42 protein-coding genes and 1 pseudogene (2 of these 43 running past the window's edge) are annotated in these 57671 nt (G+C 66.7%); 29 read left to right on the plus strand and 14 right to left on the minus strand.

Annotated elements, in window-relative coordinates:
* The 4 genes from flgF to flgH form a co-directional block, all read left to right on the plus strand.
* Positions 1-342 carry the 3' portion of a flagellar basal-body rod protein FlgF gene (flgF, locus tag IEW15_RS01925; protein WP_188574315.1) on the plus strand. Its footprint begins 378 nt before the window's first position, so the window shows 342 of its 720 coding nt (coding positions 379-720); the start codon falls outside the window, past its left edge; its stop codon occupies positions 340-342.
* A gap of 38 nt (positions 343-380) precedes the next feature.
* Complete coding sequence (flgG, locus tag IEW15_RS01930; RefSeq protein ID WP_188574317.1) at positions 381-1166, plus strand: flagellar basal-body rod protein FlgG; 786 nt, start codon at positions 381-383, stop codon at positions 1164-1166.
* 96 nt (positions 1167-1262) lie between these two features.
* Complete coding sequence (flgA, locus tag IEW15_RS01935; protein WP_188574319.1) at positions 1263-2255, plus strand: flagellar basal body P-ring formation chaperone FlgA; 993 nt, start codon at positions 1263-1265, stop codon at positions 2253-2255.
* Positions 2256-2413: 158 nt separating this feature from the next.
* Entirely contained in the window at positions 2414-3124 is a 711-nt protein-coding gene (gene flgH, locus IEW15_RS01940; protein ID WP_188574446.1) for a flagellar basal body L-ring protein FlgH, read from the plus strand.
* A gap of 10 nt (positions 3125-3134) precedes the next feature.
* Here flgH and IEW15_RS01945 read toward each other — a convergent pair whose 3' ends face one another.
* The 3 genes from IEW15_RS01945 to IEW15_RS01955 form a co-directional block, all read right to left on the minus strand.
* Positions 3135-5885, minus strand: coding sequence for an ATP-binding protein (locus IEW15_RS01945; RefSeq protein ID WP_188574320.1), 2751 nt, complete (start codon positions 5883-5885; stop codon positions 3135-3137).
* Positions 5886-6246: 361 nt separating this feature from the next.
* Positions 6247-6663 (minus strand): RNA polymerase-binding protein DksA, encoded by a 417-nt coding sequence (gene dksA, locus IEW15_RS01950; protein WP_188574322.1) that lies wholly within the window; start codon positions 6661-6663, stop codon positions 6247-6249.
* 122 nt (positions 6664-6785) lie between these two features.
* Complete coding sequence (locus IEW15_RS01955) at positions 6786-7214, minus strand: flagellar assembly protein FliX (RefSeq protein ID WP_188574325.1); 429 nt, start codon at positions 7212-7214, stop codon at positions 6786-6788.
* A gap of 385 nt (positions 7215-7599) precedes the next feature.
* Here IEW15_RS01955 and IEW15_RS01960 point away from each other — a divergent pair, with 385 nt between their 5' ends.
* From IEW15_RS01960 to bcsN, 12 genes are all read left to right on the plus strand, one after another.
* Positions 7600-8766 carry a flagellar basal body P-ring protein FlgI gene (locus tag IEW15_RS01960; RefSeq protein WP_188574327.1) on the plus strand — a complete coding sequence of 389 codons (1167 nt, stop codon included), beginning with the start codon at positions 7600-7602 and terminating at the stop codon, positions 8764-8766.
* Between the two features lie 13 nt (positions 8767-8779).
* Entirely contained in the window at positions 8780-9163 is a 384-nt protein-coding gene (locus IEW15_RS01965) for a rod-binding protein (RefSeq protein WP_188574329.1), read from the plus strand.
* Between the two features lie 52 nt (positions 9164-9215).
* Positions 9216-9740, plus strand: a complete 525-nt coding sequence (locus tag IEW15_RS01970; protein WP_188574332.1) for a flagellar export chaperone FlgN — start codon at positions 9216-9218, stop codon at positions 9738-9740.
* A gap of 69 nt (positions 9741-9809) precedes the next feature.
* Positions 9810-11621, plus strand: a complete 1812-nt coding sequence (flgK, locus tag IEW15_RS01975) for a flagellar hook-associated protein FlgK (RefSeq protein WP_188574334.1) — start codon at positions 9810-9812, stop codon at positions 11619-11621.
* An 85-nt stretch (positions 11622-11706) separates the two neighbouring features.
* Positions 11707-12609 (plus strand): flagellin, encoded by a 903-nt coding sequence (locus IEW15_RS01980; protein WP_188574337.1) that lies wholly within the window; start codon positions 11707-11709, stop codon positions 12607-12609.
* A gap of 199 nt (positions 12610-12808) precedes the next feature.
* A complete protein-coding gene (locus tag IEW15_RS01985; RefSeq protein ID WP_188574339.1) occupies positions 12809-13267 on the plus strand; it encodes a flagellar assembly protein FliW in 459 nt (152 codons plus the stop codon).
* A 36-nt stretch (positions 13268-13303) separates the two neighbouring features.
* The gene (gene fliB, locus IEW15_RS01990) at positions 13304-14527 is read left to right on the plus strand and encodes a flagellin lysine-N-methylase (RefSeq protein ID WP_188574341.1); all 1224 of its coding nucleotides are present in this window, start codon (positions 13304-13306) and stop codon (positions 14525-14527) included.
* A gap of 309 nt (positions 14528-14836) precedes the next feature.
* Positions 14837-17173, plus strand: coding sequence for a UDP-forming cellulose synthase catalytic subunit (gene bcsA, locus IEW15_RS01995; protein WP_188574343.1), 2337 nt, complete (start codon positions 14837-14839; stop codon positions 17171-17173).
* 18 nt (positions 17174-17191) lie between these two features.
* Positions 17192-20104 carry a cellulose biosynthesis cyclic di-GMP-binding regulatory protein BcsB gene (locus IEW15_RS02000; RefSeq protein ID WP_188574345.1) on the plus strand — a complete coding sequence of 971 codons (2913 nt, stop codon included), beginning with the start codon at positions 17192-17194 and terminating at the stop codon, positions 20102-20104.
* On the plus strand, positions 20101-21474 hold the full coding sequence (locus IEW15_RS02005; protein WP_188574347.1) for a glycosyl hydrolase family 8: 1374 nt from the start codon (positions 20101-20103) through the stop codon (positions 21472-21474). The genes IEW15_RS02000 and IEW15_RS02005 overlap by 4 nt, the downstream gene beginning before the upstream one ends.
* Positions 21465-23900 carry a hypothetical protein gene (locus IEW15_RS02010; protein ID WP_188574349.1) on the plus strand — a complete coding sequence of 812 codons (2436 nt, stop codon included), beginning with the start codon at positions 21465-21467 and terminating at the stop codon, positions 23898-23900. Before IEW15_RS02005 ends, IEW15_RS02010 begins: the two co-directional genes overlap by 10 nt.
* Positions 23901-23952: 52 nt before the next feature.
* Positions 23953-24627 (plus strand): cellulose biosynthesis protein BcsN, encoded by a 675-nt coding sequence (gene bcsN, locus IEW15_RS02015; protein ID WP_188574351.1) that lies wholly within the window; start codon positions 23953-23955, stop codon positions 24625-24627.
* 133 nt (positions 24628-24760) lie between these two features.
* On the opposite strand, the pseudogene IEW15_RS02020 reads toward bcsN, so the two are convergent.
* Positions 24761-25138: pseudogene (locus IEW15_RS02020) on the minus strand (carboxymuconolactone decarboxylase family protein); the annotation flags it as partial.
* 371 nt (positions 25139-25509) lie between these two features.
* Between IEW15_RS02020 and IEW15_RS02025 the strand changes: the two are divergent.
* From IEW15_RS02025 to IEW15_RS02050, 6 genes are all read left to right on the plus strand, one after another.
* Positions 25510-26673, plus strand: a complete 1164-nt coding sequence (locus IEW15_RS02025) for a flagellin N-terminal helical domain-containing protein (RefSeq protein ID WP_188574355.1) — start codon at positions 25510-25512, stop codon at positions 26671-26673.
* 430 nt (positions 26674-27103) lie between these two features.
* On the plus strand, positions 27104-28267 hold the full coding sequence (locus tag IEW15_RS02030) for a flagellin N-terminal helical domain-containing protein (RefSeq protein ID WP_188574357.1): 1164 nt from the start codon (positions 27104-27106) through the stop codon (positions 28265-28267).
* Positions 28268-28624: 357 nt separating this feature from the next.
* Entirely contained in the window at positions 28625-28978 is a 354-nt protein-coding gene (locus tag IEW15_RS02035; RefSeq protein ID WP_188574359.1) for a flagellar protein FlaG, read from the plus strand.
* A gap of 136 nt (positions 28979-29114) precedes the next feature.
* Entirely contained in the window at positions 29115-31235 is a 2121-nt protein-coding gene (gene fliD / locus IEW15_RS02040) for a flagellar filament capping protein FliD (protein WP_188574362.1), read from the plus strand.
* A gap of 32 nt (positions 31236-31267) precedes the next feature.
* On the plus strand, positions 31268-31741 hold the full coding sequence (gene fliS / locus IEW15_RS02045; RefSeq protein WP_188574364.1) for a flagellar export chaperone FliS: 474 nt from the start codon (positions 31268-31270) through the stop codon (positions 31739-31741).
* A gap of 227 nt (positions 31742-31968) precedes the next feature.
* Entirely contained in the window at positions 31969-32451 is a 483-nt protein-coding gene (locus IEW15_RS02050) for a carboxymuconolactone decarboxylase family protein (RefSeq protein WP_188574366.1), read from the plus strand.
* A 32-nt stretch (positions 32452-32483) separates the two neighbouring features.
* Here IEW15_RS02050 and IEW15_RS02055 read toward each other — a convergent pair whose 3' ends face one another.
* The 10 genes from IEW15_RS02055 to IEW15_RS02100 form a co-directional block, all read right to left on the minus strand.
* Positions 32484-32873, minus strand: coding sequence for a pyridoxamine 5'-phosphate oxidase family protein (locus IEW15_RS02055; protein WP_188574368.1), 390 nt, complete (start codon positions 32871-32873; stop codon positions 32484-32486).
* Positions 32874-32986: 113 nt separating this feature from the next.
* Positions 32987-33859 (minus strand): hypothetical protein, encoded by an 873-nt coding sequence (locus tag IEW15_RS02060; RefSeq protein ID WP_188574370.1) that lies wholly within the window; start codon positions 33857-33859, stop codon positions 32987-32989.
* Positions 33860-34040: 181 nt separating this feature from the next.
* Complete coding sequence (locus IEW15_RS02065) at positions 34041-34577, minus strand: pyridoxamine 5'-phosphate oxidase family protein (RefSeq protein ID WP_188574372.1); 537 nt, start codon at positions 34575-34577, stop codon at positions 34041-34043.
* A 15-nt stretch (positions 34578-34592) separates the two neighbouring features.
* A complete protein-coding gene (gene exaC / locus IEW15_RS02070) occupies positions 34593-36119 on the minus strand; it encodes an acetaldehyde dehydrogenase ExaC (RefSeq protein ID WP_188574374.1) in 1527 nt (508 codons plus the stop codon).
* 267 nt (positions 36120-36386) lie between these two features.
* Complete coding sequence (locus IEW15_RS02075) at positions 36387-37853, minus strand: sensor histidine kinase (protein ID WP_188574376.1); 1467 nt, start codon at positions 37851-37853, stop codon at positions 36387-36389.
* 99 nt (positions 37854-37952) lie between these two features.
* On the minus strand, positions 37953-39260 hold the full coding sequence (locus IEW15_RS02080; protein ID WP_188574378.1) for an HlyD family type I secretion periplasmic adaptor subunit: 1308 nt from the start codon (positions 39258-39260) through the stop codon (positions 37953-37955).
* On the minus strand, positions 39244-41070 hold the full coding sequence (locus IEW15_RS02085) for a type I secretion system permease/ATPase (protein ID WP_229707743.1): 1827 nt from the start codon (positions 41068-41070) through the stop codon (positions 39244-39246). Before IEW15_RS02085 ends, IEW15_RS02080 begins: the two co-directional genes overlap by 17 nt.
* Positions 41067-42449, minus strand: a complete 1383-nt coding sequence (locus tag IEW15_RS02090; RefSeq protein WP_188574380.1) for a TolC family protein — start codon at positions 42447-42449, stop codon at positions 41067-41069. The genes IEW15_RS02085 and IEW15_RS02090 overlap by 4 nt, the downstream gene beginning before the upstream one ends.
* 248 nt (positions 42450-42697) lie before the next feature.
* On the minus strand, positions 42698-44716 hold the full coding sequence (locus tag IEW15_RS02095) for a calcium-binding protein (protein WP_188574382.1): 2019 nt from the start codon (positions 44714-44716) through the stop codon (positions 42698-42700).
* A gap of 21 nt (positions 44717-44737) precedes the next feature.
* Positions 44738-49462, minus strand: a complete 4725-nt coding sequence (locus tag IEW15_RS02100; protein ID WP_188574385.1) for a choice-of-anchor I family protein — start codon at positions 49460-49462, stop codon at positions 44738-44740.
* Positions 49463-49931: 469 nt separating this feature from the next.
* On the opposite strand from IEW15_RS02100, the gene tmoA reads away from it, so the two are divergent.
* From tmoA to IEW15_RS02135, 7 genes are all read left to right on the plus strand, one after another.
* Positions 49932-50156 carry a 3-thiahomoleucine biosynthesis pearlin carrier peptide TmoA gene (tmoA, locus tag IEW15_RS02105; RefSeq protein WP_188574387.1) on the plus strand — a complete coding sequence of 75 codons (225 nt, stop codon included), beginning with the start codon at positions 49932-49934 and terminating at the stop codon, positions 50154-50156.
* A 287-nt stretch (positions 50157-50443) separates the two neighbouring features.
* The gene (locus tag IEW15_RS02110) at positions 50444-52504 is read left to right on the plus strand and encodes a B12-binding domain-containing radical SAM protein (protein ID WP_229707744.1); all 2061 of its coding nucleotides are present in this window, start codon (positions 50444-50446) and stop codon (positions 52502-52504) included.
* A gap of 150 nt (positions 52505-52654) precedes the next feature.
* Entirely contained in the window at positions 52655-53278 is a 624-nt protein-coding gene (locus tag IEW15_RS02115) for a LysE family translocator (RefSeq protein WP_229707749.1), read from the plus strand.
* 109 nt (positions 53279-53387) lie between these two features.
* A complete protein-coding gene (locus IEW15_RS02120; protein WP_188574393.1) occupies positions 53388-54317 on the plus strand; it encodes a DUF692 domain-containing protein in 930 nt (309 codons plus the stop codon).
* Complete coding sequence (locus tag IEW15_RS02125) at positions 54317-55198, plus strand: hypothetical protein (protein ID WP_188574395.1); 882 nt, start codon at positions 54317-54319, stop codon at positions 55196-55198. The genes IEW15_RS02120 and IEW15_RS02125 overlap by 1 nt, the downstream gene beginning before the upstream one ends.
* Positions 55195-57624 carry a lantibiotic dehydratase gene (locus tag IEW15_RS02130; RefSeq protein WP_188574397.1) on the plus strand — a complete coding sequence of 810 codons (2430 nt, stop codon included), beginning with the start codon at positions 55195-55197 and terminating at the stop codon, positions 57622-57624. The genes IEW15_RS02125 and IEW15_RS02130 overlap by 4 nt, the downstream gene beginning before the upstream one ends.
* Positions 57621-57671: the 5' portion of a M50 family metallopeptidase gene (locus IEW15_RS02135; RefSeq protein ID WP_188574399.1), read on the plus strand. It continues 1125 nt past the right edge of the window; the window shows 51 of its 1176 coding nt (coding positions 1-51); its start codon is at positions 57621-57623; its stop codon lies beyond the right edge, outside the window. The genes IEW15_RS02130 and IEW15_RS02135 overlap by 4 nt, the downstream gene beginning before the upstream one ends.

A 57671-nucleotide genomic window follows, 5' to 3' on the forward strand; every position in this document is an offset into this window, starting at 1 on the left:
ACCATCACCGTGCCGCTCAATCAGGGACCGATCCAGGTCGGCACCGATGGCACGGTCGCCACAGATGCGGGGCCCCTCGCCCAGATCGCGCTGATGCGCTTCGACAGCGACTTCCAGCTCCGCAAGACCCAGTCCGGGCTGTATGCGACCGATGCCCAGCCCCAGGAGGTCGAGGAGCCGAAGCTGGTGCAGGGCATGGTTGAAGGATCGAACGTCCAGCCGGTGGTCGAGATGACCCGGATGATGTCTCTGCTCCGCGCGTTCGAATCGGCGCAGAAGGTCATCGACACCGAACATGAAAACCAGCGTCGCGCCGTCGAGCGCATCCTCCGCCAGGCATGAGCCGGCTCTAGACCAGCAGAGACAGAGAGGCCACCCGGATGAGATCGCTCAGCATTGCCGCCACTGGCATGGTTGCCCAGCAGACCAATGTCGACGTGATCGCGAACAACATCGCGAACATGAATACCGCGGGCTACAAGGTCCGCCGTCCCGAGTTCCAGGATCTGCTCTATCAGAACCAGCGTCGCATCGGCTCGGCCTCGTCGGATGTCGGCACCATCGTGCCGTCGGGCGTTCAGATCGGGCTGGGTGTCCGCACCGCCTCGGTCTATCGCATCACCCTGCAGGGACCGCTGGAAGTGACCGACAACCCGCTTGATCTGGCGATCCAGGGCGACGGCTATTTCCGGGTGGCGCTGCCCAATGGCGACGACGCCTATACCCGCGCCGGCACGTTCCAGCTGTCGCCACAGGGCACCATCGTCACCGCCGACGGTTTCACCGTTCAGCCGCAGATCGTCGTGCCGGCGGAAGCCACCGAGATTTCCATCAACCCCACCGGCGAAGTCCAGGTGAAGCTGGCCGGTCAGGTCGACCCGCAGAATGTGGGTCAGCTGGAACTGACCATCTTCCCGAACGAAGGCGGCATGGAAGCGCTGGGCAACAACCTGTTCGCGCAGACCCCGTCTTCGGGCGAACCGGCAAACGCGGTGCCCGGCACTGCGGGCTATGGCACCTTGCTGCAGGGTTATGTCGAGCGCTCGAACGTCGATCCGGTGAAGGAAATCACCAACCTGATCACCGCCCAGCGCGCCTATGAGATGAATTCCAAGGTCATCACCGCCTCGGACGAGATGTACTCGACCGTCACCCAGCTGCGCTGATCGCCTGCCGCCGCCCATCCCTGAGCCGGCCCTCCCCTGAGCCGGCCATCCTTAAGCCCACCTGTCAGATCCTTCGTCATTCGGAGCCGCAAGCCCATGACCCGCCATCCGATCCGCCTCACCCGTCATCTTCGCGCGGCCACGCTGGGCCTGCTGCTCGCCGGTGTTGCCGTGGTCCCTGCCATGGCCGGTGTCGTCCTGCGCGCATCGTCCGATGTCGGCGCCGCCCAGGTCACGCTCGGCGATCTGTTCAACGGCCTGCCCGCCGACACGGCGGCACTGATCGCCTTTCCGGCCCCGGCACCGGGCGAGACCATGACCATCAATGCCCGTCAGCTGGACGGCATGGCCCGCCGGGCAGAAATTGCCTGGCAGCCATCGACCGGTGTCGAGGAGGTCGTGGTGTCGCGCCGTGGCGTGCGGGTGCCGCGTGAACAGATCGACGCCCTGATCACCGACGCGCTGGAACGCGCGCCGGGCACGGGCAACTCAGCCAGCTTCCGCCTGGACTATACCGGCCGCGCCCCCGAAATCGTGGTGGCCGAGACGGTGATGCCGCGGCCGCGGGTGGTGGACTTCATCCATGACAGCCGCACTGAACGCTTCTCGGCCCGCATCGAGGTCGATCAGGGCGAGGGGCTGGCACCGCTGGTGGTGGTCTGTGCAGGCCGTGCGACCGCGGTGGTCGACGTGCCGGTGCTGCGCGAGCGGCTGGCCAGCGGCAGCGTGATCGGCCCCAACGACATCGACCTGATCTCGGTCGAACGCCGCCGGCTCAACAACCAGCAGGTCACCGACCCCAACCAGTTGATCGGGCAGGCTCTGCGTCGCCCGGGATATCCAGGCCGGCCGCTGATGGCACGCGATGTCGGCACGCCCGAGGTTATCCGCAAGGGTACGATGGTGACGATGATCTTCCGGCGCGGCGGGCTGGTCCTGACCGCGCAGGGCGAGGCCCTGGACTCGGCCGGTGAAGGCGAGACGGTCCGGGTGCTGAATGCCCGCAGCCGCAACACGGTTTATGGCGTGGTCGCCCCCGACGGAACGGTGGAGGTCGGCGACGCCGGCCCCAGCATCGCCCGTAATTGACCATGGCCCCGCAATCCGCCGCATTTGAGGACGCAACGACAATGACGGCTCGCCCCGCATCCAGCAGCACCCGGTCCGCTTCTTCCCCTTCGGCAACCCCGGTTCGGGCCGGCGCACGGCGCGCCCGCAAGGCGCTGGGCCATGTGGCCGCGATCGGTATGGCCATCAGCCTGGCCGCCTGCGGTGCCGGCGACCGGCTGGCCAATATCGGCAAGGCGCCCGACCTGTCGGCGATCAACAACCCGGTCGAGTCGCCCGACTACAAGCCGGTGTCGATGCCGATGCCGCCGGCGCGCCCGGAAACCCGTGCCCCGGCCTCGCTGTGGCGCGCAGGCGCCCGCGCCTTCTTCGACGATCAGCGTGCCAAGCAGGTTGGCGATATTCTGACCGTGAAGGTCACCATCAACGATCGTGCCCAGCTGAACAATCGCACCAACCGGTCGCGCCAGAACAGCGAGTCGATCGGGCTGGACGGCTTCTTCGGGCTGGAGAACCAGCTGGGCAAGGTGCTGGCCGAACCGATCGATCCGGGCAAGCTGGTCGATCTGGGCTCGGCCACCAGCAATGTCGGCCAGGGCGGCGTGCAGCGGACAGAGGCGGTGACCGTGTCGATTGCAGCCGTGGTCACCCAGATCCTGCCCAACGGCAATATGGTGATCAATGCCCGCCAGGAGATGCGGGTCAATTACGAGGTGCGCGAAATCCTGGTCGCGGGCGTGATCCGGCCCGAGGACATCGCCGGCGACAACAGCGTGCCGCATGACAAGATCGCCGAAGCCCGGATCGCCTATGGCGGCCGCGGCCAGATCACCGATTTCCAGCAGCCGCGCTATGGCAGCCAGGTGATGGACATCATCCTGCCGTTCTGACGCAGGCCGATCAATGCAGACGCCGTGGCGGCCCCGGCAGGTTACTGTCGGCGCCGTCTTCGTCGTCGAACAGCTGCTGTGTGGAGCGGGGCGGCACTGTCGGTGTCGCGCGGCGCCGGTCCCCCGTGCGGTCGAGCGCCGGCCCCGTCGCCGATCCCGTGCCATCGACGGCTGCCGAGACGGCTGCATCCGCCGGCACGACACCAGGCGTGCGCGCCGGCGGTTCGACATCGCCGTCCAGAGCCAGCACACGGTCCAAAGGCAGTGAAACGCCGACCCGTGTGCCGATGCCGGGTCGGCTGTCGATATCCAGCCGGCCGCCATGCAGATCGGCGATCGCCCGGGCAAGCGGCAAGCCCAGACCGGTGCCACCCCCGCGGCCATGGGCGCTGGCCAGTTGTTCGAATGGCAGCAGGGCCGTCGCGATCTGGTCCGGCTCCATGCCGATCCCGTCATCGACCACCTCGATCACCACCCCGCCTTCCGGCCGCCGGCGCACGCCAACAGTGACCACACCACCGGGATCGCTGAACTTCACCGCATTGGAGATCAGATTCAGCACCAGCTGCCGCAGTTTCAGCCGGTCGGCGATCACCATCGGCGCCGGTTCGGGAATGTCGAGCACGATGCCGATCTCGCGGTGTTCGGCCTGCGGCGTCACCAGCCGTGCCGCTTCGCGGGCGATCGCCCCCAGATCGGCATGGGCCTCGTCGAGCCGCGCCTTGCCGGCCTCGATCTTCGACAGATCAAGAATGCTCTCGATCACGGCCAGAAGATGCCGGCCGGCCGACTGGATATCGGTGAGATACAGCCGGTGCCGGTCGTTGGGCATGCCGCCCAGTCCGCCAAGCATAGCTTCGGCAAAGCCGATCACCGCATTCAAGGGCGTGCGGAGTTCATGGCTCATATTGGCCAGGAAGATTGATTTGGCCTCGTTCGCAGCCTCGGCCTGCTCCTTCGCCCGGCGCAGGGTGTTGGCGGCGATCCGATCGGCGGTCGCATCCAGCAGAGCCGCCAGAAGCACACGTCGGCGGCCGTCGCTTTCCATCGCGCCCTCAACGCGCAGCCAGCGCGGCTCCTCGCCCAACTGGCGGATCCGCAGATCCATCCGCAGCGGCTTGCCGGTCTCGACGGTATGGGCGATCGCCCGGTCCAGCAGGGCCATATCCTCGGCCACCACATATTCGGCCATGGCTTCGAAGGGCAGCGGCCCGGCGGTCGGCGGCCGGGCGAACAACCGATAGGTCTCGGCCGACCACCAGACGGCGTTCGTCTGCGGATCCCACTCCACGATGCCAAGCCCGGCCACACGCTGGGCCGAGGCCAGGCTGCGTTCGCTGAGGCTGAGCCGCCGCATCATCACCGTATGCTCGGTGACGTCGTCGATCACCATGATCACCCGGCCACCGGTGCCGTCATCGGCCAGATTGGCGGTGATCCTGAGCCAGATGCTGATCCCGGCACGGGTGATGAACCGCTGTTCGGTCGACATCACCCCGGCCGCGCCGCCGACCAGGGCACGGAACTCATCCGTCCAGGCGGCCCTGCCCTCCGGGTGAACGAAGTCCGCGATCGACGCGCCGACGAGGGCGCTGTTATCGGTGCCGAGAATGCGCGCGAAGCGGCTGTTGGCCCGCTCGATCACGCCCTCCGTGGTCAGATGCGCGATACCCACCGCCGCCAGATCGAAGGTCGACCGGAAGCCCCGCTCGCTGGCGCCCAGCCGATTGACCATGTCGACCAGTTGATATTCGGTGTCGCGGCGGGCGCCGACCTCGCGTTCGAGCTGGTCCAGGCTCTCCAGATTATCGGCGCGCAGGTTCTCCAGCAGCCAGGCGCGGCGCCGGGCCCGGAACAACAGGATCGCCACGACGGCGGTGAACCCCAATCCCGCCAGAAAAACCGCGAGTGCCGGTATCTCGATAATCCAGCGTCCGGGCGCATCGGAACCGGCCGCCACCTTGATCTTGAACAGACGATCGCCGATCGCGAGATTGCGGGTCCGCACCCAGGCCTGGGGATCGGCACCGGCCGGCATCTGGTCGACCATCCGAAGAACCTGCCCCCCCACCGCCGGCGCTGCAGATCCGATCGGGCGGGTGTCGGCCGGTTCCGGAACCGGCCGCAGGCTCAGCCGGTCCGAGGACGCCATCGTGATCCGCTGGCGCACATCCGCCACCAGCACGCCGGCATCGATCACGCCGATCACCATGTCGATGCCGTCGGGCCTATCCTCGGCGCGCAAAGGCAGCGCGAAAACCAGGCCGGTCACCGGCGCCGTCGGGTCGCCATGCCCCACCGGCTCCACGGCCAGCGCGCCTGAAAACAACGCCCGCTCGACCAGCATCGCCAGATATCCAGCGTCTGCCGGCAAAATCGCATCCGCGCCATCCGCATCACCCGAGGCGTTGACAAGACGCAGCCGCGTCGCGCCAAGGGCCAGTTGATCGGGCAGCCTTGACGGACCGCTCGCCGCCTCCCCGGCGCCGTCGCTATACCATGCCATCATCGACAGGGCGGGCGCGCGTCGGCGGAACGAGGTCACGAAACGCTCGAATTCCCGGTCCTCGACCCGGGTGGACGATGCGAACAGGGCCGCGAGATCGAGTGCGGCACCGATATGGCGATCGATGTCGATCGCCATTGCCGCCGCGGTCGCCGATGCCGCTTCCGAAAAAGCCTGGCGTTGCGACAATATCCGATCATGGCGGGTGATCGACCACGCGCCGATCGACAGAATGATCCCGACAACCGCGATCACCCCGATCCACGCCCCCTCGCGGGAGCGTAGGGCAGGGCGATGGGGGACAGGGCGATGGGGGACAGGGCGATGGGGTACCTGCCCCTCATCGCGGACCCGTCCCTCATCGCGAACCGGCCCCTTCCGGACCTGTCCGTCCCGGAGCCGTGCCTGACGTCGATCGGTGATCGACAGATCGTCCGAGACACCGCTGGTTGTTGCGGTTCCCTTGCCCTCGGCCATGCGTGATCATCCATTGACCGCCATATGAGCCAGGAAACGGCCGGGCTTACGCCCAGCCGCCCCTGCCGTCATATGACTATGGCATCACGCCCGGCAACCGGCCAGTGCCCGATCATCGAGTGGCGGGATGATCTCGTGATCAATCGTCGCGATAGCTGCGTTCACGCCGTTCGTGACGTTCCTGGGCATCAATGCTGAGGGTCGCGATCGGCCGTGCGATCAACCGTTTCAGGCTGATCGGCTCGCTCGTTTCCTCGCAATAGCCATAGGATCCGTCTTCGATCCGCTTCAGCGCCGCGTCGATCTTGGATATCAGCTTACGCTGACGATCGCGTGTGCGCAGATGAATCGACCAGTCGGCCTCGGCAGAGGCACGATCTGTGATGTCTGGCTCCTGCAGGCTGTCTTCCTGCAGGTTGCGCAGTGTTTCCGAAGATTCCCGGAGGATATCCTCCCGCCACGCCATCAGGCGTCGACGGAAAAATTCCACCTGCCGATCATTCATGAACGGCTCTTCTTCGGACGGCAAATAGTCGGGCGGCAGCGTAACAGCCATCCTGGTCTCCCCTCAGAGAGGCCATCCACCCACAAGGCGCGCTGCGGGCAGACGGTCGCTCGCGCTCCGGTTGGCGGCCGGCCCGCGGGGGAACACGGCGGCCCGTCCGGTCGGGCCTGTAGTTACCCGATACGATCGAGTTTCGCAAGCTCCACGGCAGCACGAACGTCGATCTCTGCCAAAACCTCGGCGAGCTGCGGATCGGAGACCCGTCCACGCTCCGCGGCGACCAGATCGCGAAGCTGGCCCAGCGCCGCATGCGGCACCCGGCCATCCAGAAGACCAAGCTTGATCTCGTCCAATATGTCGAGCATACGGCCGCCACGCTCGGTTGCGGCGCGCTCTTCCTGCTCGGCGCCGCCGGGCACGCCCTGCAGCGCCAGAAGCGCGTCCATTGCCGTCAGCGGGCCGGCCTTTGCCGGACCGGCGGCTGCGCGTGCGTCCCCGCCATCGTCGACCCGGCTCGCGAAATCATCCGAGCTGGTCGTCCGACTGCTGCTCCGTCGGCTCTTGGATGCGGGCGCGCCCGTACCGACGCCTGTAACCTTCATTGCCTCGTCAGCCTCCAGTGGCAGAAGCGGCGTGCATGGATGCGGTGCCGGTGCCGAAACCGGTCCGGCCCATCGCGGCCGCGGGCTGCATGTGCCGTTTATAACAACCCGCACCTGCATCTGTATATCGGCGCCTTCGGGCGACGTTCCAAGGCCCCTCTTGGCGCCTGCCGCGATCGTGCCGGTATTGCCGGCCATCCGACGGCCGCACCCGGCAGTTTCTGCCGCCCGCACGGCAGCGCTTGCCGTGATGGTGTCGCGGCGGCGATCGGCCCCGGCAGGCGGGCCGACAAAAACCTTGCGCCGCCATCGAGTTGGTTCGTGGCACGGTTCTGGCATAAAGGTTGAGCGAAGCCACTGCCCCCGAACCGGAGCCGTATCGCCGATGGTCACGTCCCTCAACACCTTCTCCGCCCGCCCGCGTCGTGCTTCCGGCGCGATCCGCGTGGCATTCGCGGCGGCGGTGATGGCCGTTGCCGCCTGCCTGCTGCCGCACGGCCCGGCCGCCGCCCAGTCGCGGATCAAGGATATCGCCGATATCGAAGGCGTTCGCGACAACCTTCTGGTCGGATACGGGCTGGTCGTGGGGCTGAACGGCACCGGCGACAGCCTGAACAATGCCCCCTTCACCGAACAGAGCCTGGTTGCGATGCTGGAACGCCTGGGCGTCAACAGCCGCGGCAGCCGTCTGCGCACCGACAACGTCGCAGCCGTGATGGTTACCGCGAACCTGCCGCCCTTCTCACGTCAGGGCAGCCGGGTCGACGTCCGGGTCTCGGCGATCGGCGATTCGGAATCGCTGCTGGGCGGCACGCTGCTGGTCACGCCACTGCTCGGCGCCGATGGCGAGATCTACAGCGTCGCCCAGGGGCAGGTGGCGATCGGCGGATTCTCGGCCCAGGGTCAGGGCGCCTCCATCACCCGGGGCGTGCCCACCGTCGGCCGGATTGCCAGCGGCGCGATCGTCGAGCGCGAGGTTCCGTTCGCCTTCGACAATCTGGACAGCGTCACCATCGCGCTGCGCAACCCCGATTTCACCACCGCCCGGCGCATCTCCGGCGCGATCAACGCCTTCATGGGCGCCGAAATCTCGAAGGCGACCGACCCTGCCAGCGTGCGGATAGCGGTGCCGGCCCAGTGGCGCGGCGATGTCGCCGGCCTGATGACCGAGATCGAGCAGCTTCGCGTTCAGCCCGATCAGGTCGCCAAGGTGGTGATCGACGAAAACAGCGGCATCATCGTGATGGGCGAGAATGTCCGCATCGACACCGTCGCCATCGCCCAGGGCAACCTGACCATCCGGATCACCGAGACGCCGCAGGTGTCGCAGCCGGGACCGTTCTCGCAGGGCCAGACCGCGGTGGTGCCCCGCACCACCATCGAAATCGACGAGGACAAGGACCGCAAGCTCGCGGTGCTGCCCAAGGGCGTCAGCCTGCAGGAACTGGTCGATGGCCTGAACATGCTGGGCATCACGCCCCGGGACATGATCTCGATCCTGCAAGCCATCAAGGCCGCCGGCGCCCTTCAGGCCGAAATCGAAGTGATGTGAGGATATAAAGCCGATGTCGACCATCCTCAGCACCAGTCTCGCCACACCGCGCCTGCCGTCCTCGGCCTCGACCGCCAGCAATCTCGATGCCGCCGGCAAGCCGGAACAGGGCCGGCTGCACAGCCTCGCCACCGCCCGCAGCTTCGACGTCGACACCGCACGCGAGAAGACCGAGGAGCTGGAAGGCGTTTTCCTGTCGCGTCTGGTGGCAACCATGCTCGACAGCGTGGAATTGATGCCGGGCATGAACCAGGGCGCCGGCGCCAAGGCGGCCGAAGACTTCCAGAAGTCGATGATGGCCGAAAAGGTCGGCGCCACCATGGCCCAGGCCGGCGGCATCGGGCTGTCGGCCGATGTTCTCGACCAGTTGATCCGTATCCAGTCCGCCCAGTCCTGACCCGATCGCGCCCGCCCACGCACCGGCACCGTCCTCCGAAAGGCCCGCCGCCATGACCGCTTCCGCTCAAGCCCATGCCACCGGCACCGATGCCGGCCCCGCCGCGGCCGTTCTGATCCAGGACCGGCCCCGCAATGCCGAGATCGACGGTCTGGTCGCCGATCTGGTCCGGGTGGTGGACGAATTGACCGACGTTCTGGAGCGGGAAACCGCCGCACTCATGATCAAGGACATCCCGACCATGCGCGCGCTTCAGGCCGACAAGCAGCGCCTCAGCCGCGGCTATGAACAGCTGTATGCGCTGCTGGGCCGGCATGATCAGGCGCTGGTACGCAGCGCCACCGGCTTCGACCGCCTGGGCGCGCTGGCCCCCCGTTTCGCCGAGGCGGTGAAGGACAATCTGCGCCGCATCGGCGCCGCCCGGTCGCTGAACGAGCGGATCCTGGGCGCCGTGCGCAACGCCATCGTCCGCGCCCAGGCACCCGCCACAGTCTATGGCGCCAATGGCCGCACCTGTTCGGCCGGCCGCGCCGGATCGGTCCGCGCCGGGTCGATCAGCGTCAACACACAGGCCTGACCGGGCCGGGCATCGCCCATCCCGCCTGTCGATCCGATCTGAGTCCAGAAGCCGCCGGAGCCGCCCGCCATGACGCTCTCACTCGACACAGCCTTCCGAAACGCGGTCAGCGGCCTGAATGCAGCGCAGGCCGGGCTGTCGGTGACGTCGCAGAACGTGGCCAACGCCAACACCCCCGGCTATTCGCGCAAGATCGTCTCGCAGGAATCGGTCATCACCGGCAGCACCGGCAGCGGTGTGGCGGTCACCGACGTTACCCGGGCGGTCGATCAGTATCTGCGCAGCGAGTTGCGCCGCGCCACGTCGGACGAATCCCGCGACAGCGCCCGTGCCAGTGTGCTCGACAGCGCCCAGCGCGTGTTCGGCAAGGTCGGCGGCGACAATTCGCTGGCAGCCGACATCGATGAATTCCTGACCCAGCTCGAAGCGGTCGCCAACGCGCCCGAAGCCGGCAGCGAACGCTATAATCTGATCACCGCCGCCAAGAGCCTGACCGAGCGGCTGAACGCCAATGTCGACCAGGTGGGCCGCCTGCGCGCCAACACCGACAGCGATATCGGCAATTCGGTCACCACGATCAACAATGCGCTGCGCGAGATCTATGACCTGAACGTCCAGATCCAGCGTGGCAATGCCTTTGGTGAGCCGGTCTCCGAACTGGAGGATCGCCGCGACATGGCGCTGGGCCGCCTGTCCGAGCAGATAGATATTGAGGTCATGCCGTCTCAGAACGGCAAGATCTCGATCTACTCCGGCTCCGGCCAGACCCTGCTGGACGAAAGCCTGCGCCAGCTGACCTATACGCCCGCGGCCCAGGCCTCGCTCGACACTGTGTTCGGCCCGATCAAGGTGGTTGCGGTCGATCCGAAGACGCTGGCCCAGCAGAACGACGGCGATGTTCTGGTATCGGGCGGCACCAGCAGCACGGTCACGTCCAACGTCAAGGGCGGCGAGCTTGCCGGGCTGCTTCAGGCCCGCGACAAGGATCTGGCGGCCCTGACCGGTCAGTTGGACGCCGTAGCCGATGCGCTGGTGGAACGGATGAACGCCGTCCACAACCAGGGCACCAGCTTTCCGCCGCCATCGACGCTGACCGGCAGCACCGACGTCACTGGCACCACGGCACTTGCGGCGACCGGCACCATGCGGATCGCGGCCGTGGCGAGCGACGGTACCCTGCTGGCGGCACCGCTGGACATCGATCTGTCGACCATCGCCACCGTCGGCGACCTGCGCGATGCGATCAATGCAAGCCCGCTTGGCGGCTACATGACCGCCGCCATCGTCGACGGCAAGTTCACTCTGACGGCGACCGGCGCCGGAACCGGTATCGCCATGTCGGAAGGTACCAGCCAGGTCACCGGCAGCGATGGTGCCGTGCGCGGGCTGTCGCATCATCTGGGCCTGAACAACCTGTTCACCGGCGACAGCGCCGCCACGGTCGCGGTCAAGGCCGATATCCTTGCCGACCCTCAGCGGGTCTCGACCGGGCTGCTGAAGTCGACGGCCGCCGCCGCGGGCGATGTCGCGATCACCGCCGGTGACAACCGCAACGGGTTAGCGCTGGCCGAGGCGGTCAACACCGCGGCCGCGATGCCGGGCATCGGCTCGCTCTCGCCCGGAAGCTACAGCCTCGCGGAATACAGCCGCGAGATCATCACCAACATCGCCTCGGTCGCGGCTGAAGCATCGGCGCGGGCCGAGGACAGCGGGATCCTGAAAGACGATCTGGCGTTTCGCGATGCCTCGGTCGCCGGTGTCAGCGTCGACGAGGAGATGAGCGCGCTGATCCTGTATCAGAATGCCTACACCGCATCCGCCCGGGTGCTCACCACCGCCAAGCAGATGTTCGACGAACTGCTGAACATGGTGGGCAACTGATGCTGACCATCCTCAAGCACCCCGCCTTCCGCGGATCTCCTGATATCCGTCCCCGCTGGTTCACGCTTCAGAACAGGTTCAGGCCATGATGCGCGTCACGACATTCTCCCAACAGACCCGCAGCCTCGACTCGATGCTCGATATCCAGCGGCGGGTCTATGACACAAACACCCAGATCTCCAGCGGCAAGGTCGCACAGAACTTCGCCGGGATCGCCGGTGACACCGAGCGCACGCTGGGTCTGCGGGCGGAAGCGACCCGCATCGACAACTATATGAGTAACGTCACGAGCGTCGACCGCCGCCTGACCCTTGTCGACCAGAGCCTTGAGACGATGTCGGACGTGGCCAGCAGCCTGCGCACGACCTTGATGCAGGCGACCAGTGACGGCCTGAAGGACGCGGTGCCGTTGAAGGAGCAGGCCGAAGGCATGCTTCAGACGGTGATCAGCGCGCTGAACGTGTCCGAGGACGGACGCTTTCTGTTCAGCGGCTCGCGGACCGACACAGCCCCCGTGGCCAATCCAGTGCCCGATCCGCTGACCTTCGGCGTCGCGGAAGACAATTACTATACCGGCGACGACATCGCCCTCTCCGCGCGGCTGGATGACGCGATGGAGATGACCTATGGCATGACCGCCGACCGCCAGGCGTTTCAGGATCTGATCGGATCGCTGAAGGCTGCCATCCACGCGGCCGAGATCGGCTCCACCGCCACCGCCGAAAGCGCATTGACCATGGTCAACGACGCCATCGGCAAACTCGCCGATTATCGCGCCGAGGTCGGCGCCAATCAGGCCCGGCTGGACAAGACCATGGCGTCGCACGAAGACCGTCTGGTCGTTCAGAATGAAGCCATTGCGTCGATCGAAAACACCGACATCCCCTCGGCCGCCATCCGGATGGCATCGGAACAGACCCTGCTCGACGCCTCATACATGATGGTGTCGCAGGTCAACCGGATGTCGCTCGCCGACTATCTGAAGTGATCCCGCCGATACCATCCAGCGCCCGGCCATCCCGATCCCCCTCATGCCGAGGCCGGCGCGCGAACCTGTACCACCATGGCGGCCCCGCCGCCGGTCATCTGTATCGCCAGCTCCCCAATCCCCAGACGGGGGCTGCTCAAGCGAAGGAAAGCATGTCATGCTGGCCACCGTCACCCCTGTTATCCGGATGTCACCCGACATGTCCGACCCCGTTGCCGATACCCCGACCGTTCTTGAAACCCGTTTCGGCCCGATCGCGATCGATCCCGCCCTGGCGATTGATGTCCCACGCGGCCTGGTCGGCCTGGGCGGTCGCGGCCGCTTCGTGCTGGCCGAGGTCGCCGATGAGCGCATCGACCATCTGAAGATCCTGGTCTCGATCGATGACCCGCGGGTATCGATGCTGGTGCTGCCGGTGCCGGTCAAGACCGATGCCATCGACCCTGAGGATCTGGAAGATGCCCTCACCCATTTCGGCATCGCGCGCGACAACGCCGCCGTGCTGCTGGTGGTGGCCAGCCATCGCGTCGACGGCGGTGTGCTGCTGACCATCAACCGCCGCGCGCCCATCCTGGTGGATGTCGAGGCGCGCCGCGCCTGGCAGCATGTGCTGCACAACCCGAAATACCCGATCCGGCAGCCGCTGATCGCGGGCTGAGCCGTCGCCGGCACGCCGCAGGAGATACGCCGCACGATGACCCCAACGCAAGACGGGGACGCAACACCGGACGAAACCGGCGCCGACGAGGGCGCGATCCGCGTTCAGCCGGTTCTCGACGACTTCGCCTGCATCGGTGCGGCCTGTTCCGACACCTGTTGTGCCGGCTGGTCGATGCAGGTGGACGATGCGACGCTGGCCCGCTGGCAGGGCGTGTTCACGGCGGCCGAGCAGTCGGCGATGACCATGGTCGATGCCGATGCGGGGCGGGTGATGGCACGTGCGCCATCGACCGGTGCCTGTGTGAAACTCGACCAGGGCTGGTGTGCGATTCACCGCAGCCATGGCCATGACATGCTGTCGAAGGCTTGCGCTGCGTTTCCGCGACGTGTGACGACGGATATCGACGGCGTTCAGCGCAAGATCGCCCAGTTGGGCTGCCCTGAAGTGGTGCGGCTGACGGTGGTGGCCGGATCGGGCGCCGGCCAGGCCGGTGTGCGTGCCGGCGAGGACGGTATCACCGCCACCTTCTGCGCATTGCTGCCCGGCCGGCCGGCATCCGATCGGATGCGGGCGGTGCTTGCCCTGGCCGGGTCGATCGCCCGGTTTCCGATGCCGGATCGGCCGGCCGCGGCCACAGCACTGGGGCGCGGCATTCACGACCGGTTGCCGGCACCCGCCACCGACCCGCTGGATGAACCGCGGCTGCTGCTGACATTGGGTGCGGTTCTGCACGCCACCGGTGGCCACAGGCGACCGGCGCTGGATCAGGCCATGCAGCGGCTGGACGCAGCACTTGGGCTGACGCTGGATCGCGCGACCCTGAACCTGACCGGCCGGCCGGATGCCGAACCCGAGGCTCTGGCCCGGGCGCGCGACATGGCGTGGGATGGTCACGCGGCCGGCACCGGGCTGGATGCGGCACTCTCGGCCTGGATCGATCATCAACTCGCCGCCTCGCCACATTCCCCGACGGCGGCGCCGTTGCCGACCACCACGCCGGAGGCCCTGCCCGGTCTGCGACTGGCCATCGGTTTCGCCGTGGCGCGGCTGGTCGCGCGGATGGCGGCACTTGGTGTGGCAGATGGGCAGTTGACGCCCCACACGGCACGCGACCTTTTCATCGCCGACGCGGCGGTATTTTCCCGTCTGCTCGACCATCTCAGCCGCCCGGCGCTGCTCGACGGGCTCGCCACCGAATGCGGCTGGACCACTGCTGCGCGGCTGCACGGGCTGGTGGGGCCGTCGCGCGCCGGCTGACCTCACGCCTAGGGCCTCACGCGCAGGGCCTCATTCAGAAAGCCTGTCTGCGCAGCGCGCCGATGCCCACGCCATTTACCCTTCCTCATCCATTTTCCCGCACACTCGACCCTTACATGATTGCTGGCTGGGCGAGGCAGTGTACCGATATGCAATCGCCCCTGTCATACAGCCGTCACGTGTTCATATTTCTATGGATTTTGCTGGTATTTTATCTTTTTGATGTCTTGAATTATGGACCTGAACGGCGCGGTCAGCGCTTGCCGGGCTCCCCCCGCCCTCTCATGGTCAGCACGGAATACGGATCTCATGATGGCACGAAGACTGGGGCGTCTGGCGCTCATCATCCTGTGGTGCGTGTCGGTTGTCGCCTTGCTGGCAGCGGCCGCGCAACCCGTGAGCCTGCCGGCGCAGATCGTGCTGATGGTCGTGCTGCTGGTGGCGATGGCGCTGCTGAAGGGCCGCAGGTCACACGAGGAAGGCAGCATACGCCGCACCATCCTGGTGATGATCGGGGCCTTTGTGGTCGCGCGCTATCTGGCGTGGCGGACCCTGTCGACCCTGCCGCCCACCGATGATCTGCTGGCCTTCATACCCGGCATCATTCTGTATGGTGCCGAGATCTATGCCATCGTGATGTTCTTCGTGAACAATTTCGTGGTGATCGACCCGGTCACCCGTAAGAGCCCGCCGCTTCCCGAGGCGGCGGAAGACCTGCCGTCGATCGACGTCTTCGTGCCCAGTTATAACGAGGATGATGCGCTGATCGAAACCACGCTGATCGGCGCCAGGCGGATGTGGTATCCGGCCGAGCGGGTGACGGTCTACCTGCTGGACGATGGCGGCACGGATGCCAAGCGGCATTCGGCAGACCCGCAGGAAGCCATGCGCGCCCGTGAACGGCATGAGCGCCTTCAGGCGATGTGTTCACGCCTGGGCGTGCGTTATCTGACGCGTGAGAACAACGCTCATGCCAAGGCCGGCAATCTGAACGCGGCGCTGCGCCACAGTCAGGGGGATCTGATCGCCGTATTCGACGCCGATCATGTGCCGACCCGCGACTTCCTGATGGCGACGGCCGGGTTCTTCCTGAAGGATCCGAAGCTGTTTCTGGTGCAGACGCCGCATTTCTTTCTCAGCCCCGATCCGCTTGAACGCAATCTCGGCACTTTCGAGCGGATGCCGAGCGAGAACGAAATGTTCTATGGCATGATCCAACGCGGCCTCGACCGCTGGAACGCCGCCTTCTTCTGCGGCTCGGCGGCATTGCTGCGGCGCGCCTGTCTTGAGGAAATCGGCGGCTTCAGCGGATCGTCGGTCACCGAGGATGCCGAAACAGCGCTCGACCTGCATGCCCGCGGCTATAACAGCGTCTATTTCGGCAAGCCGCTGATCGCCGGCCTTCAGCCGGAAAGCTTCGCGGCTTTCATCGGTCAGCGTTCCCGCTGGGCGCAGGGCATGACCCAGATCTTCATCATGAAGAACCCGCTGATCAAGCGAGGCCTGACACTGGGCCAGCGGTTGAGCTATCTGGCCAGCAGCATGTTCTGGCTGTTCCCGTTCTCGCGCCTGATGTTCCTGATCGCCCCCCTGTTCTATCTGTATTTCGGCCTGGAGATCTATCGCGCCACGGCGGCGGAATTCGCCGCCTATACACTCACCTATCTGGCAGCGTCACTTGTGATCCAGAATGCGCTGAACGGGCGGTTCCGATGGCCATTGATCTCGGAACTCTATGAACTCAGCCAGTCCCTCCACACCTCGGTCGCGATTGTCACCACGATCGTCAACCCGCGCAAGCCCACCTTCAAGGTCACGGCCAAGGGTGCAACCCTGACCCATGATCACGTCTCGCCGCTCGCGCGTCCGCTGCTGGTGGTCATCGGCCTGCTGTTGCTGGGTGTGGCGGCAACGATCTGGCGCTATGTGATGGAACCGTCGACCCGCGATGTCGTGCTGGTCGTGGGGTTCTGGAACCTGTTCAACATGCTTCTGGCACTTGCCGCTCTGGGCGTGGTGTGTGAACACGCTCAGCATCGCAGCGCACCACGCGCCGTCGTGCGCCGGCCTGCTCGTATCCGCATCGACGGCGTGATCTATGACGGCGCCCTGCTCGATGTCTCGCAAGGTGGCGCGCGTCTTGCCCTGCCGGCCAAACTGGTGCCGGGCGGGCGCGTCTCGGGCAGGGTGGCCCATCTGCTGGTCGACGATCTGATCGCCCCGACCCATCCGAGTGCCGCCGAAGCGCGTGCCGTACCGGTCGAGATGCGGTATGGCCGGCCCGATGACGACGGCAATATCCAGATCGGCCTGCGATTCGCCGCCACGACCGAGACCGAGAAGGAAGCCGTCGTCGATCTGGTCTATGGCTCCAGCGCCCTCTGGTCCGAATTGTTGGCACGACGGCACCGGCGCCCGGGCATTCTGCGCGGTCTGACCCATTTTCTCGGCCTCAGCCTGGGCTATGGCTTCAAATCGGCGGGGTTCCTGCTGGGCGGGGGCCGCAGGTCGCCGGCCCCCGCACCGGCCGCACCGGCAGGCACCGGCGGTGCGGAACCGGCCGGCGCCGCGGGCACGCCGCCCGATGGCCGCTTCACCCCTCCACTCACCTGGAACAGCGACGGCCTTGCGCCGCGCCGCAGCTGACCGGGAGCGGACAGACCGATGCCCATCTCAAGCACGCCCGCCCGGCACGACCAGCCGCGCCCCCGGATCGGACAGGCCCGCGATCTGTGCGGGCGGGCCGGACGGTTGACCAGCCCATGGGTCCGCAGAACCGCGCACGCCGCTCTGGTGGGTGTGGCACTTGCCGGCGCCAGCGCCATGCCGGGCCTGCCCGGCACCGCCCAGGCCCAGTCGCAGGGGCCGGTCGACCTGAAGCTGTGGGGCCCAACACCGGCCGATGCCGGCGGCCGCAATCGCGGCGTCCTGACAGTGCCGCAGCCGTCCCCCCAGCCCGCACCCGCGACCAGCCCGCCGCGGCCACAACCGGCACCGGCACCTGCGCGGGAAGCCCCACGGCGCGAAGCGCCCGCAGCCCCACCCGCACCGCGCGTGACCGTGCCGCCCACAGAGGTGATTTCGGTTCCCCCCCTTGCGCCGGCGCCGGTCCCGGTTCCGACCACCATGCCCGAGGGTGGCGGCTATGCCCTGATCCCGATCGACGGCGCCACCACGCGCGGCATGCTGCTTGACGGCGAATATGACGTCGGGCGCTTCAGGGTTCTGCTGCCCGACTCGGTGGCTGTCGACCGGGCGATGCTGCAACTGGTCTATACCAACTCCATCGAAGATGCCGCCGAGGCGTCGGCGCTGGATGTCTGGGTGAACGGTCAGCCGGCGGCAAGACTGCCATTGGAAGCCCATCGCGGACCGGTCACCGCCCGTATCGATCTGCCGGTCGACATGCTGACCGTCGGCCCGAACCGGATCGATGTCGTGGCACGCCAGCGCCACCGGCTGCTGTGTACCGTCCAGTCCACCTATGAACTCTGGGCACGGATCGATACCACCCGTTCGCGGCTGTTGCTCGATTTCGGCGGCACGCTGCCGCGACCGACCCTGGCCAGTGTCGACAGCCTGCTCACAGATCCGCGCATGGCCGATGAATCGGTGGCGGTGGTGGTGTCCGATGGCTTCAACGCGCGTGGCGCCTTGACCGCCGCCTCGCTGGCGGTTCAGGCGATCGCCTTGCGCAGCGGGTCGGCCATGCCCGATATCGAGCTGATCGACGCCACCGCCGAACCCCGCCTTGCCCGCGCGCTCACCTCGCCTGCCAGCGGCATGATGCCGCAGGCAGCCAATGCCGCCGCCGGTACGGAACCGTCGGGCGATCGCCCGGTCCCGCTGCCGAGGCGGGTGGTCGTGGTCGGTGCGGCGCCGACCGCATCATTGTTGACCGGCGAAGACCAGGGTGACATCGCAGGCGGCGTGCTGCGGATGATAAGCTGGGCCGGATCGGACCGCACCGTGCTTCTGCTGACCGGCCAGGACATCGACGATGCCGCCCTCGCCGCCCGCCGCCTGGGCGATGCCAGCCGGCCGCTGCCCGGCATAGACCGTCTGGTTGCCGATCTCTATGACATCGAGACCCGCGCGCCGATGACCTGGATCCCGCAGATCGCCGGTGACGGCACGCTGCCGCTGTCGCGGCTCGACTATCGCAGCCGGTCATTCGATGGCATGCGGCAGCGCATCGACCTGCCTGTCGACCTGCCGGTCGATCTCTATGTCGGCGACAATGCGCGGGTCAGGGTGTCGGTGGATGCGGCCTATGGACCCGGCGTCGGCGATCGTGCCGAACTGGCAGCCCTCGTCAACGGCAGGTTCGCCGCCGCGCTGCGGTTTGAAAATCCGGGCGGCGCGTTGATCGAGGATGGCGAACTTCTGATCCCGATGTCGCTGTTCAAGCCGGGCCGCAACGTCATCTCGTTCGAAACCCGCCTGCCCGCCCCACCGGCCTTCTGCGGTCCCGACGGCATCATAGCCGGACCCGGCGGCGGCACGCCGGCCGGGGGCGGCACGCCGCGCTTCACGCTGTTCGATACCACCACCCTCGATTTCCCGCGCTTCGCCCGGCTGGCCAATCTGCCGGATCTGGCCGTCACCGCCGGAACCGGTTTTCCCTATGACCGGCCGGGCCGCCAGCTGGCGCCGTTCGATGTCGTGGTGGCGATGGACCGGCCGGCGGAGGTGACGGCGGCGATGCTGGTGGTGGCGCGGATGGCACGGGCGGCCGGCCAGCCGCTTCAGGCGAGCTTCCATGACAGCATGCCCCGCCTTCAGGGCCGTGACACCCTGATCGTGGCACCCACCGCGCGGCTCGGCCTGGACCTGATCGCCGCAGCACCGGTCGGCCCCGACCAGATCGCCCGGCTGAACCGCGGACGTCTGCCCGAGGCCGCGCCGGACGATGAGCCAGAGACCGCCGGCGAAGATGCCGGGGCCGCGGCTGCCGGCCCGCAATTGCTGGCGGCGCCGCCCCGGCGCGACGCGGCCGATGCCGGCCCCGACCGCTGGTCCAATGACCTGCGCGAACAATGGCGCCGCCGATTGGGCGCCGAGAGCACGGCCGGACAGGATGAAGGCGGCCCGCTGACCTGGGCCAGCGGCAGCTGGGGATGGCTGCGCACCCAGACCCGCTGGGTGCTGGACGAGGCCCTGCCCGACAGCCGGCCGGCCGCCGCCCTGTTCACCGAGGACAAGCGCCCACTGCTGGCGGTGGTGCAGTATGCCAGCCCCCAAGGTGTCGGCACGACCTGGACGCTGGTGACCGCCGCCGACGATCGCCGACTGCTGGGGGGCACCCGACTGCTGGTGCGCGACGACGCCTGGAACGCGCTCAACGGATCGGTTGCGACACTGGCAAGCGACGGGCATACCGTCGACGCCGCCGATGGCGGACGCAGCTACACCGTTCTGACCAGCGACGTCGGGCCGCTTGGCGCCTTGTCGATCACCGCGAGCTGGTTCTCGCGCAATGTTCTGATCTGGACCGGCGTGATCGCAGCGCTGATCATCATCGCTGGCACCACGTCCTATCTGCTGGTCCGGACCTCGCCACGGAGACCGGTATGAGCGCGCAGAACCGCCTGATCAGCCTGGCCGTTGTCGGTGCGGTCGCCCTCGCCGTCTGGGCCACCACCAAGCCGGCAACCCGGCCAGGCGATGGTGGTGATGCAGGCGCCGTGCCCGCAGCCGCCGTGTCGACACCCCCTTCCCCGCATCCCGTGCACATCAGGCCCGTCGCGGCCCCCACCGCCACCATATCTGCAGCGGCAGCGATGTCCCATGGGTCCGCATCCGCCGGGATCATTCCGGCATCCGGCAGGTCGATGGTTGCCGCGGAGGCACCATCGCCGCCGCCTTCGGTTCAGGCCGGGACGCCATCGTCTGAACGGCCGCCGGTACCGGGCGGTGTCGACGCTGCCCGGCGCGCGACGCTGAATGCCGGTACCGTCGCCCTGTGGGAAGACTGGCGCCGCCGCTTCCTCACCGTCGACGGGCGGGTGCTTGATACCGGCAATGGTGGCATCAGCCATTCCGAGGGTCAGGGGTACGGCATGCTGCTGGCGGCACGGATCGGCGATCGCGCCAGCTTCGCGCGGATATGGTCGTGGACCTATACCACGCTGTTCGTGCGCGATGACGGCATGATGGCCTGGCGCTACGACCCGAAGGCCACGCCCCCGATCACCGATCGCAACAGCGCATCCGACGGCGATATCCTGGTCGCCTGGGCACTGGCCGAAGCCGGCCGTCGCTGGAGCGATCCCGATTATACCGATGCGGCGGCCGGCCTTGCCGCCGCCATACGCAAGACCGTGATCGTCGAACATGGTGGGCGGTTGATGGTGCTGCCAGGCCAGGAAGGCTTTCGCCGCGATGCCGGGCTGGTGGTGAACCCCGCCTATTGGGTGCTGCCGGCATTTCCGGTGCTGGCCGCCGTCGACGCCGACGGCGCGGCGGTATGGACCCGGCTTGCCGGCGAGACCCCGGCGGTGATGGCGGCGGTACGCTTCGGCGATCCGTCCCTGCCGCCCGAATGGGTGGTGGCCGATGCCGATGGCGGCTTCGCGCTGCCACAGGATCCGGATTTCGCGGCGACCTTCGGCTATAACGCCGTCCGCGTGCCGCTGTATCTGGCCTGGGCCGGTGTGACCGATCCGGCATTGCCGATCTATGCCGACCTCGACCGGCTGTGGCCGGCCGGCGCCGGCCGGGGCATCGATCGGCCGCAGGTGGTGACACTGCCTGAGGGCGTGGTCCGCGAACGCGGCCGCGATGCCGGCTTTCGCGCCGTCGCCGGCCTGGTTGCCTGCATCGTCCACGATGCGCGGCTGCCCGATGACGTTACCGCGGTCGACGATACCGCCTCCTACTACGCCGCCAGCCTGATGCTGATGGTGCGGATGGCCGCCGCCGAAAGGAAGCCCGCATGTCTCTGACCCGCACGCTCGCAAGCCGGGCCGGCGGACCGTTGATGGTCTCGGCCCTGGCTCTTCTGGCGACTATTCAGCCGGCCCATGCCCAATCTCGGGCATCCGGCGGCGAAAGCCTGGCGCCTGGCGTGCGGGTTCAGGTCGAGTCGAGCGCACCCGCCGGTTCGAATGCGGTCGACGAGACGGCGCTGCGCTATTACGCCCGCATTCGCGACATGGAAAAGCTGGAAGCGGAAATCCGCCGTCTGAAGGCGCTTCACCCGGGCTGGAACACCCCTACCGACCTGTTCAGCCGCACGCCCGACAGCCCGGTGGATGAGCGCCCGGTCTGGGATCTGATCGGCGACGGCAAATTCGCCGAGGCGCGGGCCCGGGTGGCCGAACTTCGCGGCCGCTATCCGGGTTGGGCGCCGTCGCAATCGATGCTCGACACCTTGTCGATGGGGGAAGACCGCAGCCGGCTGATTTCGGCGAGCGACGCCAGACAGTGGCGGACCGTGGTCGAGATCGCCGATCGCTATCCCGCCCTGATCAGTTGCAGCAGCGTCGACAGCATATGGCGGCTGGCCGATGCCCGCGCCGCCCTGGGCGAGCCCGCAGGTGCCATGAGCCTGTACCGGACCATCATCGGCACCTGCAGCAGTGCGGCCGAGCGGCGGGCCACGATCCAGAAGGCCGCAGCCACCCTGTCGGGCACCGATCTCGACGCGCTGATCGCATTGGAGCAGACCCGCCCCCACAGTGCCGCCGAAACCGCGGCGCTCGACCAGGTGCTGGCGGGGCTGCGCCGGGGCGAACTCGCCGCCGCGATGACGCCCGCCAGCCGCGGCGGCGGCAGACGCCCCGAGGTGACGGCCGATACCCTGGCGGCGGTTCAGGCCGATGCCGAAACCCGCCGGGACAGCGAGGCGGCCCTGCTGATCGGCTGGTATCTGATGGGGCAGAACCGCGCCGGCGACGCCGATGGCTGGTTCCGCAAGGCTCAGGGCTGGGGCGGCGGTCAGGCGGCGCTGCGCGGCCGCGTTCAGGCGCTGACCAGACAAGGCAAGGCGGCAGAAGCCGCACGGCTGGCCCGGTCCGAGGGACTTGGTGGCGACTATGTCGATAGCATGAGCGCGCTTCTTGGCCGCAACGACGATCCGCCGCGTGCAATGGTGGTCGATTTCGCCCGCTATGCCGAAGAGAAGCGCAATGCCCGCGCCGCACAGGCTCTGGGCTGGTGGCACAGCCGGCGCGACGATCCGGCCACCGCCGCCGCGTGGTTCGACAATGCCCTGCAATGGGGGGGCGGCGACGAGGCGGTGGAAGGGTTGGCGCTGGGCCTTCAGGCCAGCGGCCAGACCGCACGCTTTCAGGCGGTCGAGCAGCACTATGCCGGCCGCTCCGCGCGGCTGACGAAGTTCTTCACCGGCTTGCGTGGCGGCGGTGGTGGCGGTGGCGGACCCGCGACCGATGCCTATGCCCGCGGCGACAATACCGGCTGCCTGATGGTGCTGGATGGCCGCATGGTCGCCGATCCGCGCGGCGGTGCCGCCATGAGTTATGCCGCCGTGGCGCAGACCGATGTCGGGCAGGCGCTGGCCGGACGCATGCCCCCGGTTCTGCCGCCAGCCAGTGTCCCGGCCGCCTATGGCGCCGGCTATGCCACCCCCACCGCCGCCTGGACGCCCGGCGCCGTGCCATCGGGTGAACCGGTCTATCGGGCGGGTCTGGCCGGGGCTGGCGCGATGCCAAGCCCGGTGGCCGGGTATGGCCGCAACGCAACCTATGGCTATACGCCGGAAACCGTCGCCATGCAGGCGGCGGGCCGCCTGCCCGCGCCGCAGGCCCTGACCACCGGCAACGGCTGGTCGATCACCCCGGGTGCCGCCACCATGACCGGAGGGGCCGGCATCGCGGCCACCGGATATGGCGCGGCCGTGCCGCAGCCCGTGCCGGCCACGCTGCCGCCGGTGCCGGTCGAAGCGCCGGGAATCGCCATGCAGCGCGCCTGGTGCCTGATGGGGCTGGGCCGGCCGGTCGAGGCGCAATATGCCTTCGCCCAGGCCCGCGCGGGTGGCGGCGAGCAGGCGGCGGACGCGGTTTATGGCGAGATTCTGGCCCTGATGCAGTCGGGCCTGACCACCGAAGCGGCACGGTTGATCGAAACCCAGCCGCTTTCGGCCGAACGCCGCACCGACATTGAAGCGGAGCTGCTGGCGGCACGCGCGCAGGACGCTTATGACGCCGAGGATTATACCCTGGCGATGCGCCTGTTGGACAGCCGCCGCCAGATCGCACCCGAGCGCCGCGACCTGGCGCTGATGCGCGCATGGTCGTTGTATCACACCAGCAAGGGGTCGGCGGCGCGCGCCCTGTTCCAGCGGCTCGACAACGAGCTGAGCACCCCTGAATCGCGTGAGGGGCTCCGTGTTGTCACGATTTTCCGCTGAAGCACAGATGGCTTCCGCTAAAGCACAGATGGCCGTCGTGAGGAATGGGACAATGGCTGATCCTGCAAAGCGCATGCGCGGCCGTGGCGCCATGCTGTTCATCGCAGCCACCCTGATGCTGGGGGCCTGCGCGTCCGACCGCGACGGGCCCAGTCCGACACCGATCATGGAGGCCGGCGGCTGGTCGCGGGTCAGCCCGCTTGAGGCGTTGAGCCGTCTGGCGGCAGCACCCGATCCGCTGCTGGTGGTTCAGATGGAGGCCAAGAACGGGTCGGAGCTGCATCAACGCTCGGTGCTGCCCAACCGGTCGGTCGAACCGGGGCAGAACCGGCTGGAGGTCGACCTGTGGCTCAGGCGGACCGACAGTCTGTGGGCGCTGGCCGATCTTCAGGTGGAACCGCCCCGCCAGCGCTTCAGTCAGGAAACCGTGGAAGCCCTCCTGGCAAAGGAATTCCCCGACCTCGACGCCCGGATCTCGGCGGTGCCGCGCCGCAATGCCTATGGTCGCTATGGCTTTGCGGTGGCGCGACGGCCCCTGGGGGTCAGTTGCATCTTCACCTGGCAGCGCCTGCAGGACGAAACCGGCCTGCTGCCACGCCATATCGCCGGGTTCGATATCACCTTCCGCGCCTGCGACCCGGTGCTGGGGCCCGAAGACCTGCTGGCCGGCTACGACACGCTGCAGATCAGGCCCGAGACCGGGGTTGTCGGGTACGGCTATCGCTGAGCGGGATAGGCCCGGGCGCCGCTGATCAGCGTTGCCCGGGCATGCGGCGCGATCGGGGTTGGGCCGCGCGCGTACGGCGCTTCTGACCGTCGGCCGCATCCGCATCCGGAGCCGGCGCCGGGGCCGGCGAGCCATCCAGCGGCACGGCATAACCGAAGACCAGGCGGTTGGTCTCGTTCGCCATGCCCACCACCGCCAGCATTTCGCGGATCATCTCGGGCGTGGCGCCGGCCTTGGCCGCGGCACCGCCGTGGCTGGCCACGCAATAGGCGCAGCCGTTGGTGGCGCTGACGGCGGTGAAGATCAGTTCCTTCACCATCGGATCCAGCGCGCCCGGCGCCATCACCTCTTTCAGACTGTCCCATGTCCGCTTCAAGGTGGGCGGATGAACCGCGATCACCTTCCAGAAATTGTTCAGCCGGTCGATGCGGCGGGTCTGCATGATATCGTCATAGACTGCGCGCACCTCTGGCGACGCGTCGGCGTATTCGATCATCTCGGGTCCGGCCATCTTGGCACTTCCGCTCCCTGCTGGCGGCGCGGCTCCCGGCCGGCCGGCATCCAGTTCCAACCACAACACTCTACCCGCATCGACCGGCATGGCGCCATCGGTGTGCGCCGGCCAGAAGGGCCTGACCGGCAGTTTCTGCCTGCCGCACGGGCGGAAACTGCCGGGTCGGAATCTCCGAATGACCGGGGCGAGATGTCGCCGCATCAATCTATCTATCTGTATTTACTTAATTTTATGACTTGGCATAGCCCATGCAATATGGGTTTCCGATCAGATCGTGCCGCGTCGGCTGCATACCTTGCAAACGGCAGCAGAGGCGCGATGAAACGCTCCATTGCCACCGGAAGCGCAAGTATCGGAGAGACCAAGTCATGGCGCTGACGATTAATTCGAACTACGCCGCGAACGTCGCGCAACGCCATCTGCGTGACAGCGACAGCGACGCCACCCGCTCCCTCGCCAAGTTGTCGGCCGGTACCCGCGTATTGTCGGGCCGTGACGATGCGGCCTCGCTTGCCATCGGCAAGCGGCTGGAAGCCGAAACCGCGGCTCTCCGGCAGGCGAGCGTGAACGCCGGCCAGGCCGGCTCGATGCTCCAGATCGCCGACGGCGCCCTGTCCAGCATCAGCGACATTCTCACCCGGATGAAGACCCTGGCCACCCAGTCGGCCTCGGATCAGGTGTCGGACGCCGAGCGCGTCTATCTGAACGACGAGTTCAGCCAGCTGCGGTCGGAAATCGACCGGATCGCCGGTGACACCGACTTCAACGGTCAGAAGCTGATCAACGGCTCGCAGACCATCACCGCGGGCACCATCGGCACCGACATCGAAGCGGCCGACGGCTTCGGCGCCATCACCTTCGACGCCAATGCGGCGAATGTGTCGAACGCCGATCAGTTCTCGATCGCCTACGACACGGCCACCAGCCGGTTCACGGTCACCAACACCACCACAGGTGTTGCCCAGACCTCTGAGCAGGTGACCGCGGCGCCGACCGCCGGCACCACGCAGGATGTCCGCTTCGACGAATTCGGCCTGACGCTGACCCTGACCAGCGATTTCGACCCGGCGACGGCGATCGCCGCGAACAACACCTTCGACGCGACCGTCGCCAACACCGCGTCGACGACCTTCACCTACAAGATCGGCACCGGCACCACCGCAAACGAAGACGATCTGGCCTTCACCATCGACAGCGCCGCGGTCGCCTCGCTCTCGGCCGGTCTCACCGCCGCCAGCCTCGACACCCGCGCCAATGCCGAAACCGCGATCGACGAAGTCGCCAGCGCGATCGACGAGATCAACGAGCGGCGCGCCAATATCGGCGCCAACCAGAACCGCCTGGAGTTCGCCGCGGCCAATCTGGCCTCCAGCATCGAGAACACCGAAGCCGCCCGCTCGGAGCTGCTCGACCTCGATATCGCCGCCGAAATGACCTCGTTCACCTCGAAGCAGATCCTGCAGCAGGCCGGCGTGTCCATGCTGGCACAGGCCAACCAGATGCCGCAGAACCTGCTGAAGCTGCTGGGCTGATCCGGCGGCGCCGCTGCCCCGGCGCCTACCTTGTCACCGGCACGGCCCCATCGGGGCGGCCCGTCCTCACCTGCAGGACCGGCCGCCCCGAAGCCGTTTCAAAGCGGCATCTTCAGAACCGCATCGGCCCATGATCGTGTCGCCGCCAGGCGGCGACAATCGGGTGCCCGGCAGAAATCGCCGATCAGTATCGCGCATAGGGCAAAAACTGCCGGGACACCCGCCTCCCACCCGGCAGAAATTGCCGAGCGGCGCCACACAGGCAGGCGGTAAGACTCTGGAACGGCAGGCGCAATGCGCTCTTGCGTAACTGGCATCGCCGTTGCATACTGATCTTCAGGAACGACCAGGAAGGACGTTCCGCCGACAGGATGTCGGCATCAGCGGACCGTATTGTCCGCGCCTTTGTTTCCAAGTAGGAGACCGTACCATGGCTATGACCATTGCCTCCAACTATTCCGCAAATGTCGCCTATCGTCATTTGAAGGAGAGCGATTCTGACGCGAGCCGTTCGCTCGCCAAGCTCTCTGCCGGTACCCGCGTGCTGTCCGGCCGTGACGATGCCGCCTCGCTTGCCATTGGCAAGCGGCTGGAATCCGAGACGGCCGCTCTGCGTCAGGCCAGCGTCAACGCCGGTCAGGCCGGTTCGATGCTCCAGATCGCCGACGGCGCCCTGTCGAGCGTCAGTGACATCCTCACCCGGATGAAGACCCTGGCCACCCAGTCAGCCTCGGATCAGGTGTCGGATGCCGAGCGCGTCTATCTGAACGACGAATTCACCCAGCTCCGGTCTGAAATCGACCGCATCGCCGGTGATACCGAGTTCAACGGCCAGAAGCTGATCAACGGTTCGCAGACCATCACGGCCGGCACCATCGGTACCGACATTGAAGCGGCTGATGGCTTCGGCGCGATCAAGTTCGACAACAACGCGGCGAACGTCTCGAACGCCGATCAGTTCTCGATCGCCTATGACACCGCAACCAGCCGGTTCACGGTCACCAACACCACCACCGGTGTTGCCCAGACCTCTGAACAGGTGACCGCGGCGCCGACCGCCGGCAGCACGCAGGACGTCCGGTTCGACGAATTCGGCCTGACCCTGACCCTGACCAGCGACTTCGACCCGGCGACGGCGATTGCGGCGAACAACACCTTCGACGCGACGGTTGCCAACAGCACCTCGACGACCCTGACCTTCAAGGTCGGCACGGGCACCACGGCCGCCGAAGACGATCTGGCCTTCACCCTTGATGCGGCCTCGGTCTCGGCTCTGTCGGCCGGCCTGGGTGCAGCGACGCTCGATACCCGCGCCAATGCCGAAACCGCGATCGACGCGGTCGCAACCGCCATCGACGAGGTCAACGATCGCCGCGCTGCGATCGGTGCCAACCAGAACCGGCTCGAATTCGCGTCGGCCAACCTGGCCTCCAGCATCGAGAACAGCGAAGCCGCCCGCTCCGAACTGCTGGACCTCGACATCGCTGCCGAGATGACCTCGTTCACCTCCAAGCAGATCCTGATGCAGGCTGGCGTGTCCATGCTGGCGCAGGCGAACCAGATGCCGCAGAACCTGCTGAAGCTGCTGTCCTGACCCAAGCCCAGCCGGCGTCGAACCATGGTTTCCATGGATCGGCGCCGGCGACGCCTGACCTTTTGGCACGATCGATATGATCGCACCTGACGGGCGGCGGGGCCAGTATGGGCACTGCCGTCCGCTTTTGCGGCTTCTGATCTGGATACGAGGCTTCAAAACCCGCACCGGATCCTGTCCAAGCCGCATTATGCTTACCTGATCGTAAATCCGACCGGCTATCGGCAGACGACGATCGCCCCGGAGGATACGTGGGGCCCGTCTTGGGCAGCGCCGATGATGGAGGGGGCAATGGACATCGCATCGACGCGCGGCGCGTCCCTCGCCAGTTCGGTGGCAGACCGGACATCTCCGGCCGTGCGCAGCACATTTGGCGATGGCGCTGCTTCCGGGCGCGGATCGGCATCTTACCCCACCCGGACCAATACGATCGACCGCAACGATCCGTCTCTGGCGGATCTGGCCCAGCGTGATGCACGGGTCGCCGATGCATTGGCCGAGGCTCTTGCCCGGGAAGGGTTCGGGCCCGAGACGATGGGGACACAGGTCAAGCTGGCCATCGATATCGACACCAACACCGGCGATCTGGTCGGTCGGTTGATCGATCGGACCACGGGGGAGACGGTGGAGCAGTTGCCGCCGGAAAAGACTCTCAAGATGATTGCCGCCTTGCGTGAAATGGTCGGTGCCCTGGTGGACCGAACCTTGTAAACTGTCAGTGGCCATCTGGCCCGGTTTGTGAATGTGCATCAGGCGTGGGCCTTCTGGCCCCCTGATGACCCATCTTGCAGGCACGTTCGCCACCAGCGCGGCCGATACGACAGATAACCGATAAGGATCAGCCACCATGGTCAGTTCGTTGAGCAGCAATTTCGCGCTGACCACGGATTCGAACGGCCGGCTGACGGTCACCGGTCTGTCGGGCAGCGGCATCGATACCCAGAAGGCGGTCGAGGCGCTGGTCGCGGCCAAGCGCGTACCGATCGACCGGCTTGAAACCAAGATCGAGACCACCGGCACCCAGATCGCGGCCCTGAAAGAATATCAGACGCTGATGCGGGATTTCCGCACGGCGGTCGACGGTCTGCGCGGCAAGGTGACCTTCGACAAGAGCGGCGACGCCTTCGACGCCAAGAACGTCTATCTCCAGACCTCGCGCGTCGACGGCAAGACGGCGTCGACGGCCACCAATCTGGTCGGCATCACCGCCACCAACAATGCTGAGGTCGGTGCACGTTCGGTCGAGATTCTCCGGGTTGCCACCCAGGCCAAGGTTGGCACCGGCGTCGCCAACTCGGCAACCGCTGATCTGGGCACAGCCTTTGGCGGTGCCGCCGGTTCGATTTCCGGCAGCTTCGACATCGTGAACGGCGATGGTGCAGCCACCACGATCACGGTTGCCGGCACCGACACGCTTCAGTCACTGCGCGACAAGATCAACAACGCCAACACCGGTACTGCCAAGACCGGCGTCACCGCCAGCATCGTGTCGGTCACCACCGGCCAGAATTATCTGGTGCTGACCAATGACGCGACCGGCAAGGCAATCGAGCTCGACAACGAGACCGGCGGCGTTCTGTCCGGCCTTGGCATTTCCAGCGATGGCGGCAGCACCTTTTCAAACGTGCTGCAGGAACCGCAGACCGCGCGACTTGCGGTCGACGGGCTGAAAGATCCGTCACGCTATGAAAGCCTGCGTTTCGCCAATGCCTCGGCATCCGTGAAGTCGCTGGTATCGACGGCGCCTGACACCGGCAGTTTCACCCTGTCGACCGGGCTCGGCACGGTCGCGATCAATTTCAACAGCACCACCGACAGCCTCAACGACATTGCCGCCCGCATCAATGCCGATGCCGGCGCAATCGGTGTCGAGGCGACGATCATGGATGATGGCGGGGGCAAGCGCCTGGTGTTGACCGACACCAATGGCGGCAAGCTGGGCGTGATCGACAATGACGGGCTGATGGCGTCTCTCGGTGTCGACAATGATCTGGTGGTGGAACGGTCGAGCAACACGATCTCCGACCTGTTCACCGGCATGACGCTCAACCTGTTTCAGGCCGAGGAAGGCACCAAGATCAATCTTCAGGTGGAACGCAACCTGAATGCGGTCAAGGATCAGGTCTACGACTTCCTTGACGCCTATAACGCGATGCGTCGGTTCTATAACGAACAGAACCTCACCGGCGCAGACGGCAGCAAATCTGAAGATGCCGGGCCACTGTTCGGCAACAGTGCGCTGAAGGACATGAACACGATGCTGCGCGACACCGTCAACGGTGATGTCGCGGGACTTGGCATCGACTTCTCGGCCCTGTCGGCCATCGGCATCACCATCGCACCGACAGCCACCCTGACCGATCCGCTGGATCGCGAAACCCTGGTCATCGACGAGTCGAAATTCGACGAGGTTCTGCTCAACAAGCCCGATGACGTCCGGAATCTGTTCAGCTTCCGCTTTTCCAGCGACAATCCGGATGTGACGCTGGTGAACTTCGGCGCCAACACCAGCTATAAGAACGGCGGCTACAACCTGGAAGTCACGGTCGCCGGCGGGGTGATCACCTCGGCGAAACTGGATGGCCAGGATGTCGAGGTCAACGGCACCACGCTGACCGTCACCAGCGGCAGCGCCGCCGGATTGAAACTGTATTACCGCCCCGGTGACGACGGCACCACCACCAGCCAGCTCAATATCACTTCGGGCATCGCGTCGCAGATGTATTTCGCGGCGGACAAGGCACTGACCGCCAAAACCGGCACCATCGAGGCGCAGCTCGGCGTGTTCGAGAGCCGGAATTCTGCGGCAGAATTGCAGATCGATCGCATGGAATTGCGCCTGGACCTGTACAAGGACCGAATAACGGCAAAGTTCTTGCGTATGGAAGAAGCGCTCTCCCGGATGGAGTCCATCATGGAAGCGTTGAAGGCCCAGATCGATGCCCAGAGCAGCAACTCCGACAAGTGATCCGCGGCCGCTGCCAGACGAGGAAACAGCCGATGAACAACCCCTACGGCGCCTCCGCACAGACCTATCGCATCCAGTCGGTGATGACGGCGAGCCCCGCCCAGCGGGTGGCCATGCTCTATGACCGTGCCATCACCTGGCTGCTTGAGGCGAAAGCCGCCATTGAGCGCGGCGATGTGCGCGCCCGCCATACCGCGAATGATCGCGCCGGCGAGATCATCAATCACCTGCGTGCAACCCTGGACATGAATCGCGGCGCTGAAATTGCCGCGAATCTCGACCGTTTGTACCGTTTCATGCTGACCCGCATGATTCAGATCGACCTGCGCAATGATGCCAAGGCCGCCGATGACGTGATCGGGTTGCTGCGGCCACTGGCCGAAGCCTGGCACGCACTGGATGCGCAGATGGTCGCGGAGGCCGGCGCCGCCGGCCGGACGGCCGGTCAGCAGGGCTATGGCCAGGGCACTGCCACCGGTCAGACCCGGATCACCGCCACCGCCTGACGGGTCTGACACCGCGGATCCCACGCACCGGCCGGCATCTTTGTCCGGCCTGTGGCATCTGGCGTGGCTAGGAAAGATCTGCCGGCCGGCAGATTCTGCCGGGGCGATTGTGCCGGCCGCTGCAATTCGGGTAACGGCAACCAGACCTTGGTCATGATGTCACAGACGCGCGCCTTGGTTCGTCCTTGGGTGAGAGACCCCACAGACGAATAACGGAGCCTGTTATCATGACCGACCTGCCACAGCCTCCCGCAGCCCGGGTGCTGATCGACATCCATGGCAGCAGCGCCACCAGCCGCGCGGTGGGCCGGCTGATCGGTGCCGGCACTGCCCTGCACGACACCGCTGCCCTGCCCGCCCCCCTTGCCCATCTGATCGATCTGCATGTCTCGCGGCTGAATGATTGCGGCTATTGCAAGCGGCTCCACGCCGCCGAAGCCGCCGCCGCCGGCACGCCACCGGCATTGATTGTCGCCATGGGCGATCCGTCGGCCGTGGCCCTGCTCGACGATGCCGCGATGGTGGCGGCCCTGAACTGGGCCGAGGCGCTGACCCTGCCCCGCGACGAAGCCGCGCTCGATGAACCGCGCGCGCGGCTTGCCCGGCATTGGTCGCCCGATGCCCAGGCCGCCATCACTCTGCATGTGGCTTTGGCCAATGCCTGGAACCGGCTGGGCCGTGGCGGCCGGCGGGTCGTGGATGCAGGCTGATCCATCGTCATCCAGATGACGGCCAATCCTGGTCACCCCGGGGGCCGATGGACCGCCGTCACCGATACCACAACACAACGCTGTGCCGACGGCCATAGCGAGGCCCACGGGCGCGGGTCGTCAACGATCCGCGCCCGTCCGTCGATTCTGGTCCAAAAACCATCCTCCGGCCCCGGAAACAACAGACTGATGCCGTCATTAACCATCAGATTGCCCAGGGAATTGAACATCGCGTTGCCGCTATAGTCGGGAAACACCAGTTCCGTCGGGCCCGGCACCGCCACCAGCGGATCGGAGCCGCCATCGTCGCGCGGCGCACAACCGCGATAGGAACAATCGCACTGCCCGCGATCGTCGGCCGTCGCCAGAATGAAGCAGGGCAACTGCGCCAGCGCAGCACCGTGCGCGCCATCGATACCCATCCCGTCTCCTCTCATTCCGTCTCTCCGCTTGTGCACCCGCCCCCATAGATAGAGGGCGGTGGCATCCGGTCTGCCACCGCCCCTGCCCAGCTCTGGCTGCAAGCCTGTGTGGATCAGCCGAGGCCGGCTTCGGTTTCCGCCAGCGCCATGCCGGCCAGCACCAGTTGTTCATCCCAGAACCGTACCCACAGATCGCAATAAGCCAGGCTGATCGCGCGGACATGGTCGTACTGGTCGGAGGTCAGCGACTGGGTCAGGATGAACCACAGATCATCCTCGTGATCGTCATCGGCCGCTTCGGCGGTCACGTCCTCGCTGACGCCGTGGACATAGTAATAGCCGTCATCGACCGGCAGCCCCAATGCGCCGGTCGCGCGCCGCAAGGGGGGGCTGAACAGAATCACTTCCTCTTCGGCCACCGCCAGCAGGGCCGCGACATCGGTATAGCTGCCATAGCTCGCTTCCAGGAAATCCCGCACCTCGGTGGCAATCCCTGTCGGGCGGAAGGTGGCCCTGTCCTCGACCGTCACGCCGTAATCGTCGAGCACCGCTTCGAACAGCGGATAATGGGCGCAGGTGGGATTGCCGCGATAATGGCCCTCCGCATCCTTGCCGGGCCGGAAGCCGAACTCGTCCAGGATGTTCAAGGTCAGCAGAAAGCGGCCGGCCATTTTAGACGCCGGCGCCAGGCGCGGTTCAAGCTGCCGGCTCTGCATCTGGGCCGCCAGCAGGGCATCGGTGAAAATCTGGACGATGGCGTGGCGGTATTCCAGATGGATCCGGCGCATGGCCGCATGATCCAGCACACCCCGGTTCAGGATGTCGATCGCCGGATGCCGCGATACCGGATGGGCGGAAATCTCCTGCCGCAGCGCGGCGACGAAGCGTGCATTCTCCGCCCATTGGTCGGCGGTCAGACTGGCCTTCATGGCCGTAATGGCCTGCTGGCGGGGATTGTTCAGGTCGGCTGACGCGAGGGATGTCATGACGTCGTCCTTCGATAACCGCAAGTTGTGATCAAGGGCATGCATGGTGAGAATCCGGCCGGTCGCGGGACGCGGACAGGTGCCGGTTACAAGGGGTGCGGAAGCGGATGGTGGCCAGAGCCCGTTGGTTGGACGAGAACGCGCTGGTCCGGCCAGGGCCGGTTGCTCAAGCGCAAGCCGGTTAGTCAAGCGCAAGCCGGGGCGCCACAATCCGGGCCGGGCAGTTGGCATAGGCCTGCACAACGGTGAACTCGACCACCATTGCCGCCGCCGGCCATCCCACGACATCGATATCCGATGCCAGACGGCCACTGCCATTGACGCGATATCGCGCCCGTCGGGCAAAATCGACAAAGAGCAGCCCGATACCGATGTCATTGGCAGCCCGACTATCCTGCAACCGATGAGCTAGAACGTCCAGCCCTCCGGTTGTGTTTCCCGGTTCATCAATCGCAAAGATCAACCGCCTGGCATCCGGCGCCCGCACCAGCGGCGGCGGGTCGCTATCGGCCCCGCCGGTCCGTGCCATCACGGCGCAGACCGGCCGGCCGGCCGCATCGGTGGTGGCGATGAACACCAGGGGCCGGGCTTCGATGAAGCGCCGGACCCCCAGGCTCAGCCGGTCGGTGATCATATCCGCGATCGCATCGGCCGCATCGGTCACGCCGAAGCGGCGATGCGCCGCGCGCTCACCCTCATGGTAAGGCTGCCTTGCCATGAGATATACCGCCGGTCAGAAGAAGCCGAGAGCATTGGCGCTGTAGCTGACCAGCAGGCATTTGGTCTGCTGGTAATGCGACAGGGCCATCTTGTGATTCTCGCGGCCGATGCCCGACTGCTTGTACCCGCCAAACGCGGCATGGGCCGGATACAGGTTGTAGCAATTGGTCCACACGCGACCGGCCTCGATCTCGCGCCCCATGCGATAGGCGCGGGTGCCGTCGCGGCTCCACACCCCGGCGCCGAGGCCATAGAAGGTGTCGTTGGCAAGCTCCAGCGCGTCGTCCTCGTCCTTGAAGGTCATCACCGAGGCGACCGGCCCGAAGATCTCCTCCTGGAAGATCCGCATTTTGTTGTTGCCCAGCAACATGGTCGGCTTGACGTAGAAGCCGTTGGTCAGGTCATCGCCCAGCATGCTCCGCTCGCCGCCGACCAGACATTCGGCACCTTCGTTGCGGCCGATGTCGATATAGGACAGGATCTTTTCCATCTGCGCCTGCGACACCTGGGCACCGACCATGGTGCGCGCATCCAGCGGATTGCCGGTGGTGATGGCCTCGACCCGCTTGATCGCCCGCTCGATGAAGCGGTCATAGATCGATTCCTGGATCAGCACCCGCGACGGACAGGTGCAGACCTCACCCTGGTTGAGCGCGAACATCGCGAGACCTTCCAACGCCTTGTCGAAAAAGGCGTCGTCACGATCCATCACGTCGGCGAAGAAGATGTTCGGGCTCTTGCCGCCCAGTTCCACAGTCACCGGAATCAGGTTGTCGGCGGCGGTGCGGGCGACATGTTTGCCGGTGGGCGTCGAGCCGGTGAAGGCGAGCTTGGCGATGCGCTTGCTGGATGCCAGCGCCTCGCCGGCCTCGCGGCCATAGCCGTTGACGATATTGATCACGCCTGCCGGAAACAGGTCGCCGACCAGTTCCATCAGCAGCAGGATCGACGCCGGGGTCTGCTCCGCTGGCTTCAGCACCACGCAATTGCCCGCCGCCAGCGCCGGCGCCAGCTTCCAGGCCGCCATCAGCAGCGGAAAATTCCACGGGATGATCTGCCCGACCACACCCATCGGTTCATGAAAATGATAGGCGACGGTGTCGTCGTCGATTTCCGAGATGCCGCCTTCCTGCGCCCGGATGCAGCCGGCGAAATAGCGCAGATGGTCGATGGCGAGCGGCAGATCGGCGGCCATGGTTTCACGCACCGGCTTGCCGTTGTCGATGGAGTCGGCCACCGCCAGCAGCAGCAGGTTCTGCTCCATCCGGTCAGCCATCTTCCACAGCAGATTGGCCCGCTCGGTCACCGAGGTCTTGCCCCAGCGGCGCCGCACGGCATGGGCGGCATCCAGCGCCAGCTCGATATCAGCAGCACCCGAACGCGGCACCCGGCAGAACGGCTTGCCGGTGATCGGCGAGATGTTGTCGAAGTATTCCCCTGAAACCGGCGCGACCCATTGGCCACCGATATAATTCTCGTACTGCGTCTTATAGGGATAGTCGACGTCGAGGCCCATCGTCTTTGGCTGGATCATGTCCATGATTATCCTCCCTTAAGCATTTACAGCGCGATACGTGCTGCATTGCCTGAACAGCAAGGGGCATGCCAGAACGGAATGCCGGGAAGACGCAGATGGAATGATGAGGATTTCAGCCGGAAATCCGGGCGTGATCGGCGGCTGGCTCAACCACGCCGCGTTGCTGGTGTCGCGATGCGCGACAGTGGTCAGTGTCGCGGATGGCAAGATGGCTGTCGCATGACGCGACAGCCATCTTGCCATCTCCCGCCCGAAAAAACGATCGTGGCCCTACAGCTCGACCACCACGCGCGTGCCCACCCCGGGCGCGCTGGTGATGTCGAAACTGCCGCCATGCGCCGTGACCAGAAGTTTGGTCAACGGCAATCCCAGCCCGGTGCCGCCGGAGCGGCGTTCCCGATCGCGCGACACCTGTTCGAAGGGCTGCATGGCACGCACCAGCTCCACATCGGTCATGCCACTGCCGTCATCCACGATCTCGATGCGCAGGCTGCGCCCATCGCTTTCGGTACGGTCCAGAATCAGGCGAACAGTGCCATTGCGATCGCTGTAGCGAATGGCATTGGACAGAAGGTTGATCAGGATCTGCTTCACGCGGCGCGCATCCAGATGCGCCTGATCGGGTGCATCACGCATCACCAGCGATGCGGTGACACCGGCGGCGCGTGCCATCGGAACCACCATCGACAGGGCTTCCAGCGCCAACCGCCGAGGCCCGACATCGGCCCGCACGATATCGATCCGCCCGGCCTGGATCCGCGACAGATCGAGAATGTCTTCGATCAAAGCCAGCAGATGGCGGCCGCTGGCCAGAATGTCGCGGGCATAATCGACATAGCGGGGCTGGCCCACAGGCCCCAGCATCTCGGTCGAAATCATTTCCGAAAAGCCGATCACCGCATTCAATGGCGTGCGCAGTTCATGGCTCATATTGGCCAGGAAGCGGTCCTTGACCGCATTGGCATCGGCCAAAGCACGGTTGGCCCTCAACAATTCGGCCGTGCGCATCGCGACACGCGCCTCCAATTGCAGATTGGCCGCCTCCACCTGCAGGCGCAGGCTTCGTTCCGCCGCGCCCGCCCGCCTGATCCGTCGCAACATCGCAATGCCTGTGGGCAGACCGATGCCAAATGCCAGAAGGGACGCCATGGCCGCGATGTCGAAATTCGTGCTTGCAGACACGATACGCGCATTGATCCGCGCCATGATCTCGGCCTGCGCCCGTGACATCTCGAACCGTGCCAGTTCGATCAATCGCTGCTTTTCGGCACTCACCAACAGATCACGGGCCGCCACCAACCCGTGGCTGGTCCGCATCGCCACAACGGCATCCATGGCAACCAGCGCCGCGGAAACTGACGCGATCATCACCTGACAGGTGGTCTCGGCATGGGGCATCTCCTGCCGTGCCAGGCGATCCAGCTGCCCGAAAGCCATCGGGGCGCTGCCGCGGATCAAGCGATACCTCTCCAGATCCGCAGCATCGCCCGTCAGCGTATATCGGGTTTCAGCCGTTTCAGATTCCTGCAGGATATGCAGAAGATTGTCCGTCTCCCGCAGCAATATGTCGCCGCTGACCATGGCACGGCTCGATGAGAGCACGCCATAGCCGGCCCATGCATGCAGAACCAGCATCAGCGCGGCCAGCACGATCATGCCGGTGAACCAGACCTCCACCCGGCGCCCCTCGGCCGCCGGGGCCCGGGGGTCGGGGGTGTCGTACACGCCCATCGCCATCTCGTCTCCCGTGTCACGGGTGACTGCCCTTGAACAGCCACTGCAGACAGGAAACGCCATTAACCATGAAAAAATCGTGTGGATGCTGCCGATTGACGCTCAGCGTTCGGTGAGTGCCATTTCGCGCAACTTGACGACAGGTTTCAGAAGATAATCCAGCACGGTGCGCCGTCCGGTCAGAATATCCACCTGTGCCACCATCCCCGGCAGGATGTCGAGCGGCCGGCCATCGGGGGCGGTCAGCGTGCCATCGGTGGTGCGCACCCGCACGGCATAGCTGCTCGATCCGTCTTCCTTGGAAATCGCATCGGCGCCGATGGTCTCGACCGTCGCGTCGAGCATGCCATAGACCGAATAGTCATAAGCCGTCAGCTTCACCCGTGCCATCTGGCCGGGATGCAGGAAGGCGATATCCGCCGGCTTCACCTCGGCCTCGATCAGCAGCGCATCCTCGACCGGCACGATTTCCGCCAAGGGCTGGCCCGGGGTCGCGACACCGCCTTCGGTGGTGACCAGCACCCGGTTGATGATGCCCTTCACCGGCGATCGCACCTCGGTCCGCCGAACCTTGTCGACCAGGGCCGGCAATTGATCGACCATCCGGTCGTGATCGAGCTTGGCCGTCGCTAGTTCCTCGATCGCGCGGGTCCGGAACCGCTCCTGTGCGGTCTTGCGCTGCTGCTCGACCTCGTCGATCGCGGCTTCGGCGCGGGCGACCGCCAGCCGTCCGCCCTCGATCGCGCCCTCGGCCTCAGCCAACCGCTGCTGCGCCCGGATCCGGTCGAGCCGCGGCGCCAGTCCGCGCGCGACCAGCGGCTCCAGCACGCCCAGCTCCTCGGCAGCCAGCGCCTGCCGCCGCCCGGCATTGTCGAGGGCCGCCCGCGCCTCGTTCAGCGCCTCGCGCCGCTGGCGGGTCTGGGCATCGAGCATGGCCAGCGTCGAGGTCAGTTCCGCCGCCCGGGCCCCATGGATACTGCGCTCAACCTCCACCACCTCGGGCAGAAGATCGGCGGCGAAGACCGGCGCCTCGAACCGCGCCTCGGCCGCCAGCCGCGCCAGCCGGGCGCGACCGGCCAGAAAATCGGTCCGGCGCTGGTCGTATTCGGCCCCGAACTGGGTGGCGTCCAGCCGGATCAGCAGATCGCCCGGCTCCACATGATCGCCGGCCTTGACCAGGATCTCCGAGACGATGCCGCCTTCCAGGTTCTGGGCCACCTGCACGCGTTTGGATGGCACCACCCGGCCATCACCACGGGTCACCTGATCCAGTTCGGCGATCGCCGCCCAGACGATCAGGGCAATCACCGCCAGACAGACCGTCAGGATGATGACGCCCGGCACCATCGACCGGCGCTCTGGCGCCTCACCCGGAAACAGATCGGCGGTGGGATCAGTCGAGATGGCCACGGGTCGCCTCCCTCTTTGGCATCTTCGCCGGTGTCGGTGCCGCATCAGGCCGGTTGGCCGGCGCATCTGCCACCGGCCCCTGAAGCGCCGACAGCACCTCGGCCTTTGGCCCATCCGCCACCACCCGGCCGTGATCGAGCACGATCACCCGGTCGACCAGTTCCAGCATCGACATGCGATGGGTGACCAGGATCAGCGTCCGGTCGCCCAGATGCGGCTTCAGGCGTTTGACGAACAAGGTTTCCGACCGGACGTCCATCGACGCCGTCGGCTCGTCCATCACCAGCACCCGTGCCGGCGACACCAGCGCCCGGGCCAGGGCGATGGCCTGACGCTGGCCGCCCGACAGCCCCTCGCCCCGCTCGCCCAGCATCACGTCATAACCGTCGGTCATGCCGCCGATGAAGTCATGCACGCCAGCGACCCCGGCCGCGGCCAGCATCCGTTCATCCGACGGCTCGTCGGCGCCCATCAGGATGTTATCGCGCACCGTGCCGCTGAACAGCGGCGCATCCTGAAGCACCGCCGTCACATGGCGGCTGAGTTCATCGGGATGCAACTGGCGCAGATCGACATCGTCGAGCAGCACCGTTCCTTCGCTCGGGCCATACAAGCCGGCCGCGAGCCGCACGATCGTGCTCTTGCCCGAACCGATGCGGCCGAGCACCGCCACCTTCTCGCCCGGCTGGACGATGAAACCGGCCTGGGTCAAGGCCGGCTGGCGACCGCGCGGATAGGTGAACGACACGCCCCGGAAGGTGATCCGGCCGTCGATCCGCGGCCGGGTGAGATAGGTCCGGCCCGGCTCCACGGTCGCGGTCAGCGCCATCAGCCGATCGATCGCCCGATAAGACTGGGCGGCATGGTTCAGCCGGGTCAGCAGGGTCGCGACCTGCGCCAGCGGTGCCAGTGCCCGGCCGCACAGGATGACACTGGCGATCAGCGCGCCGATCGACACCGTCCCCTCACGCACCAGGAACACGCCGAGGAACACGATCGCAACCTGCGCCCCCTGCTGCACGAAGCTCGCCAGATTGATCGCAAGCTGGCTCCAGAACCGGCTTTTCGACTGGATCGCCGCCTGAAGCTCCACCGAGTCGCGCCAGCGCCGGGCCATCACCCGTTCGGCACGGGCGCCCTTCACACCCTCCAGCGCGCCCACGGTTTCCACCAGCACGCCATGCTTGGTCTGGGCCGCCTTGTGGCCCTCGCGCGCCGCACGTGCCAGCATCGGCTGCACCAGCAGGCCGGCCGCCACCACCAATGGCACCGCCAGTGCCGGCACCCAGACCAGCGGCCCGCCGACGATCAGGATCACGCCCAGAAACAGCGCCACAAAGGGCAGGTCGACAAAGGCCGCCAGGCTGGCCGAGGTGAGGAAATCCCTGAGCGATTCGAATTCGCGCACCGTGGCCGCGAATGCGCCCGACGACCCGGCCCGATGCTCCAGCGGAATCCGCAGCACATGGCCGAAGACCCGGCGGCCGATACGTTCGTCCGCCGCCTGCCCGGCCACGTCGATCACATGGCCGCGCAGCATCTTCAGCAGAAAATCGAACACCAGCACCAGCACCATGCCCAGGGTCAGGGCAACCAGCGATTCAATCGCGTCATTGGGAATGACCCGGTCATAGATCGTCATGATGAACAGCGACGATCCCAGCGCGAACAGGTTGATGACCGCCGCCGCCAGGGCGATCTGCCCGAAGGCCCGCCATTCGCGGCGCACGCTGCCCCAGAACCAGTGGCCGGGGCGCTTCGACGGGTGCAGACGGTCCATCGGCGACCCGTCGATGTCATGACCGGTCATTCGGATTCTCCCACCTTGCCGGCACCCATGGCATTGATGGAGCCGTCACCGTCCAGGACATGCAGGCGCAGGGCACCGCTGGCTTCCAGCAACCGCCAATGGGCACGTTCCGCCTCCGCCCGGCCCGAAACCAGCCGGCTCGCGGCCAGGTGGTAGTCACGCTCCACCTCGATCAGATCCAGCAGGTCGCGGACCCCGGCCTCGAACTCGCCGCGAAAGATGTCGCGAGCCCGTTCATTGGCGCCCAGCGCGCCGATCAGCGCGCCCAGCTCGGCATCGCGGGCGGCACGGGCGGCAATCGCCGCCGTGACATCGCGGATCAGGATCCGCCGCAACCGGGCAGTCTCGGCTTCCGCCGCCCGCATCGCGGCCCTGGCCTGGGCCTGACGGCCGCCACGCGCGCCACCGTCATAAAGCGGCATGCTGACCACCACCCGTCCGACCAGATCGCTTTCACGGCCGGCATCCAGCACGTCATAGCGTCGCCCCTGTACTTGCAGGCTCAATTCGGGCCAGTCGGTGGCCGCCGCGGCATCGGCATCGAAGCGGGCGGCACGTTCACGGTCGCGACGGGCGGCAAGCGCCGGGCTGGCGGTCTCGATCAAGGCCAGCGCATCATCGGTCGCCGCCGGTGCGTCCGGGCGCGGCGGCAGCGACAGGTCGTCGCCCGGTGTCGTGCCATACAACTCGACATAGGCCTGCCGGGCCTGATCCAGCAACCGGGTGGCGGCGGCGCGGCTGGCGCGGGCATCGGCCAGCCGCGCCGCAATCCGCACCTCGTCGCCTTCGGTGCCGCCACCGAGGCTGCGGCGTTCGGCGATGCGCTCTTCCAGAGTGAGATAGGCCGCGGTTTCGGCCCCGGCCAGCGCGAACCGGGTGCGTGCCTCCACGACATCCAGATACACAAGCACCGCATCACGGATCAGCAGTGCCGCCTCGTCGACATCCTCGGCGCGGCTGGCCGACAGCCGGGCACGCGCCCCGTCGATACGGTCGAAGGTGGCGCCACCATCATAGATAAGCTGGCGCGCGGTCAGCACCGCGTCGCTGCGGTCATCGGAACTGCGGATGCGGCTGTCCAGGGCATCGATGCCGTTATCGGCCAGCCGGCGGGAGGCATCGAAGCCCAGATCGATCGCCGGATATTGCGCGGCCCGCGCCTCGGTGACCCGGCCTTCGGCGCCGCCGATCACCGCCCGCGCCGCATCGCGGCGCGGGTGATCGGCCGCAACCGCGATCAGCCGGTCGCGGAACCGCGCCCATGCCACCGGCGCCGCATCGACCGCGACCGGCGGCTCCCGGAAACCGTCGGGCAATGGCAGGGGCGGCAGAACCGGCATGCCGGGCAGCATCGCGAGCGGCGGCATGGGGCCGGTCAACGGCAAGGCCTCCGTCGTTTCGACAGGCAGAACACGATCCGACGCGACGGCCGGGGCGGAAAGCAGCAGGGTCACGACACCGGCCGCCGCCAGTCTGGCGGCGACGCTGCGGTTGATATGGATCGAAAACAGGGCCGGTTACTCCGGTCGGTCGGGCCGTGGGCGGGGCCACGGGTTGCAGTGGGCGTCCCCACAGGCGGCAAGGCCCGTGGGGACGATCAAGTGACGGGGTGTGCGGCGGATGCGGCTCAGGCCGCCGCCGCCACGCCCAAGGCATCGTCCAGGTCATCGCGCCAGCCCGCCGGCCCATCCAGCACGAAGCTGTCGGCACCCAGATCGTCGGCCACGACACCGGCCAACGTCAGGCTGCCCGAGACGGCACCGCCACCAGTGCCGAGCAGGCCGTCCAGATCGATCACGGCATTGCCCTCGACCGTGGTGGCACGACCCAGCACATCGGCGATGGTCAGCACAGCGCCATCGGCGCCCCGCAGATCGCCAAGATCGACCCGATCCCCCTCGGCACCCGAGAAATCGGCGATGGTCACCGCAAGGTCGAGCGCACCATCCGCCTCACGCGGGGCCAGAATGAACCGGTCGGCACCCGATCCACCGAACAGATCGACCGCCTCGCCCGCCGCATGACCGGCGACGATCCGGTCGGCGCCCGACCCGCCCGACAGATGATCGGGGCCGGCCGTGCCGACGATCAGGTCGTCGCCGGCGCCCCCGAAGACGGTGTCCTCACCGGCACCGGGCAGGATGATGTCGGCACCGTCCAGCCCATCGATCCGGTCGGCGCCATCGGTGCCGATCAGCAGGTCGTCGCCGGCACCGGCACGCCAGGCCGGCACATCGACCAGCACCAGACCTTCCGCCCGATTGCCCAGCGCATCCTCGACCACATAGGTGAAGGCCGTGGTGCCGAAGAACGTCCGGTCAGGCGTGATCGTCAGCGCGCCGGTGTCCGGGTCCAGCGTCACCGCGATCTCGCCCGCCATCGCGGCCGGCACCGACACCGACACCAGGGTCAGTGTGCCGGCGCCATCGGCCAACGCCACATCGTCGGCCACAGGGTAGGTCGCGTCATCGGGTGTCAATGTCAGGCTGTCGCCGCGCGCGACGCTGAAAACATCCGCCGCCGCGACCAGCTTCGCATCCGCCGCCGCCACATCGGGCAGCACATCGGCCAGCCGGGTGATCAGCGCATCCAGATCGGCGCCATATCGCGCCGCCAGACGATCGGCCGCGCCGTCATCTGCGGTTCCCGCCGCCAGCGCGGCGATTTCCCCAGGCAGCACCTGATCGGCGAGCAGCGCCGTCGCCCGCGCGGTCGATGACAGCGGGTCGGCGGCCATCTCGGTGTCGAGACGGGCATTGATCGCGGCCAGCGCATCCGCCATCCGGCTGATATCGGCGGCAACCGCATCGGTGCCGGCCGCGGCGGTCAGCAGGCCATCGAGCGTGGCAAGGTCGGCAAGATCGATGGTCTCGCCGGTGGCAACCCGATCGCCCAGCAGGTCCAGCGCCCGATCGGCCGCTTCCATGTCGGTCACGCCGTCCTGAACCGCCTGCAGGGCCGCAAGGGTGGCATAGACCATATGGCCCTGGGCCAGAACGTCGCGCGCCAGGGCATCTTCGGCACCGCCAAGAGCCGCCAGCGGGTCGAAGGTGCCGAGATCGGTGCCGGCGGGCAGGCCAAGTGCCGCCAGCACGGCCGAGGCATCGGCGGTTTCAACCAGCAACGTGGTCAGGGGGGTCACCATCTCGGACCCGTCCGGCGCCATCAGCCGGCCGATCACGGCACCGGTGGTGGCATCGATGCCGCCCTCGGCAACGATCTGGCCGCCCTTGCCATCGATGCGCACGCGGCCATCGGCATCGGAGACGGCACCGGCCTCGCCCTCATCGCGTGTCCGGTCGCCATCGGCATCCAGGAAGGCACCGGCGCCGGCGACCTGATCCTTGACCAGACGCGCATCGGTGACCCGCGCCGGCAGTGGATCGTTGTTGTCGGACGAGCAGGCGGCAAGCGCCAGCGCCGCCACCGCCACGCCGCCGAAGCCGGCGCCACGATCGGTCATGAACCGCAGCAGGCGATTGCGCAGGCTGCGGCGCAGGGCGCCGGTCGAGGCCGCGTCGGCCACCTGCGCCGCCCGGGTTGCAGAAAAGAGGCCGGCCCCCGACAGGGTGGCGGCACCGGGGAGCCGAAGCCCCCCGGTGCCGTCATCCAGGCCGAGATCCGTGAAGGTCGGGATCTGGCTCATGGTCATCATCATCCGTCCCGATCAGGCGGCCGCCGCCGCGGCCATGTCGTCGTCGAAGCTGCCGTTCGAGAACACGAAGCTGCCGACCCCCAGATCGTCGATCCCGACCGCCGCCAGAGTCAGCGAGCCGGCAACCGCCTCACCACCGGTGGTCAACAAGCCGTCCAGATCGATGACCGCATTGCCGTCGGTGGCAGTGGCGCGGCCGACCACATCGTCCAGCACCAGCACCGCGCCATCGGCGCCGCGCAGACCCGACAGGTCGAGCACATCGCCCTCGATCGTCGAGAAGTCGGCGATCACCGCCGCGACATCGATGCCGGCATCGTCCGCCGCCATGAAGCCGAAGGTGTCGGCGCCGGAGCCGCCGAACATCACCACGTTTTCGCCCGCCGCATGGCCGGCCGCGATGGTGTCGTCACCCGAACCGCCCGACAGCGCGTCATTGCCGGCCGCGTCGTACAGGTCGTCGTCACCGGCGCCGCCCATCAGGGTGTCATTGCCCTTGCCGCCGTCGATCTTGTCATCACCCGCACCGCCATCGATGACGTCATCGCCGGCACCACCCCGGACGCTGTCGTCACGGGCGCCGAAGGTGGCATCGTCATTGCCGGCCGACAGGACCAGCACGCCATCATCGACCGTATAGGCCCGGTCGCCGAAGGCGATGACATCCGCCTGCACCCGGGTCTGGGCGCCGGTTTCGGTGTCGGTGATCACATAGGCCGGCGCATCGGTGTCGAAGGCTGTCTCACCCGCCGCCAGCAGCCGGTTGTAGAGGCTGATGTCGAAGGTGTTCATCTGCGTGATCGTGACCATGGCCGGGTCGAGATCCAGGCTGACCGTGTCGATACCGGCGCCGCCGATGGCGATGTCGGCACCGCTGCCGGTGCTGATCATGTCGTCGCCACCCACGCCGACGATGATGTCGTCGCCGCCGGCGCCGGACATATGGGCGTCGCCGCCCTCGACCGCCTTGAAGCTGTCATCGCCGGCACCGCCTTCGGCCGCACCCACGATCTCGACCGTGACGGTCGCGCTGTCGGTGCCGCCGGCCGCGTCGGTGGCGATCACCTCGAAGGCGTCGGTGGCGATCTCACCCGGATCAAGCGAGGCCAGAACCGCCGCATCGGCCTGATAGGTGTAGCGGCCGGCATCATCGATCTCGACCGTGCCCTTGGTCGGTGCCTCGCCAGCGGCAAAGGTCAGCTCGTCACCATCGCTCGACACCGCCAGCGGTGCTGTGATGTTGTAGAGCGTGGTTGTGCCGCTGACCTCATTGGCGACGATCAGCTTGGCGATACCATCCGCCGCATCGCCCGCCGCGATGTACAGCAGACCCTCGGGGCTGACATCGCCCTCGGTCGCGATCATGTCGAGGAAGGTGACGTTCTCAGGATCGGTGATGTCGAACACCATGGTGGCGCTCGACCGTTCCAGCCCGATGAAGGCGAGCGTGCTGGCACCGTAATGGCCGACAGTGACACCCTCGGGCTCGGGCCCCTTGTTGTCGGACCGGCCGTCATCCCAAAGTTCGGGGTAGCGGGCGGCGATGGTCTTCTCGATCACGGCGCCGCTGTCGAAGATCATCCGGCCCTGGTCGTCGAGGATCGAGAACGACCGGCCGCCATAGGCATAGAGCGCGTCGTAATCGCCGTCGCCATCGGTATCGCCGAGTTCCGTGGTGACCGTCAGCCGGCCCAGATTGTCATCGGCCTGAAGCGTCTCGGCATCCGGGAAGGCGGTCGGATCGAGGGTCAGATCCTTGACCCGCTCTTCCTCGGCATAATCGGCCCATTCGCGGGCATCGCCCTCATTGGCGATCACCAGATAGGTCTTGCCGTCCTGGCCGGCATAGGACGCGATGGTGTCGGGCATGTACATGCCGAAGACCGGATGATTGGCGATATTGATGCCATCGTCGCGATCCGACGTGTCGAGTTCATTGCCCGCCAGGGAATGGTCCTTGTAGCCGAGCGGCACGATCTCGGTCACCACCGGGGTCTCGCCCGACAGATCGATGATCGCGATCGCGTTGTTCTCCTGCAGCGTCGCATAAGCGGTCTGGCCGTCGGCGCTGATCGCGATGTATTCCGGCTCGATGTCCTGAGCAACCGTCGATCCGGGGCCGAAGATCCGCACGCCACTGGCCTTCAGGGCCTCGGCCTGATCGTTGAACTGGGTGAAACCGGCGGTCTGCACCGTGCCGGTCGCCAGATCGATGACGCTGATCGAGCCTTCCGGATCGCCCTGGGTGTAGTCCTCGGGCTCACCCTCATTGGCCACCAGGATGCGGGTGCCGTCGGGGGTGAAGGTCACCATGTCGGGCAGGCTGCCGACGGTGTAGCGGCCGATTTCGGCGCCATCGGTGTCGAACACCATCACCGTGCCGGGCTGGGTCTTGTCTTCGGCGCCGATCGCGACCGCGACCATGCCGTTCTTGACCGAAACCGAGTTGGCACCGCCGAAATCCGAGGTGTCGAGGCCGCCCAGCACCACGCCGGTGCGCGCATCCAGAATATCGACACCATCGGGGCCGACCACGAACACCCGGTTGGTGGCCTTGTCATAGGCCACGATTTCCGAGGCCCCTGCGGTGGTGTCAGTGTTGCTGGTGGTCCACACCGACTGTGCGACCACCGAACCGCTCGCGGTGTCGTCGCCGCTGACAGTGATCGCGCGATCGGCGGCCACAGGGCGGCTGTCGATATCGGTCTGCACCGCGAGATCGACAATGCGGGTGTCGGCATCGGCATCGGTCTCGGCGGCATCGAAGGCGGTGCCGCCCGTGTCGGTATCATGGTTGTCGAGCAGATATTCGGCCAGGGCGTCCTGTTCGCTGCCCGGTGCCGCGAAATCGGCATCGCCAGCCGCGACATTGTCGGCATCCAGCGCCACGACATCGGCGAATTCGGGATCGGCGGCGGCGAATTCGGCGAAGGGATAGCCGTCGCCGCCTTCCTGCATGAAGCCCAGGGTGACGACCCGGATCGGCCGGGCGGCATCGCCCTGCACCGCGCCGCCGGCCACGATGGTGTCGACCACCTCGCCCGCGGCATTGACGATCTGGAGCGTCTCGATCCGGTCACCGGCGGCGCGGTCGGGGTTGAACGCGACGGTCATGCCGCCGATCTGCGCGAACTGGCCGGGGGTGGCGCCGGGGCCGCTGGCGGCGACCGCGTGTTCCATCACCGCTTTCAGCTGTTCCGCCGTGACCGTCTGCATCGCCAGCGTGTTGTTGAACCGCAGCGCATTCTCGATATCGAGCTGCGAGACGTCGCCCTCATCCTTGCCAGCGACCGGATTGGCCTGCGGCGGCAGTTCCGAAACGACACCGGTCGCATCGTCGACCACGACCTCGCCGATGCCGGCGCGGATGCCGCCGCCGTTCTTGATCGACACCATCACCGTCTCGTCGACTGACTGCGCGGTCGCCAGATTGGCATCGGCGGAAAGATTGCCCAGATTGGTTTCCTGGGTCCGGACATCGGCGCGATCGCCATCCAGATACACGGTGGTCTGGCCAAAGATGCTGCCATCCTTCTCGACCACCACCGTCTGCACCGCATCGACCAGATCATCGACCAGATCGCCCTTGGTGCCCTCGGCGAAGGCCGCGTCGATATCGCCATCCCAGGCCGCCGCGACATTGTCGGTCGTGGTCGCGACCGGGCCGTTATCCGGATCGGCGACGCTGTCGGCGATCACGCGGCCCTGATCGTCGAACTCGACGACCAGCCGGCCCAGATAGGAATACTCGCCATCGGTCGACACGATCACGGCGGTGTCGCCATCGGCATTGGTGGTGACGATCGGATAACCGGCAACCGCGGTGTCACCCGGATTGAGGACATCGCCGTCATTGGCAAGAATGGTGTCGGAGCCGCCGGCGATGACCACGTCGACGCCGTGGAGCAGCTTGACCAGTTCCTGTTCCAGCGCGATCTGCTGCAGATGGCTGACCAGGACCACCTTGTCGACGCCGCCGGCGATGATCTCGTCGATCACCGGCTGCAGCACGCCGGCCAGGGCCTGCATGTCGTTCGAGGCACTGCCCAGCACCTCGACACCGCCGGGCGACGAGATCGTGGCCAGGATCGGGGTGGTGGCACCGACAACGCCGATGGTCTCGGTGAGGCCGGTCTCGGGGTCGGTAACGTCGATCAGCGTCGCCGGCGCGATCTTGGGCGTGGTGGTCGAGCCGGCCGACTGGGCCGGGCCGGTCGCGAAGGCGTCGGCGGTCAGGATCTCGCCGGTATACAGGCCCGACAGGCTGCTATCGCCCGAAAAGTCGAGATTGGCCGACAGATAGGGAAACTGTGCGCCGACCCAGCTGTCATCGGCGGTGCCGTCCGCCGCGCCGAAGCCCGGTTGCAGCAGGCCGGCAATGGTGCCGGTGCCAAGATCGAACTCATGATTGCCCAGCGCCGAGGCGTCGAAACCGATCACGTTCATGATCGAGATGTCGACACGTCCGCCACCCACGGCCAGTGCTGCATAGGCCGCATCGCCGGTCAGGTCGTAAAGAGCGTTATAGACATCGTTGAACACGCCGGTCGATGCGAAGGACGGATCCGACGCCGCATTGAAGAACGGACCCGACAGGTAATTGTCACCCGCCGACAACGTGATCGAATAGCCGTAGTCGTCTTCATAGGCATCGATCAGCGCCGCGAAATTGGCGGCACGGCCAATGGCGTCGACACCGCCTTCAAGGTCCGAGGCGTGCAGGATCTGAAGCTGCATGGTCCATTATCTCCGGCTGTCGGCCCGGCGCGGGGGGCATCCGCCGCCGGCCCTCTTCCTGTCGGGACTGCGTCTGACGCAGGGTTGCGCATCACGCCGCGACCACCCGCGCCTGATGCTGCGGCATCACAATGCCGGAGGTCGGTTTCAGAAATGGGTCGACTTTGTTAAATCCGTGCCGGGACGCGAACCTTTGTGCCGGCCCTGATTTGTGCCGAGCCGATGTGTGACTGCCCACCCGCCCTGACAGAGCCGCGCCAGACGGATGAAAATGCCGCCGCCTACTCATGCATGTATGCGAAGTCATCTACTATTTGGAGAAATATTTCATAATGAATACGCAATGGGTTGACTAAACATCCTCACGCGATCAAAACTTACAGTCCTGTATGTCAAAAAAGAGTGGCCAGCACGACCGTGGCCACCTGCCCTATGCCAACTTCACCGGAACGTTGAGGAGGAGACGAAGATGACCGACCGCGTCACCACCATCGAGGCCACCGACGACCGTGTCGCCGACGAGGTCTCGCCCCAGATCGACACGACGCCGTCCAGCCCCGCCGAGACGGCGACGGGCAGCGTGGCCGGTGGCAGCGATGCCGACACGGTCGACGCCGGCGACGGTGATGTCGACGGGTTGGAGGATTTCGACCTCGACGACGTCGAAATCATCGAAAGCAAGGTTTTCGCCTGACCGGCCGCGCGGTCCGCGCGACGCTGCCCCCGCTGCACCGCTGCGCATCCACGGCCCGATCAGTCCCCGCACGAGAGACCGCCGACCGGCCATAAGGGCCACTAATCCGGCGTGCGCCATCCGTGACGGAGCCTTCCCGGCCCACGCATGCGGCGTATACCTGCGTCGCTCCGTTCCCGCCCACGACCGGCTATCCCGATGACCGGCGCTGAGACGCCGGTCCCCGAACGAGCCAGAATCCGCAAAGGCCCCCGCAGACAGGCCCGGCGGATTTCGAGGGGATGGACATGCCTGATACCATGATGACCACCCGCGCCAGTTGTTCGGCTTCGGCCGGCTTCGGCGCGAAGGCGCGGCTGAATGTGGGCCTCGTCGCCTATAACTGGGAAGCGGATACCTCGCTCGCCCTGTGGAATCTCGTGACCTACGCCCGACGCACACCCGCCATCGCTGAACGGGTGACCTTCATCGAACATTGCGCGGCCACGCCCAAATCCCTGATGGATGAAGAGGCCCAGCTGTTTTTCCTGCTGAAATGGCAGGAAACGCATCAGTTCGACGTGATCGGATTCTCCTGCTATATCTGGAACATCAAATTCGTTCTGCGCGCGGCCAAGGCGATGAAAGAACTGTGGCCCCAGACCGTCATCATCTTCGGCGGCCAGCAGATCCGCGGCTCGTATATTCCGTTCGTGTTCGACCGCGAGCGCTGTGCCGATATCTGCGTCGGCAACGAAGCCGAAGTCACCTTCCGCGACATGCTGCTCAACTTCCTCGATGGCACGCCCAAGCTGTCGGCGGTGGGCGGCATCTCGTATATGAAGGTCGCCGGCGATGCCGACCGCTTCCACATCTTCGACGGCTTCGGCCGCGTGCCCGCCGACCGGCTCTATCACGAGACGGCGGACGCCACGCTGATCGAGGACATCAACGACATCCCCTCGCCCTATCTCGGCGCCATCGACCTGCCGATGGGCGGCGCCTTCCTGTATGAAGCCTCGCGTGGCTGCCCGTATCGCTGCTCGTTCTGCATCTGGGGCGAAAGCAAGGGTGTGCGCGAATACGAGATGGAGCGGGTCGAGGCCGAGCTGCACAACATCCTGGCGCATCATCCATCGCATATCATGTTCTGCGACGGCACCTTCAACATGCGCAAGGACCGGGCGGCGCGGATTCTGGAAATCCTGGTCGAACATCTCCGCGATGGCCGGGTGCAGCCTTTCAGCCTGCTTCTGGAATTGAAGCTGGAGATCATCGACGACAATCTGGCGCGGGTGATGGACGAACTGGTCCAGTTGAACCCGCTGGTGACCTTCGAATTCGGCCTGCAGAGCGCCAGCCAGGAAGCCGCCAAGCTGATGCGCCGGCCCTTTGCCGAGGACCGCTTCCGCAAGGCCTGGAACCGCCTGTCCGACCAGTTGAAATCCTCGGCGATCATCGACTGCATCTATGGCCTGCCCGGCGACGGCATCGAGCAGTTCATGCAGACCGTGGACTTCTGCTATTCGCTGTCACCGCACCGCATCCAGGCCTTCCGGCTGTCGATCCTGCCGGGGTCGGAATTCGAGCGGCAGGCGGAAGAGCATGAAATCCGCTATATGCGTGAGCCCAACCACATGGTCTACGAGACCAAGTGGCTGAACCTGGATCAGATGGCCTGGGTCGAAACCTTCGGCTTCGCCGTCGCCGACCTCTATCACTTCCACGGCACCACGATCAAATGCCTGCTGACCATGAAGGACCAGCTGGGTCTGACCGGGTTCAGCGGCCTGATCAAGAGCTTTGTGGACTGGGCGGGCCGCGAACGGATTCTGGGCAGCATCTATGCCGGCAACCGGCCGGAAGGCCGCTGGCGCGCGATCGACCTGTCGAAGCTGTTGGAGCGATATGTCGTCAATCACCTGCTGGCCGATGCCGGCATGGCCGATCCGGCGATCGTTGAACGCCTGCACGATCTGTTCCGCTATGAGGTCACCATGGGCCGCGTGGCCGTGGGCGGCATCGCCGAAAGCCCGCTGCCGGCCCTGTCCGCCGGTGGTGGTGCGGCCGATCTGGCGATCCGGGTGGAGCTGATGCACAGCCGCTTCAACATTCCGGCTTTCCTGATCGCCGCGCGTGGCCAGTCGGATATCGAGATCATGGACATGGACATCGCCGACAGTCATGTCGCCTTCACTCAGAAGGCCGGCCACCAGGGCGTGCTGGTGCCGATCTCGTATCGGATCAGCGGCCGTATGGCCTCGCTGATCGAGGCGGCCCGGCGTGATACCGCGGCAGGCGCCGGTCTGGCGCCGATCCTGTCGAAGCTGGTCAAGATCGGCATCGTCGCCGAAGCCGGCAGCGCCTGACAGGGCGCCCAGCGACACCGGTCAGAGATCCGGGGCACCGGGCAGAAATCCGGCGGCGGCGCAGCGCCGCCGCCGGTTTCATGTTCCAGCTCCGGGAAAATCAACCTATGATTATGCGACCCCACATTTCCGGAGCGCCCCCCGGTGCCAATGCTGGACGTGCCCTCGCTTGAATTCGTCTGGCCGGTCGTGCTGTTCGCGACCGTCGCCCTGCTCTCTCCCGGGCCGAACACGGTCCTGCTCACCACGTCCGGCGCCAGTTTCGGCTTCAGGCGCAGCCTGCCGGCGATGGCTGGTATCTGCTTCGGTGCGCCGCTGCTGATCCTGGCGGTCGGGCTGGGCCTGGGCACGATTCTGGAGACCATCCCCCAGACCCGGATCGCGATCGAGATCATCGGGATCGCCTATATGCTCTGGCTGGCCTGGAAGATCGCCAGCGCCGAGCCGCGCGGGCTGGATCAGTCGGTCGGGCCGACCGAGGGCACACCTGTAGGGCTGATCCAGGCGGCGCTGCTGCAATGGGTGAACCCGAAGGTCTGGACCATGGCCGTGGCGACCATGGGCGCCTATGGGGCGGCCGCCAACAATCCGACGATCCAGGCGGTGATCATCGCCCTGGTGTTTTTCGTGGTCTGCGTGCCGGCGGCGGTGATCTGGACCGGGTTCGGCGTCGCCGTGCGCCGGCTGCTCGCCACCCGCCGCGCGGTCAGGATCTTCAACTGGGTGATGGCGGTGCTGCTGGTGGCGTCTCTGATCCCCATCATTCTGGGCTGACTCAAGCCCAGGCTGCTGCCTCGTCGCGGGCCGACACATCCCGGGCCGACACATCCCGGGCTGGCCGCCCGTCACGCTCCGCGCTGACTGATCATAAGGACCATCCGCCATGGACAAGCCCGCACCGATCGGCGTCGGCCTTCAATACAACCCTGAAATTCTCGACTGGTTTCCGTTCGAGAGCCAGCCGGTCGATCTGTTCGAAGTGCTGCTGGACGCGATCATGGGGCCATTGGACAGCCCGTGGATTTTCCGTCCCGGACAGGAACGTCGCACCCGTGCACTGGGTGATCGGACGCCGCTTCTGGCCCATTCCAATTATGGCTGCGAGTTCGGCTTCGGTCCGCTGGAGGACAGCCCGGCCGTGCGCCGGCATGTGGCGCTGGCGCAGGCGATCAACAGTCCATGGGTGGCCGATCACTGCTTCTATGGCGATGCCTCCTGGCTCGATATCTGGTCGAGCCCGGTGCAGTTCTCGCGCCCCGAGATCATCCGGGTGGCCGATCGTGCCCGCCGGCTTCAGGATCTCTATGGCATGCCGCTCGCCCACGAAAACGCGGCCTATTACATGCCGACGCCGGGCGGGCAGATGCGCGAGGCCGAATTCATGGCGCGCATGGTGGAACGGGCCGGCACCTGGCTGCATCTGGACCTGCACAACGTCTATACCAATTCGGTCAACCTGACGGGCTATGACGCCCGCGATTATCTGGACACGATCCCGCTGGACCGGGTGCTGTGCATCCATCTGGCGGGTGGCTCCTGGTATGACGGGCTGTATCACGACTGGCATGACAGCACCGTGCCCGAACCGGTGTGGGAGATGCTGGATGTGGTGCTGGCCCGCACGCTGCCCTCGGCCGTGATCCTGGAATTCCAGGGCCGCGCCCATCATCCCCAGACCCGCGAGTTGGGCGGTGCCGACGACGAGGCGATGATCCGCGGCGACCTGATCCGCGCCAAGACCGCCTGGGACGCCGCCGCGGCCCGCCATGGCCTGTCTGTGGCCGGACGGGCGGCCGCACGGGAGACGGTGTGATGTCCATGACGCCATCGATGACGACCGGTCCCCAATCCGCCGCTGTCGCACTGCCGGCCCAGATGGTCTACGGCGTCTGGCGGCGCATCCTGCGTGAAGCGCCGCTGGCCGAGGCCATGTTCGACGATGCGGTCGATGATGCGGCGCTGGAACGGCGCTTCGCGCTGTCGGCACCGGAATGCGCGGCGGTGCGGGCCTATGCCGCGACGCCCAAGCCGACCCGGATGTTCATCCTGAACTATCGCTTCCGAATGGTCGGCTCGGTGCAGAACGCGCTGGAATCGGCGGCGCCGCTCACCTATCGCGCCATCAAGGGGGCCGGCCTCGACCTCAAGGCGCTGGCCACGGAATTTCTCGACAGCGACGGGTGGCGCGATGACGGGCCGTTCGTGGTTGGCTATTGCGCGCGGGTGCTCGATTTTCTGGCCGATGCCCCGGCCACGGCACACCCTGACGGCCTGCGCGACCTGATCGCGCTCGACCGCGCCACCGCGGGCCTGATCCGGTCGCTGGCCGACCGGCCGCAAGCGGCGGCACCGGACGATGGACGGCTGCACGTCACCGGCCGCGCGGTGGCGGTGGAAACGGCCCATGACCTGTCGCCCTGGTTGCGCAGTACGGCACGGATCGGCCAGGATGCTCTGCCGGCAAGGCCGTCGGCCTATCTCTCATCCATGCCCGATCTGGCGGCGTCACCCAAGCTGAGTGGGCTGCCGCTGCGGGCAGCACAGATCCTGGCGGCACTCGATGCCGGTCCGGTCCACCGCCAGGGGCTGCGGCAGCGCCTGGCCGATGCCGGCCACCCCGGGGACACCCCCCAGGATGACGCGCTGATCGCCCGGCTGGCCGAACGCGGCGCCATCGCCGGGCATACCGCATGACCATTGCGACCTCGCCGCCCGCACGGCCGCCGGCCCACAGCACCCATGGCGCCCCACGCCCCGCACTGGCCGCCGCCCCGGTGGTCGAATGGTTTCCACTGGGCTGGATGCGCGGCGCGGGCTTCGGCTTCCACCGGCTGACCGCCGCCTGCCTGCCCGATGACGTGCTGTCGGTGATCGATGACGACACCGTTCCGGCCGCCGAACGGCAGACCGTCTTCGCCGGCGCCGCGGCCAGCGGTCGCAGGCGCCTGGTCGCAGGCCTGACCGATCCGCTGGCCGCCGAAGCCCTGTTCCTGTCCAACCGCGATGCGCCGGCGCGGATCGCCGAGCTTGCCGCTGAAAACCTGGACCAGCCACGCAAACGCGCCCGTCAGAAACTGCGGCTGGCCTGGAGTTATCTACAGCGTTTCGCTGCCAAGAACGATACCGCCAGCTTTTTCGGCCCGGTCGCCTGGGGCGTGCTCGATCCGGATGCCCCGCAGGCCCTTGCCCTGACCGGCGCGCCCGACCGCCTGATCGGCGCCCGCCACACGGTCATCGAACATTGGGTCGCGGAAGCACTGGCCCAGACGGTTGCAGCCGACCCGGCGCTTGAGAGCCATCTGCCGCTGGCGCTGAACCCCGGCTGTACGGTACTGGCAGGCAATCGGCTGCATCTGCCGGTCGACCGGCAGGTGGCGCTGCCGCCACTGCATGCAGCGATCCTGTCGGCGGTGGCAGCCGGCGGTGATACCGGGCTTCACCCCCACGACATCCGTGACCGGCTGCGGTCGCAGGGGCACGATCCCGGGCGCGTCACCGCCGCCATGGCCGTACTGGCCGCTAAGCGGGTGCTGCTGCCGGCGATCCGGCCGGCACCGGGCGGCCCGGCGCCGCTTGCCCATCTCGACGGTTGTCTGGCCGCGATCGGAACGCCGGCCGCGGCAGGCTGGCGGGCGCGGATCGGCGATCTTGCGGCCGCGCGGGACGATTTCGCCGCCGGCGATCTGCCGGCGCGGATGATGGCACTCGACCGCATGCACGCGCTGCTGGCCGATGCTGGCGCCGACCGGGCGCGGCAGCGCGGACAGATGTATGTCGGTCGCCAGCCGGTCTATGAAGACTGCGCGCGTGGTGCGGGGGTTGTGCTGGGTGGGCCGCTGATTGCTGCCGCCACCGCCGATCTGGCACCGGTGCTGGCGCTGTACCGGGCGGTCGCCACCGCCGCGGCGGCTTTGATCGCGGCCCGTCAGTCGCAGGTCTTCGACCGGCTGTCGGCTGAAGACGGCAATCCCGACACCGATGGCATCGATCTGGTGCGGTTCCTGGCCACGGCCCCCGCACCCGGCCTTGCCGACGAGGTCGTGACCGTTCTGGAACCGGCACTGCGCGCGGCCTGGGATGCCTTGGCGGGCGAACGGATGACCGATCCCGCCAGCCAGGACGAAATCCGTCTGCAGCCGGATGATCCGGACCGGATTGCCACGGCGGTATCGATGGCGATCGCCGGCCTGCTGCCCGCCGATCTGCCTGTGCCGGCAACGCTGGGCCTCGACATCGCCTCTCCAGACCTGATGATCGCTGCCGCCAGCATCGCCGCCATCAATCGCGGCGATTACCGGCTGGTGATCGGCGAGGTTCATCCGGCCGTGCTGACCGCGGCCCAGCCGGTGGCAATGCCGTTCTGTCCCGATCCGTCGCGGGTGGTGCGCACGGCCGCCAATTGGGCCATGGCGACCGCACGCGCCGATACCACGGCCCGACTGGGTCTGGCCGATGATGGGCAGCATTATCAGCGATCGCATATCGATTGGCCGAACGATCCGGTCTTCGTGGACATCGCCCTGCCGGGGGATCTTGCGTCCGGCATGCGCAAGCGTGTTCGTTCAGCGGATTGCCGCGTGGTGCGTGACGCCGATGGCCGGCTGGTCGTGCGCGCCGGCTGCGGGCTGGTCGACGATCTGGGCACGGTCACGCAGACCGCCCTGCACCGGGCGATGTTCGCCCTGGCGGCGGCGGTCATCGGCCGGCATCTCCGCCCGCGCCTGGTGCTGGGGCGGCTGATCGTGAAGCGGCGCAGCTGGCGGGTGGCGATCGGTGATCCACGCCCCGGCGGCAAGCCCGCCGAAGATGCCGCGGCCTTCCGCGCGATGCGGGCCTGGGCCCGCGATCTGGGGTTGCCGCCGGCGATCTTTGCCAAGGCACCGGGTGAGCCGAAGCCGGTCTGTATCCTGCTGGATGCGCCGCAGGGCGCCGAGATGCTGGCGCGGTTGCTGGAGCGGCCGGAACCGATCGACCTGTCGGAAATGCGGCCGGCGCCGGATGAATTATGGCTGGATGCCGGGCATGAAGGCGCGGTCACCGCGGAATTCCGTCTCTCGACCCGGATCACCGCCCACGCCGATGCCTGCCCCTCAACCTTGGTCGCCGGTGTTCATCCATGACCGCAATGCCCGTATCCGCACCCGATATCGACACCACGGCAACGGCG

It is taken from the genome of Tistrella bauzanensis (assembly GCF_014636235.1).
Taxonomy (GTDB): Bacteria; Pseudomonadota; Alphaproteobacteria; order Tistrellales; family Tistrellaceae; genus Tistrella; species Tistrella bauzanensis.

Excerpts from the sequence above, each read along its gene's own strand:
- flgH (WP_188574446.1), top strand. The coding sequence starts at position 2,414 with ATGGCCATCAGCCTGGCCGCCTGCGGTGCCGGCGACCGGCTGGCCAAT.
- IEW15_RS02060 (WP_188574370.1), bottom strand. The coding sequence starts at position 33,859 with ATGACATCCCTCGCGTCAGCCGACCTGAACAATCCCCGCCAGCAGGCC.
- IEW15_RS02110 (WP_229707744.1), top strand. The coding sequence starts at position 50,444 with ATGCCTGATACCATGATGACCACCCGCGCCAGTTGTTCGGCTTCGGCC.
- IEW15_RS01985 (WP_188574339.1), top strand. The coding sequence starts at position 12,809 with ATGTCCGACCCCGTTGCCGATACCCCGACCGTTCTTGAAACCCGTTTC.
- IEW15_RS02055 (WP_188574368.1), bottom strand. The coding sequence starts at position 32,873 with ATGGGTATCGATGGCGCGCACGGTGCTGCGCTGGCGCAGTTGCCCTGC.
- IEW15_RS01965 (WP_188574329.1), top strand. The coding sequence starts at position 8,780 with ATGTCGACCATCCTCAGCACCAGTCTCGCCACACCGCGCCTGCCGTCC.
- flgG (WP_188574317.1), top strand. The coding sequence starts at position 381 with ATGAGATCGCTCAGCATTGCCGCCACTGGCATGGTTGCCCAGCAGACC.
- IEW15_RS01980 (WP_188574337.1), top strand. The coding sequence starts at position 11,707 with ATGATGCGCGTCACGACATTCTCCCAACAGACCCGCAGCCTCGACTCG.
- IEW15_RS02065 (WP_188574372.1), bottom strand. The coding sequence starts at position 34,577 with ATGGCAAGGCAGCCTTACCATGAGGGTGAGCGCGCGGCGCATCGCCGC.
- dksA (WP_188574322.1), bottom strand. The coding sequence starts at position 6,663 with ATGGCTGTTACGCTGCCGCCCGACTATTTGCCGTCCGAAGAAGAGCCG.
- IEW15_RS02010 (WP_188574349.1), top strand. The coding sequence starts at position 21,465 with ATGTCTCTGACCCGCACGCTCGCAAGCCGGGCCGGCGGACCGTTGATG.
- IEW15_RS02125 (WP_188574395.1), top strand. The coding sequence starts at position 54,317 with ATGTCCATGACGCCATCGATGACGACCGGTCCCCAATCCGCCGCTGTC.
- flgK (WP_188574334.1), top strand. The coding sequence starts at position 9,810 with ATGACGCTCTCACTCGACACAGCCTTCCGAAACGCGGTCAGCGGCCTG.
- IEW15_RS02000 (WP_188574345.1), top strand. The coding sequence starts at position 17,192 with ATGCCCATCTCAAGCACGCCCGCCCGGCACGACCAGCCGCGCCCCCGG.
- IEW15_RS02095 (WP_188574382.1), bottom strand. The coding sequence starts at position 44,716 with ATGAGCCAGATCCCGACCTTCACGGATCTCGGCCTGGATGACGGCACC.
- IEW15_RS02120 (WP_188574393.1), top strand. The coding sequence starts at position 53,388 with ATGGACAAGCCCGCACCGATCGGCGTCGGCCTTCAATACAACCCTGAA.
- IEW15_RS02085 (WP_229707743.1), bottom strand. The coding sequence starts at position 41,070 with ATGACCGGTCATGACATCGACGGGTCGCCGATGGACCGTCTGCACCCG.
- IEW15_RS02115 (WP_229707749.1), top strand. The coding sequence starts at position 52,655 with ATGCTGGACGTGCCCTCGCTTGAATTCGTCTGGCCGGTCGTGCTGTTC.
- IEW15_RS01970 (WP_188574332.1), top strand. The coding sequence starts at position 9,216 with ATGACCGCTTCCGCTCAAGCCCATGCCACCGGCACCGATGCCGGCCCC.
- IEW15_RS02075 (WP_188574376.1), bottom strand. The coding sequence starts at position 37,853 with ATGGCGATGGGCGTGTACGACACCCCCGACCCCCGGGCCCCGGCGGCC.
- IEW15_RS01955 (WP_188574325.1), bottom strand. The coding sequence starts at position 7,214 with ATGAAGGTTACAGGCGTCGGTACGGGCGCGCCCGCATCCAAGAGCCGA.
- tmoA (WP_188574387.1), top strand. The coding sequence starts at position 49,932 with ATGACCGACCGCGTCACCACCATCGAGGCCACCGACGACCGTGTCGCC.
- IEW15_RS02025 (WP_188574355.1), top strand. The coding sequence starts at position 25,510 with ATGGCGCTGACGATTAATTCGAACTACGCCGCGAACGTCGCGCAACGC.
- exaC (WP_188574374.1), bottom strand. The coding sequence starts at position 36,119 with ATGGACATGATCCAGCCAAAGACGATGGGCCTCGACGTCGACTATCCC.
- IEW15_RS01960 (WP_188574327.1), top strand. The coding sequence starts at position 7,600 with ATGGTCACGTCCCTCAACACCTTCTCCGCCCGCCCGCGTCGTGCTTCC.
- fliB (WP_188574341.1), top strand. The coding sequence starts at position 13,304 with ATGACCCCAACGCAAGACGGGGACGCAACACCGGACGAAACCGGCGCC.
- IEW15_RS02005 (WP_188574347.1), top strand. The coding sequence starts at position 20,101 with ATGAGCGCGCAGAACCGCCTGATCAGCCTGGCCGTTGTCGGTGCGGTC.
- flgA (WP_188574319.1), top strand. The coding sequence starts at position 1,263 with ATGACCCGCCATCCGATCCGCCTCACCCGTCATCTTCGCGCGGCCACG.
- IEW15_RS02050 (WP_188574366.1), top strand. The coding sequence starts at position 31,969 with ATGACCGACCTGCCACAGCCTCCCGCAGCCCGGGTGCTGATCGACATC.
- IEW15_RS02100 (WP_188574385.1), bottom strand. The coding sequence starts at position 49,462 with ATGCAGCTTCAGATCCTGCACGCCTCGGACCTTGAAGGCGGTGTCGAC.
- bcsN (WP_188574351.1), top strand. The coding sequence starts at position 23,953 with ATGGCTGATCCTGCAAAGCGCATGCGCGGCCGTGGCGCCATGCTGTTC.
- fliS (WP_188574364.1), top strand. The coding sequence starts at position 31,268 with ATGAACAACCCCTACGGCGCCTCCGCACAGACCTATCGCATCCAGTCG.
- IEW15_RS02130 (WP_188574397.1), top strand. The coding sequence starts at position 55,195 with ATGACCATTGCGACCTCGCCGCCCGCACGGCCGCCGGCCCACAGCACC.
- bcsA (WP_188574343.1), top strand. The coding sequence starts at position 14,837 with ATGATGGCACGAAGACTGGGGCGTCTGGCGCTCATCATCCTGTGGTGC.
- IEW15_RS02030 (WP_188574357.1), top strand. The coding sequence starts at position 27,104 with ATGGCTATGACCATTGCCTCCAACTATTCCGCAAATGTCGCCTATCGT.
- fliD (WP_188574362.1), top strand. The coding sequence starts at position 29,115 with ATGGTCAGTTCGTTGAGCAGCAATTTCGCGCTGACCACGGATTCGAAC.